Origin of the sequence: Escherichia sp. MOD1-EC6098 (assembly GCF_002965865.1) — a bacterium.
GTDB classification, from domain to species: domain Bacteria; phylum Pseudomonadota; class Gammaproteobacteria; order Enterobacterales; family Enterobacteriaceae; genus Escherichia; species Escherichia marmotae.
Map to the genome: position 1 here is coordinate 1 of NZ_PTSN01000003.1, position 56,837 is coordinate 56,837.

Genomic DNA, 56,837 nt, shown 5'->3' on the forward strand with positions numbered 1-56,837 from the left:
AATGTGATTCGACATTCTCCACTCATACTAAACACACTGTCACTTGACGCAGGGCTGAAAGTTCTACAGCAACGGTATACCAATATGATAATGGTTTACTAAATTTTCTGGGGATCCCTCAGGGGATAGCCCCGTCAATTTCTGTTTACTCAATCTGTATGTTGACGCTGTATTTTTTAACTTTGTTTTTACGAGCGTCATTACGGGTTTGAAGCACTCTTAGCTCATATTTACCGGAAGCGGGAAGGATGTACTGACCATTGTCATCAAGCTCGGGAGAATATCTGGAGAGATCAACAGAGTCGCTAATTCCTGGCCCAAAGAGGACAATATCAGCCCCCTCATTGGAGATACTGATGTGCACCTTCTGGCCTTTTTTGGCATAGAAGTTATATGTGTCGTAATCGTACCCCTTTATCTCTCCTGAGTACTGGGCGCTACTATGCCCCTTTCTGAACTCAACATTAATGTCCTTGCCAGCGGCAGAGGCCGTTGAGGTTAGCAGTGCAAAAAGAAAAATGGTTTTACCTATGTCATTGATTTTCATGTGTTTTTCTCCTCAGTCAGAGTAAAGCTGTTCGCTGTTATAATATAACAATTTTTGGCAGGCATTTTCCATGAACTTCCCGTCTGGGAGCTGCTATGGAGCGTGAGTGGTGTCAGAGAAGAGAAAATCAAGCCAGAGATAATCTGACAGATACCTGTACGGATAACTGTCAGATCTGAAATGAGCTAATACATCTAAATTAAGGGTTTATTGTTCTCAACATCTTCAATATATAAGAGTGTATTATCGATAGAATAGTAACGACGTTTATTATCGTTAACGTCAGTAACCCACCGGAAGACACCCGCATTCGCGAGCGTTATACAATATTCCCGAAAAGTAGATCTTCTGGCAATGTGAGTCCGGGCTGCTTTTATTACTTTCTCAGGGTTCTTAGTGGCACTGACTTTTAATAGATTTCTGCTTCCTCTTATTAACAATACCTTGTCATCGTGTGTAACGATCCTAATGTTATCTGTAGCAAGATAGTAAATGTAATGCGCAATATGATGACGTTTTAACTCTGTGTAAAACCAGGAAAAGTTTAGCTCCGTTCTCACTTGCTCAAACATCTTTTGGAAAATAGCAACCTGATCCATCAGGGGGAATAATCTCTTGTTGGTTGTGAGAGTTTGTAGTTTGCATGATTGGTGCTATTCCTTCAATCAGATCCGATGACTTAATGTTGTCTCTGTACTGCATTCATGATTTCCCGTTATTACTGGCAGCGCAGTAAGACAAAATCATTACAATAAAAGCTTTCAACGGCGCATTTTTTCAACGGTTGTAGTTGGTGATAAAGACGTACTAAATGTAGGGTTATGGTGCGTGTGTTTGGTTAGGTTTTGCTATTCGTTCTTCAGTGTTGTTTTTATTAAATGTTATGTTATAACATTATGTGATGTTGAAGCGGGAGGACAAACTGGATGATGATTGTTAATAAATTGGCTTTTGCTCTGGGGTTACTATTAGCAGGCAACTATGCACTTGCTCATGGGCATCATTCACATGGGGCACCACTGACAGAAATGGAACAAAAAGCAGCAGAGGGTATTTTTGATGATAATAACGTGAAGGATAGATCCCTCGCTGATTGGGAGGGTATTTGGCAATCGGTGTACCCCTTGCTTCAAAGTGGTGATCTTGATCCTGTCTTTAAAATGAAAGCAGAAAAAGAACCGGGTAAATCATTCGCAGATATTAAAGCCTACTATCAGAAGGGATACATAACAGATGTTGACACAATTGGCATCGAAAATGGTGTTATGGAGTTCCATCGAGGGGAGGAGATGACTTCCTGTAAATATAATTACAGTGGGTTTAAAATACTGACATATAAATCAGGGAAGAAAGGTGTGCGTTATCTGTTTGAGTGCCGGGAACCAGCCAGTAAAGCCCCTAAGTTTGTGCAGTTTAGTGATCATATTATTGCCCCTCGTAAATCATCCCATTTTCATATATTTATGGGGAATACGTCACAACAGCAGTTACTTGAAGAAATGGACAACTGGCCAACTTATTATCCTTATCAGTTACAGACGAAAGAAATTGTGGATGAGATGCTTCACCACTAATTCATTCCTGCATGGTCATCAAATATTGAGACTATTTTTCTGATATACCACGGACTTTCTGTACGTCCACAATGGAGAATTCGTAGCAAAGATACTCCCGCTGCCTGAAACAGCGGGAGAAAAGATTACTTCTGAATTAAATAACGAATGGTCGGCCCGTCTTGTTGGATATCCAGTACGGTATAGCCGTGGTTACGTGCGTCCAGTGGAATATTATTAATTGACTGCGGACAGTCGCTGACCACTTCGAGGATCTCGCCTTTTTTTAACTGCGGCATCGCCTCAAGGGTCGCGACCGCCGGATAAGGGCAGGGTTCGCCCACCATATCAAGACGGTAATCAGGAACGATATTTTTCATGCAATCTCCTTAGCAGTTTGCAGCGCCGCGCGGCGGAAGAAGCGTTTCTCCCAGCCGATAATCAACATCAGGGCAGCGAACAACAGTAAATATGTCACCAGCAGGCCGCCCATTGGGCCAAAGGTTTTCAGCAGGTTGATTTTGTCCCAGTCGGTGGCCAGTGCCGGGGCGAAGTCATCCCAGTAATAAGCCAGAATCGTTGAGCCGATAACATTACCCAGCCCAACCCACCAGTAGTGCACCTGGCCTTCCACTGCACGGTACATCCAGCCAGTTTCGCAGCCGCCCGCCAGCACAATACCAAAGCCAAACAGTAACCCGCCAATGACGGCGTTCGGGCCAGCCCACATGATTTTCGGTTCTACACCTAACTGTACGTAACTGAAAATACCGATGGCACTTACCGCCATACCGATAATGATCGCTTTCGCCATATGGGTACGCCCGGTGATCCACATATCGCGGAACGCCGAAGTAAAGCAGATTTGCGCGCGTTCAATCAGTAAGCCAAAGCCGACGCCAAACAGCATTGCCAGCCCCAGCTTCGGTTGATTCATCGCCGTTAACAGCGCCCAGCCCAACATGCCAAAAAAGACCAGCATCCCGAGGCGGAAACGACGCCGTGCCTGATCTGGTTTTTGTGTTAGCGGTGAGGCGGCAGAGACTTTTTGCATTTTTACCGGGATACGGAAGACTGGCAGCAGAGTAAAGCGTGCACCAAACCATGAGCCAATGGCGGTGGCGATGGCAAAGAACCAGGCGTGCAGTGAGAACTGCGGAATGCCAGTGAAAAATGCAGCCAGGTTACAGCCCATCGCCAGACGCGCGCCGAAACCAGCGATAATCCCGCCAATAATAGCCTGCATAATGCGGATACGGCTGCGCGGCATACGTAATTTAACGTTGTTGGCCCACAGAGCCGCGGCAAAACAGCCGCCAAACATACCAAGAATCATCATCCCGTCAATGCGGGTTAATGGCGATCCTTCCAGATGGATAATTTTAAAATAGCCCCACTCTTCGGCATGGACGCCAAACAGTTGCAGGAGCTGACCACCCCAACGGGTAAATTCGCCGGTAACAGCCCAAAAGGTGCCGGTGATGCCAAAATAATAAGTGGAGAGAATACCCGCCGCGATGACCGCAGGGATGGGGGCCCAGAATTTAATCAACCAGGCTTGTTTGAATTGCTGCCATGACATGTATATAGCCTCTGAACTCAGAAGGTTTGAAACAAGAGCCGCGAATAATACACCAGACAAATTCTTTTTCGTGGTAATAATTCACAAAAATAATGGTTAGATCAAATTTCTCTTTGGGCCTGGAAAGGCTGGCAGCATCAAGGCATTAATGCCACAATCTTCTTTTCTTCTCATGCAGGATGAATGATGAAAAAACTCGCAATTGCAGGCGCACTTATGCTGCTGGCTGGCTGTGCCGAAGTTGAAAATTATAACAATGTTGTGAAAACGCCCGCGCCAGACTGGCTGGCGGGCTACTGGCAGACTAAAGGGCCGCAACGTGCTCTGGTCAGCCCGGAAGCGATAGGTAGCCTGATTGTCACTAAAGAGGGTGATACGCTGGATTGCCGTCAGTGGCAGCGGGTGATTGCTTTACCGGGTAAGTTGACGCTGATATCTGATGATCTCACTAACGTTACTGTCAAACGTGAACTGTACGAGATTGAGCGTGACGGTAACACTATTGAATACGATGGCATGACGATGGAACGCGTGGATCGACCAACGGCTGAATGTGCTGCTGTGCTGGAAAAAGCGCCGTTGCCGACGCCACTACCGTAATGAAATATCCCCGGTTTGCCGCCGGGGATGTGTTTAAATCACCTCTTCGATAACCCACACACTGACGCTACCGCCGTTGCAAAAAAAGGTCGCTTCGCCATTTTCATCGGTCACCACGCTCTCTTGCCGATTGCCCAGAAAATCACGCCAGGTTTTATTGCCGTAATTCTCTCCCAGATGAATGGTTTTTTCGCCATCGTCACCGTTTGACATCACCACCACACAGCCTGGATATTCGTCGGTGCCGCTGCGACTAAAGGCAATACAGTTCGGATGATCGAAAAATAACGTCTGTACACCGTGGGCGAAGCGCTGGCGGGCGAGGATTAACTCATCGAGCTGTTCGATTATTGGCATATCTATCAGATAGGTTTGCCCGTCACCGCCGACATCTTCGTAATGAGCACCGTACAGATCAGGGTAGAACACTGAAGGGACGCCATTTTCCCGCAGCAAAATAAGGGCATACGCCAGCGGTTTAAACCACGGTTCTACCGGAGCTTCAAGGGCTTGCAACGGTTGGGTATCGTGGTTGGCGACCAGTGTAACGGCATGGAAAGGATCGGCTTCCACCAGCGTACCGGTGAATATCTGCGTCATATCGTAGTTGCGCCCCATTCGGGATGCTTCATGGAATTTCATTTGCAGCGGCGCATCAAATAGCATGGTTTTGCCTTCTACCTGGGCAATATATGTTTGCAGCTTATCTACTTCACGCGACCAGTATTCCGCCACAATAAATAGCGGTTTTGGCGCGACTTCCTGCACGTGTTCGATCCACTCTTTATAAAACCAGGCTGGAATATGTTTTACTGCGTCGAGACGAAAACCGTCGCACTGCGTTTGCTCCATCACCCAGCGTGCCCAGTATTTAAGCTCTTCCGTGACGGCATGGTTGCGAAAATCGATATTTTCGCCCATCAGATAGTCGAAATTACCTAACTCATCATCAACCTGGTCATTCCAGCCTTCGTCGGTGTAGTCGTTGACGATTTTAAAAATGCCATCTTCGTTTGGATTTTCGATATGGTCGATGCCGCTAAAACATTTGAAGTCCCAGATGAACTGCGAGTATTGACCGGCACGAGCCGGGAAGGTGTAACGGGTCCAGCCTTCGCACTCAATGATTTCATCATCAATTTGCGTGCGATCATCTGCATTGACGCGCTGTACGCGAATGGCTTCTTTTTCGTCAGCCCCCATTTTGTGGTTGACGACCACGTCCAGCAGTACGGCAATGTCATTGCGTTTGAGTGCGTCAATGGCCGCCAGCAACTGTGCTTTATCGCCATATTTGGTGGGGATGCTGCCTTTCTGATCAAACTCGCCTAAATCAAATAAATCATAGGAGTCGTAGCCAACAGAATACCCGCCCGATGCGCCTTTATAGGCGGGCGGCAGCCAGATCATATTGATACCAATATCATTTAAACCGTCGGCGCGCTCGGCCAGTTCAGGCCAGAGCTTGCCGCCTTCCGGGTAATACCAATGAAAACATTGCAACAGCGTGGGGTTACGCATTCTTCGACTCCGCTCAAGGGGAACATTAGAAGCGTAGCCGTAATCGGATTATTCGCGAGCAATCAGCTCTTTAAGCTTCAAAAGAGATTTTCCTGCGGCGCCAGCACGTAGCCACCCTGATCGCCGTAGGTGCTTAACACCGATTTTTGCATTGATGACTGACCGACCAGTTTCGCCAGTTCATCCATCCGAATCTGCAATAACTGTTTTACTTTGTTTTCGTTTTCCAGAACGAGGCGCAGCATAGGTCTGAGTTGCTCCTGGATCATGGCAGAGGGTTCCATTTCTTCCGTTAAGTGTGCAATTTTTTGCACCGCATTGACATATTCCATTTCGCTGGCGATGAGTTCATCCCACCGTCCTTCTGTCGCCAGGCGTAACATGAGCTGGCTTTTTTCGACGAGTTGTTGCCAGGCAAAATACAAGTGCGGTGCATGGTTCATCAGACAGGGTCCTGAATCAATGAAGGGGAGAGTAGAGACTCTTTCCAGGCATCGGCAAGATTGCGCATTAAAGTTTCCACTTCTGCGACTGCGGAGACATCGTTGCGTAAATTAGCTTGCAGCAAACGCCTGATCATATAGCTATAGAGTGCAATCAAATTCTGGGTTAATTCGTCCTGACTTTCTTCGTCAAGACTGAGTCTCAGCCCGTTCTCAATAATGTTGATCGCTTTTGACAAAGAGACGCCTTTGCCTTCCTGATTGTTGTCCTGCATAAACAAGCGCGCTCTTACCAGCGCACTCAACACGCCGTCAAATAGCATGGTGACCAGTTGCTGTTGGCTGGCACTCATTACGGCGCTTTCGACGCCAATTTGTGCGTAGGCCTGGGTGCCTTTTGCGCTGTACATTGTCTCTCCTGAGATTATTTCGAACTGCTATTTGAGGTGTCGAACTGTTGTGTCAGATAGCTGCTGGTGGAGTTCAGCGAGTTCATTAACACATCTAATTGGGTGAACTGGGCTTTATAGCGCGCCATTAATGTATCGATGCGTTCGCTGGCGGCATTGTATTGATCGGTCAAATTGTTCAGCGTTTTGCTGACGCCATCTTTTGCGGCCTGGATTATCCCGGTGGAGGAGAGCCAACTGGTCAGGTTGCTGCTAATGCTGGTGGTTACGCCTGTACTTTTACTGTCACCAATAAACATTTCACCGACGCCAGCAGCATCTTTTTTCAGCGCTGTTTGCAGTTTGTCGGTCGCTATTTCCAGCTTTCCGGTACTGGCATCGCTGGTAATGCCAATTTGTGCCAGCGTTTTATAGTTTGAACTGCTGTGGGTATTGGCGAGCAAGGTTTTAAGCTGAGTCTGGATGGTACGCAGTGTGGAGTCACCGAGTAATGCACCATTGCTGGAATCCTGGTTTTCAGCACCGGCATCGACGGCTGTGTATTTCGTTAAGTTGCTGAAGGTATCCTGTAATGCGTTATAGGCATCCACCCACGCTTTAACCGCATTTTCAGCTTTGGATGTATCTTTACTGATGGTCAGTGTCTGATTACCGGTGGTGACGTCATTCAGGTTGAGGGTGATATCTTCCAGCGCGTCACTGATAGTATTGCTGCTGTTTTCAATCTCAACGTTATTGACCGTCAGTTTGGCGTTCTGCGCGGTGACGCTTTCAACCATGCCATTGCTGCTATCACCCGAAGTTCCGTTGTAACCCATAAAACTTTGCAGGGTGCTGTCACCGCTGACGCTGAGCTTCATGGCGTTGTCGCTACCGGTATCATTGGCGGTGATGGACAAACGATACTCGCCGTTACCCACATTGATGATACTGGCGCTGACACCAGCTTTGGCGTTGTTAATGGCATCGCGAATGCCGGAGAGCGACGAATCAGCCGCACTGATATCAATCGTGACCGGCTCTTTACCGCCGCCTTGCTGGATGGTCAGTACGCTATCGCTGGTGGCGATGGCGACTTTACTGTCTTTTTGACTATTTTGGGTGGTCAGCGTCTGCGCCTGCGCCAGTTGGCTGACGCTAATGGTGTATTTCCCGGCAATTGCGCTGCCCGTGGTCGTGGCGCTGAAAGCTGATGAACTGCTGGTGGTTGAGGTGGCGGTAAATAAATCGGCTTTATTCAGTGCTGTATTGGCCGTCTGGAAACTCTCCAGCGCGCTTTTCAGCGTCCCGTAAGCGCTCAGTTTCGCGGTGTAAGAACTTTGCTGTTTCGATATCGGCGTCAGGGTAGATTTTTCTGCCGCCTCCAGACTGTCGAGGATGCTGCTTAAGTCCAGCCCCGACCCAACCCCAAGCGTTGAAATACTCGCCATATAGATTCCTTAATCATGCGACATGTAGAACGAATACCGGGGTTATCGGCGTAAGTGGGGCAAAGTTTACGATTTATTTTTGGGCTTAATGACACGAACAGCAACGAGGAAGGGGAGTATTTCGACCGCTAGAAAAAAATTCTAAAGGTTGTGAGTGACCAGACGATAACAGGGTTGACGGCGACGAAGCCGAAGGGTGGAAGCCCAATACTTAAACCGTAGACTTGAAAACAGGAAAATGAATTATGGCACAAGTCATTAATACCAACAGCCTCTCGCTGATCACTCAAAACAACATCAACAAAAACCAGTCTGCGCTGTCGACTTCTATCGAACGCCTCTCTTCTGGCCTGCGTATTAACAGTGCGAAAGATGACGCTGCCGGTCAGGCGATTGCTAACCGTTTCACCTCTAACATTAAAGGCCTGACTCAGGCTGCGCGTAACGCCAACGACGGTATTTCTCTGGCGCAGACTACAGAAGGTGCGTTGTCTGAAATCAACAACAACTTGCAACGTGTGCGTGAGTTGACCGTTCAGGCGACGACCGGTACTAACTCTGATTCTGACCTGTCATCTATTCAGGACGAAATCAAATCCCGTCTGGATGAGATTGACCGTGTTTCCGGTCAGACCCAGTTCAACGGCGTGAATGTACTGGCAAAAGACGGTTCGATGAAGATTCAGGTTGGCGCGAATGATGGCCAGACTATTAGCATTGATTTACAGAAAATTGACTCTTCTACATTAGGGTTGAATGGTTTCTCCGTTTCTGCTCAATCACTTAACGTTGGTGATTCAATTACTCAAATTACAGGAGCCGCTGGGACAAAACCTGTTGGTGTTGATTTCACTGCTGTTGCGAAAGATCTGACTACTGCGACAGGTAAAACTGTCGATGTTTCCAGCCTGACGTTACACAACACCCTGGATGCGAAAGGGGCTGCCACCGCACAGTTCGTCGTTCAATCCGGTAGTGATTTCTACTCCGCGTCCATTGACCATGCAAGTGGTGAAGTGACGTTGAATAAAGCCGATGTCGAATACAAAGACACCGATAATGGACTAACGACTGCAGCTACTCAGAAAGATCAGCTGATTAAAGTTGCCGCTGACTCTGACGGCGCGGCTGCGGGATATGTAACATTCCAGGGTAAAAACTACGCTACAACGGCTCCAGCGGCGCTTAATGATGACACTACGGCAACAGCCACAGCGAACAAAGTTGTTGTTGAATTATCTACAGCAACTCCGACTGCGCAGTTCTCAGGGGCTTCTTCTGCTGATCCACTGGCACTTTTAGACAAAGCCATTGCACAGGTTGATACTTTCCGCTCCTCCCTCGGTGCCGTTCAAAACCGTCTGGACTCTGCGGTAACCAACCTGAACAACACCACCACCAACCTGTCTGAAGCGCAGTCCCGTATTCAGGACGCCGACTATGCGACCGAAGTGTCTAACATGTCGAAAGCGCAGATCATCCAGCAGGCGGGTAACTCTGTGCTGTCTAAAGCTAACCAGGTGCCGCAGCAAGTTCTGTCTCTGCTGCAGGGCTAATCGTCGTAATATAATGACAGCAAACGCCAAATTGCCTGATGCGCTACGCTTATCATGCCTACAAGGTGAATCGCAATTAATTAAATTTGCATATTCGCGTAGGTCGGATAAGACGTTTACGCCGCATCCGGCAAGATGAGGCGGACTTTGTCAGCTATCTTAACCCCGCTCCAGCGGGGTTATTCTGCTCGCTATTTACCGATTACCCCAAATAACCCCTTATTTCACCCATTAATCGTCCGATTAAAAAACCTGCAGAAACGGATAATTATGCCGATTATTTATATAACGCAGGGCTGTTTATCGTGAAATCACTCTATACCGCTGAAGGTGTAATGGATAAACATTCGCTGTGGCAGCGTTATATCCCGCTGGTGCGTCACGAAGCATTGCGCCTGCAGGTTCGACTGCCCGCGAGTGTAGAACTTGACGATCTGCTACAGGCCGGCGGCATTGGATTACTTAATGCTGTTGAACGTTATGATGCCCTGCAAGGAACGGCATTTACAACTTACGCAGTGCAGCGTATCCGTGGTGCTATGCTGGATGAACTTCGCAGCCGTGACTGGGTGCCGCGCAGCGTGCGACGCAATGCACGTGAAGTGGCGCAGGCAATAGGGCAACTGGAGCAGGAACTTGGCCGCAACGCCACAGAAACGGAAGTGGCAGAACGTTTAGGGATTGAAATCGCTGATTACCGGCAAATGTTGCTTGATACTAATAACAGCCAACTTTTCTCTTATGATGAGTGGCGCGAAGAGCACGGTGATAGCATCGAACTGGTTACTGACGATCATCAGCGGGATAACCCGTTACAGCAGTTACTGGACAGTAATTTGCGCCAGCGGGTAATGGAAGCCATCGAAATGTTGCCGGAGCGCGAACAGTTGGTATTAACGCTCTATTACCAGGAAGAGCTTAATCTCAAAGAGATTGGCGCGGTGCTTGAGGTCGGTGAATCGCGGGTTAGTCAGTTACACAGCCAGGCTATTAAACGGTTACGCACCAAACTGGGTAAGTTATAACTCAGGTAAATGCCGCACATTAATTTTGAATACCAGGAGTTCTTAATAATGATGCAGCACCAGAAAAGGCGACCATTAAGCCGCTATCTTAAAGATTTTAAACACAGCCAGACTCATTGCGCATATTGCCGTAAATTACTCGATCGCATTACCCTGGTTCACGATGGCAAAATAGTCAATAAAATCGAGATTTCCCGTCTTGATACGCTGCTTGATGAAAATGGCTGGTATGAGGAACAAAAATCATGGGCAGCGTTATGCCGTTTCTGCGGTGATTTACACTGCAAAACCCAGAGTGATTTTTTTGATATTATCGGCTTTAAGCAGTTTCTTTTTGACCATACTGAAATGAGCCCCGGTACAGTGCGCGAATATGTGGTTCGTCTACGTCGTTTGGGTAATTATTTAAGCGAACACGATATTTCCTCTGACCTGTTGCAGGATGGTTTTCTTGATGAAAACCTCGCCCCCTGGCTGCCCACCACCAGTACCAATAATTATCGCATCGCATTACGTAAGTACCAGTGTTACCAGATGCAAACCCGCGGCGACCTTGCGCAGAAATCCCCCAGTCTGTCAGCTTCTGATATATATTAAATAAGAATAAGATGTAGCAGAGTTGTTTTTGTGTCTACGAACAATGGCTCTACACTGCAAACCAACATAACAACATTCGGGGTGAATATGAAATTAGTACATCTGGGGCGTCAGGCGTTGATGGGTGTTATGGCCGTGGCGCTGGTTGCGGGTATGAGCGTGAAAAGTTTTGCCAACGAAGGCCTGCTCAATAAAGTAAAAGAGCGTGGCACGTTGCTGGTGGGACTGGAAGGGACTTACCCGCCGTTTAGCTTTCAGGGCGATGACGGTAAATTGACCGGTTTTGAAGTGGAGTTTGCTCAACAACTGGCAAAACATCTGGGCGTTGAAGCCGCATTAAAACCGACCAAGTGGGATGGTATGCTGGCGTCCCTGGATTCTAAGCGCATCGATGTGGTGATTAATCAGGTTACCATCTCAGATGAACGTAAGAAAAAATACGATTTCTCTACCCCTTACACCATTTCCGGTATTCAGGCGCTGGTGAAAAAAGGTAATGAAGGCACAATAAAAACCGCAGACGACCTGAAAGGTAAAAAAGTTGGCGTTGGTTTAGGCACCAACTATGAAGAGTGGCTGCGTCAGAATGTTCAGGGTGTTGATGTGCGCACCTATGATGATGACCCGACCAAATATCAGGATCTGCGCGTAGGTCGTATTGATGCCATCCTGGTTGACCGTCTGGCGGCGCTGGATTTGGTGAAGAAAACCAATGATACGCTGGCAGTAACCGGCGAAGCCTTTTCCCGCCAGGAGTCAGGTGTCGCGCTGCGTAAAGGTAACGAAGACTTGCTGAAAGCAGTCAACGATGCCATCGCAGAAATGCAAAAAGATGGAACCTTGCAAGCCCTTTCGGAAAAATGGTTTGGTGCTGATGTGACCAGGTAATCAGCATAATGACAAAAAAGGGCGCTTTAATCGGCGCCTTTTTTATTTAAGCGTTTTCAGCGTGCATAATAACAATATCACAACAACAGACATCGGAGGCTTTTATGCCACTGCATAATTTAACTCGTTTTCCACGGTTGGAGTTTATCGGCACACCGACACCGCTCGAATATCTGCCACGTTTTTCTGATTATCTCGGTCGGGACATTTTCATCAAACGGGATGACGTCACCCCGTTGGCAATGGGCGGAAATAAGTTACGCAAACTGGAATTTCTCGCAGCAGACGCCTTGCGCGAAGGTGCTGACACACTGATTACAGCCGGAGCGATTCAGTCTAACCATGTGCGCCAGACTGCCGCAGTGGCCGCAAAACTTGGTCTGCATTGCGTGGCGCTGCTGGAAAATCCCATTGGCACTACTGCAGAAAATTATTTAACCAACGGCAACCGCTTGTTGTTAGATCTCTTCAATACCCAGATTGAAATGTGCGACGCGCTGACCGATCCCAATGCCCAACTGGAAGAGCTGGCGACTCGCGTCGAAGCACAAGGCTTTCGCCCATACGTCATTCCGGTTGGCGGTTCCAATGCTTTAGGCGCGTTGGGCTATGTGGAGAGCGCGCTGGAAATCGCGCAACAGTGTGAAGGGGCGGTTAATATTTCTTCGGTGGTGGTGGCGTCGGGCAGTGCCGGAACGCATGCCGGGCTTGCAGTAGGGCTGGAACAACTGATGCCAGAAAGCGAACTGATTGGCGTGACCGTGTCACGTTCCGTTGCTGATCAGTTGCCAAAAGTGGTTAGCCTGCAACAGGCAATCGCGAAAGAGCTGGAACTGACCGCGTCAGCAGAAATTTTACTCTGGGATGACTACTTTGCCCCTGGCTACGGCGTGCCAAATGACGAAGGCATGGAAGCGGTGAAACTGCTGGCGCGGTTGGAAGGCATTCTGCTTGATCCTGTGTATACCGGAAAAGCGATGGCGGGGCTGATTGATGGCATCAGTCAGAAACGCTTCAAAGACGAAGGGCCGATTCTGTTTATTCATACTGGCGGCGCGCCTGCGCTGTTCGCCTATCATCCTCACGTCTAGCCCCGGAAACGCTCATGCAAGAAAGTATACAACTGGTTATTGATTCTTTGCCGTTCCTGCTAAAAGGGGCTGGGTATACGCTGCAACTCAGCATCGGCGGTATGTTTTTCGGTTTGCTGTTGGGGTTTATTCTCGCGCTGATGCGCCTGTCACCCATATGGCCCGTACGCTGGCTGGCGCGTTTTTACATCTCCATTTTTCGCGGTACGCCGCTCATTGCACAACTGTTTATGATCTACTACGGTCTGCCGCAGTTTGGCATTGAATTAGATCCGGTTCCGTCAGCGATGATTGGACTGTCACTGAACACCGCCGCCTATGCTGCCGAAACGCTGCGGGCAGCGATTTCGTCTATTGATAAAGGTCAGTGGGAGGCGGCTGCCAGTATTGGCATGACGCCGTGGCAAACTATGCGTCGCGCAATTTTGCCGCAGGCGGCGCGGGTGGCACTGCCGCCGCTGTCGAACAGCTTTATCAGCCTGGTGAAAGATACCTCACTGGCCGCGACGATTCAGGTGTCGGAACTGTTTCGTCAGGCGCAGTTGATAACCTCGCGTACTCTGGAAGTGTTCACCATGTATCTGGCGGCTTCGCTCATCTACTGGATTATGGCGACAGTGTTATCGACGCTGCAGAACCATTTTGAGAATCAACTAAATCGCCAGGAGAGAGAGCCAAAATGAGTGCCATTGAAGTTAAAAACCTGGTGAAAAAATTCCACGGTCAGACGGTGCTGCACGGTATCGATCTGGAGGTCAACACCGGCGAAGTGGTGGCAATTATCGGCCCGAGTGGTTCCGGCAAAACCACGTTGCTACGCAGCATAAATTTGCTGGAACAGCCAGAGGCGGGGACCATCACCGTTGGCGATATTACTATTGATACCGCACGTTCGTTAAGTCAGCAAAAATCGCTGATTCGCCAGTTGCGCCAGCACGTCGGGTTTGTGTTCCAGAACTTTAATCTGTTCCCGCATCGTACGGTGCTGGAAAACATTATTGAAGGGCCTGTGATCGTTAAAGGCGAACCGAAAGAAGAGGCAACGACACGCGCCCGCGAACTGCTGGCGAAGGTCGGGCTGACGGGGAAAGAGACCAGCTATCCGCGTCGTTTGTCCGGCGGTCAACAGCAACGTGTGGCGATTGCGCGTGCGCTGGCGATGCGCCCGGAAGTCATTCTGTTTGACGAACCTACCTCGGCGCTGGATCCGGAGCTGGTGGGCGAAGTCCTGAATACCATCCGCCAACTGGCACAGGAAAAGCGCACGATGGTCATTGTGACGCACGAAATGAGCTTTGCTCGTGACGTTGCTGACCGCGCGATCTTTATGGACCAGGGGCGGATAGTCGAGCAGGGGCCAGCAAAAGCGTTATTTGCTGATCCGCAGCAGCCCCGTACCCGCCAGTTCCTTGAGAAGTTTCTGTTGCAATAATAAGAAAAAATCAGCCCCGTCGGCTTTCCAGACGGGGCGAGAACGCGCTCTCAATCTGGTGAATTGCTTAACAAATCAGCATAACTTATTAATAACATAAAAGAATGCTATGTCTTGCAAAAGTAATTCATTGTCTGAATAATATAAATTATATATAAATCTTATTTATGTGATAGTTTGAGTTATCAATATAAATGATACTCACTCTCAGGAGCGTTGCGGTTAACTATGCAGGATACGGATTTTTTCAGTTGGCGTCGCACGATGCTGTTACGTTTTCAGAGAATGGAGGCCGCGGAAGAGGTCTACCATGAAATAGAGCGGCAGGCTCAACAACTCGAGTACGATTTCTATTCATTATGTGTGCGTCACCCGGTGCCATTCACGCGACCGAAAGTGGCCTTCTACACCAATTACCCGAAATCATGGATTAGTTATTATCAGGCAAAAAACTTTCTTGCCATTGATCCGGTGCTTAACCATGAAAACTTCAGTCAGGGGCATTTATTGTGGAATGATGACTTATTTAGCGAAGCGCAGCCGCTATGGGAAGCCGCGCGTGCACATGGTATACGCCGTGGTGTCACTCAGTATTTAATGCTGCCAAACCGGGCGCTGGGTTTTTTGTCCTTTTCCCGTAGTAGTACGCGTGAAATACCTGGCCTTAGTGATGAACTGCAATTAAAAATGCAGTTATTGGTGCGCGAAAGTCTGATGGCGTTGATACGCTTAAATGATGAAATAGTGATGACGCCAGAGATGAATTTCAGCAAGCGGGAAAAAGAAATTCTGAAATGGACCGCGGAAGGAAAAACGTCAGCAGAGATAGCGATGATCTTGTCAATCTCTGAAAATACGGTCAATTTTCATCAGAAAAACATGCAGAAAAAAATCAATGCACCGAATAAGACACAGGTTGCCTGCTACGCTGCTGCAACTGGCTTAATATGACATCAATTACATTCTGCGTGCCAGATGCAAAACCGGCTGAAAGGCGCGCTTTCAGCCGGTTTTATATTACTGACGGTAGGCTTGTTTAATTTGCTTAACCGTTTTGGAAAATATTGCAGCCTGGGTTTCGTCTTCGATCAGCGCAAGCTGTTTTTCCATCTTTAACATCACGCGGCCCGCGTCAGCTTGTCCCATCGCCTGCAGCATCAGCGTCAGCATCGCTTTCAGGCAGGAGACTTCATTTGCCAGATCTTGATTATTCTCGGCAGTAGAAAAATCAGGCGTACTCATTTATTTTCCTCGTCATGTTGCAATAAAAATTTGCGGTGAAAAATGTTAAGGCGGCGGAGTATACCATAAGCTTTGCTAAAAATATTAGTGGTTGTTTTTTGTGCGCTGTATCGTCAACTATATTAATTCAGTCAATATAATGACCAATAAATATTTTTATCATGAATGTTTTTTGCACGTATTGTTCGGGTTAATTAATGTTACATATTCATACCGCTGATTTTTCATTTGTGCTGAATAAAGTCAATTTTTGTCACATCTCGCCGTTGGTTGTGCTGTGAAACGAACCGGCAAACCTTTGATGACGGGCGTGATCATAACTGTGGACAATCGAATTTACAAAAACGAGAGAAAAATCGAATACCCACCATTTTTAACGTTTCAAAGTTGCAATAAAACCCGCTAATATACTAATGACTAACTATCAGTAGCGTTATCCCTATTTCTGGAGATATTCCTTTGATCAACGTTCTACTTGTTGATGACCACGAACTGGTGCGCGCAGGGATACGACGCATTCTGGAAGATATAAAGGGTATTAAAGTTGTCGGTGAGGCATCCTGCGGTGAAGACGCCGTTAAGTGGTGCCGGGCAAATACCGTTGACGTTGTGCTAATGGACATGAGTATGCCTGGCATTGGTGGTCTTGAGGCGACGCGTAAAATCGCCCGCTCGACAGCCGATGTCAAAATCATCATGCTTACGGTTCATACCGAAAACCCTTTACCAGCGAAAGTGATGCAGGCCGGTGCCGCGGGCTATCTCAGCAAAGGCGCAGCCCCGCAGGAGGTCGTGAGCGCGATTCGTTCTGTTTATTCAGGGCAGCGTTATATTGCTTCTGACATTGCTCAACAAATGGCGTTAAGCCAAATCGAACCAGAAAAAACAGAAAGCCCGTTTGCCAGTTTGTCGGAACGTGAATTGCAGATTATGCTGATGATTACCAAAGGCCAGAAGGTCAATGAGATCTCAGAACAGCTTAATCTCAGCCCGAAAACGGTGAACAGCTATCGCTACCGTATGTTTAGTAAATTAAACATACATGGCGATGTTGAGTTGACTCACCTGGCAATTCGCCATGGTCTGTGTAATGCGGAGACATTAACAAGTCAGTGAGTGTTCAGTTTGACGCAAAAGCGTTTTTAAAAACCGTAACCAGCCAGCCGGGCGTTTATCGCATGTATGATGCTGGTGGTACGGTTATTTATGTCGGCAAAGCGAAAGACCTGAAAAAACGGCTTTCCAGTTATTTCCGTAGCAACCTCGCTTCGCGCAAAACCGAAGCGTTGGTCGCCCAGATCCAGCAAATCGATGTCACGGTTACCCACACCGAAACAGAAGCGTTATTGCTGGAGCACAACTACATTAAACTCTATCAACCGCGTTACAACGTTCTGTTACGCGATGATAAATCTTATCCCTTTATCTTCCTGAGTGGCGATACCCATCCGCGTCTGGCTATGCATCGCGGCGCGAAACATGCCAAAGGTGAATATTTCGGCCCGTTCCCAAACGGTTATGCCGTGCGTGAAACCCTGGCGCTGCTACAAAAAATTTTCCCGATTCGCCAGTGTGAAAATAGTGTTTATCGCAACCGCTCGCGTCCGTGTCTGCAATATCAGATAGGGCGTTGTCTGGGGCCGTGCGTTGAAGGGCTGGTGAGTGAAGAAGAATACGCCCAGCAGGTAGAGTATGTGCGCCTGTTTTTATCCGGCAAGGACGATCAGGTGCTTACCCAACTGATTAGCCGCATGGAAACAGCCAGCCAGAATCTGGAATTTGAAGAGGCTGCACGTATTCGCGACCAAATCCAGGCGGTGCGGCGCGTAACCGAAAAACAGTTTGTCTCCAATACTGGTGATGATCTTGACGTTATTGGCGTGGCGTTTGATGCAGGCATGGCTTGTGTCCACGTCCTGTTTATTCGTCAGGGCAAGGTGCTCGGTAGCCGTAGTTATTTCCCGAAAGTACCTGGCGGTACGGAATTGGGCGAAGTGGTGGAAACTTTTGTCGGCCAGTTCTATTTACAGGGTAGTCAGATGCGCACTTTGCCGGGTGAGATCCTGCTCGACTTTAATCTTAGCGATAAAACGCTGCTTGCCGATTCTCTTTCGGAACTGGCGGGGAGAAAGATTAACGTTCAGACCAAACCACGTGGCGATCGGGCACGTTACCTGAAGCTGGCGCGCACCAATGCGGCGACTGCGTTAACCAGCAAACTTTCGCAGCAATCTACTGTTCACCAGCGTCTGTCTGCGCTTGCCAGCGTGTTGAAACTGCCGGAAGTGAAGCGGATGGAGTGTTTTGATATCAGCCATACCATGGGCGAACAAACAGTCGCTTCGTGTGTGGTGTTCGATGCTAACGGCCCGCTGCGAGCGGAGTATCGACGCTATAACATTACTGGTATTACGCCGGGCGATGATTATGCGGCGATGAATCAGGTGCTGCGTCGGCGTTACGGAAAAGCTATCGACGACAGTAAGATCCCGGACGTGATCCTTATCGACGGCGGCAAAGGACAGCTTGCGCAGGCGAAAAATGTTTTCGCTGAGCTGGATGTCTCATGGGATAAAAACCATCCGCTGTTACTTGGGGTAGCGAAAGGGGCCGATCGTAAGGCTGGTCTGGAAACGCTGTTCTTCGAGCCGGAAGGAGAGGGATTCAGCCTGCCGCCAGATTCACCTGCGCTGCATGTCATCCAGCATATTCGCGATGAATCACACAATCATGCGATTGGTGGTCACCGCAAAAAACGGGCAAAGGTCAAAAATACCAGCACCCTGGAAACCATCGAAGGTGTCGGGCCAAAACGCCGGCAAATGTTGTTGAAATATATGGGCGGTTTGCAAGGTTTACGTAACGCCAGCGTCGAGGAAATTGCAAAAGTGCCGGGTATTTCGCAAGGTCTGGCAGAAAAGATCTTCTGGTCGTTGAAACATTGATGTCTCTGTAGCAACATAGGGGTAATCTTACTGACAACAGATAGTTACCCGTCATTATGCAATTTAATATCCCTACGTTGCTCACACTGTTCCGTGTCATACTTATCCCATTCTTTGTATTGGTTTTTTATCTACCTGTTACCTGGTCACCGTTTGCTGCTGCGCTCATTTTCTGTGTCGCAGCGGTGACTGACTGGTTCGACGGTTTTCTGGCGCGTCGCTGGAACCAGAGTACCCGGTTTGGTGCTTTCCTTGATCCAGTAGCAGATAAAGTGCTGGTAGCCATCGCTATGGTGCTGGTAACAGAACATTACCATAGCTGGTGGGTGACTTTACCGGCAGCAACGATGATTGCCCGTGAAATTATCATCTCCGCGTTGCGCGAATGGATGGCTGAATTGGGTAAACGCAGCAGCGTGGCCGTATCCTGGATCGGTAAAGTTAAAACTACTGCTCAAATGGTAGCGTTGGCCTGGCTGTTATGGCGCCCGAACATTTGGGTTGAATACGCTGGTATTGCACTTTTCTTTGTGGCAGCGGTACTGACTTTGTGGTCAATGTTGCAATATTTGAGCGCTGCGCGCGCAGATCTGCTTGATCAGTGATCGTTTCGACGCAAAATTCAGCAAACGATCAAAACTGGTGAAAAATATCGTTGACTCATCGCGTCAGGTAAGTAGAATGCAACGCATCGAACGGCGGCACTGATCGCCAGACGATAATAAAATCAAGTGATTAGCTGATTGCTTGATGAATGCGGGAATAGCTCAGTTGGTAGAGCACGACCTTGCCAAGGTCGGGGTCGCGAGTTCGAGTCTCGTTTCCCGCTCCAGTTTAAAAGACATCGGCATAAGCGGGTGTCTGGCTGAAAAGCCTGAAGAATTTGGCGCGTTAACAAAGCGGTTATGTAGCGGATTGCAAATCCGCCTAGTCCGGTTCGACTCCGGAACGCGCCTCCACTTTTTTCCCGAGCCCGGATGGTGGAATCGGTAGACACAAGGGATTTAAAATCCCTCGGCGTTCGCGCTGTGCGGGTTCAAGTCCCGCTCCGGGTACCATGGGAAAGATAAGAATAAAATCAAAGCAATAAGCAGTGTCGTGAAACCACCTTCGGGTGGTTTTTTTGTGTCTGCAACTTGTCGTTACACCCCTCTTATTTTTAATCACCGGGTAATCCACGCAAAAAGTATCTCTCTGCCAGACCGACATGTAAGATAGGCGCTGGCGAGTCGAGATCCACAAGGAAAAGCGTATGAAAACTGGACCGTTAAACGAAAGTGAGTTGGAATGGCTGGATGATATCCTGACCAAATACAACACTGAACACGCCATCCTTGATGTGGCTGAGCTGGACGGTTTATTGACGGCGGTGTTGAGTTCTCCGCAAGAAATTGAACCAGAACAGTGGCTGGTTGCTGTCTGGGGCGGGGCGGATTATGTGCCGCGCTGGGCGTCAGAAAAAGAGATGACGCGCTTTATGAATCTGGCTTTTCAACATATGGCCGATACCGCAGAACGTCTGAACGAATTTCCTGAGCAGTTTGAACCGTTGTTTGGCCTGCGAGAAGTTGACGGTAGCGAGCTGACGATTGTTGAGGAGTGGTGCTTTGGCTATATGCGTGGCGTTGCCCTCGCTGACTGGTCGGCATTGCCTGATTCGTTAAAACCGGCGCTTGAGGCGATAGCTCTACACGGTACAGAAGAAAACTTTGCGCGGGTAGAGAAGTTGTCGCCAGAAGCATTTGAAGAAAGCGTAGAAGCCATTCGACTGGCAGCGCTTGATTTACATGCTTACTGGATGGCGCATCCGCAGGAAAAACCTGTTCAGCAACCGATCAAAGCAGAAGAAAAGCCGGGCCGTAACGATCCTTGTCCGTGCGGCAGTGGTAAGAAATTTAAGCAGTGCTGCCTGCATTAAGAGGGCATATTGGGTGCTGGAGATGTTTCCGGCACCCAACGTTGTTATCAAGGCGATTATCCCACTTCGGGTAACAATCCTGCCGCAATCAAAAATTGCACACCAATCACGCCAATGCCGCAGAGAAACACTAACACCAGCGCCGGACGGCCACCTTTCACTCGATAAGCAGCTTGTGGATTATGCTTTCTGCTCTGCCAGGTCAGCAGGGAAGGGATAATTAACGCCAGCACCGCCAGCGCCACACCGGCGTAACCCAGCGCCATCACAAAGCCACGTGGGTAAAACAGCGCAAACGCCAGCGGCGGCAGAAAAGTAATTGCACCAGTTTGCAGTCGCCCTCCAACGGTATTTGAACGCTGAAACAAATCTGCCAGATAATCAAATAAGCCTAACGCTACGCCGAGAAAGGATGTTGCGAGGGCTAAGTCAGCAAATAAATGCACCGCCAGTTCGACATGCGGTGAGGCCACCACTTCGCGTAACGCCTGTAACAGTCCGTTTAACCCGGCATGATTAGCCAGCAGCCCCATAAAGGTTGTTGAATCAATGCTGCCCAGCGTCGCCAGTTGCCAGAAGATATACGCCACCAGAGGGATCGCACTACCAGTAATAAACACCCAGCGCAGCTTGCGAATGTTGCCATCCATATAACTAACGATGCTCGGCACACTACCGTGGAAGCCAAACGAGGTAAAAATTACCGGGATCGCAGACAACGCAAGTCCTTGTTGCAGCGGCAGGGTTAAAAGATTCATTTTATGAATATGCGGCAACAGCAGTACCAGCATCACCACCAGAAAAATAATTTTGGCGCTAAACAGAAAGCGGTTAAACAAATCGACCAGCGACGTCCCGACACAAACCACACCACCGGCAACAAAAGTGAACAACAACACGCCAGCGGTTGCCGACACTGGAATGCCTGTCCAGTCGCTGATGCTGGAGGCAAGTAATTCACCTGCACCGCTGATGTACGCCGCCGTCAGGGCATACATTAAAAACATCATACTGAAGCCAGTCAGCCACTGCCCATAACGCCCCAGATAGCGCTTTGCCAGCGTGCCCAGACCTGTGTCTGCCGGGACATGCTGGTACACCTCCAGCAGTAACAGCGCTGTGTAGCACATCAATGCCCAAAGCCCAATCAATAAGATTAACGTGACGCTAAAACCGACACCTGCCGCTGCCAGCGGCATTGCCAGCATACCCGCGCCAATTGTGGTTCCTGCCACGATAAAAACACTTCCCAGAGTTCTGTTTTTCACGCTTTCTTCTGTCCTGACGATCTTTATAAGTGATATCTGCGGCGCAGGTTAAGGCATTCTACATTTTTCGTCAAATCGACGTTACATTAGATGTAAATAAAACTGTACGATAAAATGCATTCAGAACTGCGCTGGCGCAAAGCCTTGATGAGCGGCTATCGCTACGCTATGCCTTTTTTGAGGAGGAACGATGGAATCTATTCACGGTCATGAAGTGTTAAATATGATGATTGAATCAGGTGAGCAATATACGCACGCCAGTCTGGAGGCGGCGATTAAAGCGCGTTTTGGTGAACAGGCGCGTTTTCATACCTGCTCAGCAGAAGGGATGACTGCGGGCGAGTTGGTGGCGTTTCTGGCGGCGAAAGGTAAATTTATTCCCTGCGAAGAAGGGTTCTCAACCGATACAAGTAAAATTTGCCGTCACTGATATGCAACGGCGGCAGAAAATCTGCCGCCGGAGAAGATTAGTTTTGCGTGTCGAGGGTAGAGAGTTCTTTATCGATGAAATAAAGACCTTCGCCGCTTTTACCTGCCAGGCTTAATTTATCAATAATCGATTTGAACAATTTCTCTTCTTCATGTTGCTCAGAAACATACCATTGCAGGAAATTAAATGTCGGGTAATCCTGATTGGTCATGGCAGCATGAGCCAGTTCGTTAATTTTTTGCGTGATTAATTGTTCATGCTTATAAGTTTCCTGGAATAATTCATCAAGTGAAGAATATTCAGCAAACGGGGATTCAACAGTATTAATACGCGGTAAGTTTCCGGTATCGGTCAGATAGTCAAACAGACGCTGCATATGCGTCATCTCTTCCTGGGCGTGACGGCGCAGAAACGCGGCCGCGCCTTCAAAGGTATGGTAGCTGCACCAGGCGCTCATTTGTTGATAAAGCAGCGAAGAGTACAGTTCCAGGTTCATCTGCTCATTGAGTTTTTCAATCATTTCTGGTTTCAGCATGATAGTGCTCCACAAAGGTTATTTTTGTTTCTGTGGCGCCACTATAATTTGTTATTTTATTATTTGCAAAAGGTAAAATATTAAATTCAATTATTAAAAATACGAATGGGAATAAAACGCATTACTGCTATTTATGGCATCAATTAACCAGCGAAGCCTCCCTCGCTGATTAAGGTCTTTATTGATAAGTCGAGGGTATTAAAATTTGGCACTGATACGACAGTGTAAATTCCGTATTCAGACATAACGACCCCGCAAACACACTACAGTTACTTACAGGTTGCCCAAACGCAATGGCGCGGGTAAACCCTGCCTGCTGACATGCACGTTGCGCTATTTCCTGATTGAGATAGCTGTCAGTACGGGCGTTTTGTAAAAATGCCTGATCGTAAACGAGGCGCACAATACCGCTCGTGGCGTTGACTTCGCTCAATTGAGCCTGACGAGTTACGGTGCAGCCCGCTAATGTTAAAAGTGAAAGAACAATTATCAGATGTTTCATGTCACTGCCTGAAGAGGAAGAAGAAACAGGTATTGTACTTGCGGATACGACCAGGCTATGGACAGAAAAGACGACGGATCGGTGCTATTCCTTGCTTTTTCCAGAGGTCAGACAGTTAGCGGTGACTTTATGGTTATCATTTTTATAACATTAAAGGGGTATTTATGTGATTCAGGTCACATAAAGATTGATTTTTGTGATGATTGTCATATTATAAGTGCAAAGACGATAACACCTGCATAACAAATGGTCGGAGTGCCGCGATGAAACTGCGCAAAATCCTGAAAAGTATGTTTAATAACTATTGCAAGACGTTCAAAGATGTACCGCCAGGCAATATGTTCAGATAACAAGAAACCTGCTCCGGCAGGTTTTTTGTATCCTGAGGACGGTGGATGTGACTATCGCTGAAGAAGTGAAGCCGCTACTATATCGGCTTTCAAATGCTATCAGGAGTTTACAATGTCCCAGCCGCTGAATGCCGATCAGGAACTGGTTTCTGATGTTGTCGCTTGCCAGTTGGTGATCAAACAAATTCTCGACGTACTCGATGTGATTGCACCTGTTGAGGTTCGTGAAAAAATGTCTGGCCAGTTGAAGAATATTGATTTTACTAACCATCCCGCCGCAGCCGATCCGGTTACGATGCGTGCTATCCAGAAAGCTATCGCATTGATTGAACTCAAGTTTACCCCACAAAGTGAATCCCATTAAAAAAACCGCTGCTTCAAGAGTATGAAGCAGCGGTTTTCTCAACAATTTTTATATCCGGCGCGTGATTTAAGGCGTCGATTTTTATTAGTGTATCTGATGCGACACAACATTAAGAACATGCTGGTCGGTCTGGACAGGGCACATACCGGCACGTTTCGCGCTGCGTACTTCATCAAGAATGGTTTGCAGTAACAGGCCATCGTGCTGCTGTTCTTTTTCCAGATCGCGCAGGAAATCGACGGTTGAATCATCATTCAATTCTTTAGCTTCATCGGCTAATTGTGCCAGCTTGCTTGAACGCTGCTCGTATTCTTCCATCGTTTTTTGGAAGAGTTCTTCCAGAGAGTTAAGCTTTTCACCTGGCACATCAATAGCTTTAACGATGGGCGTCGCGCCGATACTTTTCATAAAATTAAACATGCGCATCATTTGGGTCACGTTACTCTGTGCCTGGGCGCGAAGGAAAGTAGCGGTGCCATTCAGACTTTGTTCAGAACACCAGTTGCTCAGGTGAAGGTAGAGATTGGATGCGTAAAACTCGCGGTTCATTTGGGTGTTGAGTTTGAGAAGCATTCCAGTGGTTGCCATACCTAATATCCTTATATCCAGAAGACGTGAGGTGCAAGATGAATCAAAACACCGTAATTACTGTTTGCAGAATAATTCCTTTCTGCATGTCCGAAATGTGATCGTGGAGTCAATTCTGACGATGATCTGAAATAAGCATAACGTCTGAACGAATATAAGAAAATCCTTAAATCACCAAGTTTATAATTTTTTACATTTCATTGATAAGAGCAATTGGTTTGCAATAATTGTCAATGCTGTGTATTTGTGTATCTCATTGATATTAAAATAAAATATTAATGACATGATGACGATGTGATATTTTAAAACTTTTCCTGACTATGAGAGGTGGCTCTCATTATCGATTTACTCTTAATTAATGATGGTGGTGATAATTAACGCCGAAATGAATTTTGTACAAGCGCTTATCCATTTTACCATTCAGCTTAAAATGGACAGACTTCTGTCCGGTAATAATTAGATTAAAAAAAAGACACTCCAGACCACTCAACGCATACCACAAGGACTTCCAGGCTAATGTCATGGACTAATCTGCTAATGCACTTTTTATTTGTCAGACAATTGTTGTTTCCAGTATGTCATTTCTCGCTAAATTCATGCACGTTCTGACTGTAATTCTGCGATGTGATATTGCTCTCCTATGGAGAATTAATTTCTCGCTAAAACTATGCCAACACGGCCAATTATCTTTTCGTTAAAGGTAATGCTTTGTTTTCCGATTAAATTAACCAAAGTTCTTAGTTTTTACCCTACAAAAAATGATGCTAAAGCTGGAGATAACCATGCACAAATTTACTAAAGCTCTTGCGGCCATCGGTCTGGCTGCTGTTATGTCACAATCCGCTATGGCAGAAAACCTGAAACTCGGTTTCCTGGTAAAGCAACCCGAAGAGCCGTGGTTCCAGACCGAATGGAAATTTGCCGATAAAGCCGGGAAAGATTTAGGCTTTGAAGTTATTAAGATTGCCGTACCGGATGGTGAAAAAACGCTGAACGCTATCGACAGCCTGGCGGCCAGTGGCGCGAAAGGATTTGTCATTTGTACGCCAGACCCGAAATTGGGTTCCGCTATTGTGGCGAAAGCACGTGGCTATGGTATGAAAGTTATTGCCGTGGATGATCAGTTTGTAAATGCCAAAGGTAAGCCGATGGATACCGTGCCGTTGGTGATGATGGCGGCGACCAAAATTGGCGAGCGTCAGGGCCAGGAACTGTATAAAGAGATGCAGAAACGAGGTTGGGATGTAAAAGAAAGTGCCGTAATGGCGATTACAGCTAACGAACTGGATACCGCTCGTCGTCGTACTACAGGCTCTATGGACGCGCTGAAAGCTGCCGGATTCCCGGAAAAACAAATTTATCAGGTTCCTACCAAATCTAACGATATCCCGGGGGCATTTGACGCCGCCAACTCCATGCTGGTTCAGCATCCTGAAGTTAAACACTGGCTGATCGTCGGGATGAACGATAGCACTGTGCTTGGCGGCGTGCGCGCGACGGAAGGTCAGGGCTTTAAAGCGGCAGATATCATCGGTATCGGTATCAACGGCGTGGATGCAGTAAGCGAGTTGTCCAAAGCCCAGGCTACCGGTTTCTACGGTTCACTGCTGCCAAGCCCGGACGTACATGGTTATAAGTCCAGCGAAATGCTCTACAACTGGGTAGCGAAAGACGCAGAACCACCGAAATTCACTGAAGTTACCGATGTCGTTCTGATTACGCGCGACAACTTTAAAGAAGAACTGGAGAAAAAAGGGTTAGGCGGTAAGTAATCTGCCGAAAAAATTCCCCTCTGCGTGATGCAGAGGGGGTGTGAATGACCAGTGATTCACGGAGACGTTATGCAACAGTCTACCCCGTATCTCTCATTTCGCGGCATTGGTAAAACCTTTCCCGGCGTTAAGGCGCTTACGGACATCAGTTTTGACTGCTATGCCGGTCAGGTTCATGCGTTGATGGGTGAAAATGGTGCCGGTAAATCAACACTCTTAAAAATCCTTAGCGGCAACTATGCGCCAACCACGGGTTCTGTCGCAATTAGCGGACAGGAAATATCCTTTTCCGACACTACCGCTGCGCTTAACGCGGGGGTTGCGATTATTTACCAGGAACTGCATCTCGTGCCGGAAATGACCGTCGCGGAAAATATTTATCTCGGCCAGCTTCCTCATAAAGGCGGCATAGTGAATCGTTCGCTGCTGAACTATGAAGCGGGTTTACAACTTAAACATCTGGGGATGGATATTGACCCCGGTACGCCACTGAAATATCTCTCCATCGGCCAGTGGCAGATGGTTGAAATAGCCAAAGCGCTGGCGCGTAACGCCAAAATTATCGCCTTTGATGAGCCAACCAGTTCTCTGTCGGCACGAGAAATTGACAACCTTTTCCGCGTCATTCGTGAACTGCGAAAAGAGGGGCGAGTGATCTTATACGTTTCTCACCGTATGGAAGAAATATTTGCCCTAAGTGACGCCATTACCGTCTTCAAAGATGGGCGTTATGTCAAAACCTTCACTGATATGCAGCAAGTAAATCATGAGTCACTGGTACAGGCGATGGTAGGTCGCGATCTCGGTGATATCTACGGCTGGCAACCGCGCAGCTATGGTGAGGAGCGGCTGCGTCTGGATGCAGTGAAAGCACCAGGTGTACGCACGCCAATAAGCCTGACTGTTCGCAGTGGCGAAATCGTCGGTCTGTTTGGACTGGTAGGGGCAGGGCGTAGCGAATTAATGAAAGGTATGTTTGGCGGTACGCAAATCACTGCCGGTCAGGTTTATATCGACCAAAGGCCGATCGATATCCGTAAACCGGGCCACGCTATTGCTGCTGGCATGATGCTCTGCCCGGAAGATCGCAAAGCGGAAGGCATTATTCCGGTGCATTCCGTTCGTGACAATATCAACATCAGCGCCCGTCGCAAGCATGTGCTCGGCGGTTGTGTGATCAACAACGGCTGGGAAGAAAACAATGCTGATCACCACATTCGTTCGCTCAACATCAAAACGCCGGGCGCAGAGCAACTGATCATGAATCTCTCTGGTGGTAATCAGCAAAAAGCCATTCTTGGGCGCTGGTTATCGGAAGATATGAAGGTCATTTTGCTGGATGAACCAACGCGCGGCATTGATGTGGGCGCTAAGCACGAAATTTACAACGTGATTTATACGCTGGCGGCGCAGGGCGTGGCGGTGCTGTTTGCCTCCAGCGATCTGCCCGAAGTCCTTGGCGTAGCCGATCGTATTGTCGTCATGCGTGAGGGCGAAATCGCCGGTGAATTGCTACACGAACAGGCAGATGAGCGTCAGGCACTAAGCCTTGCTATGCCTAAAGTCAGCCAGGCTGTTGCCTGAGTAAGGAGAGTATGATGTCTTCTGTTTCTACATCGGGGTCTGGCGCGCCTAAGTCGTCATTCAGCCTCGGCCGTATCTGGGATCAGTACGGTATGCTGGTGGTGTTTGCGGTGCTGTTTATCGCCTGTGCCATTTTTGTACCGAACTTTGCCACCTTCATTAATATGAAAGGTCTCGGGCTGGCAATCTCCATGTCGGGAATGGTGGCTTGCGGCATGTTGTTCTGCCTCGCTTCGGGGGACTTTGACCTTTCCGTCGCTTCGGTAATTGCCTGCGCAGGTGTCACGACGGCGGTGGTTATCAATCTGACCGAAAGCCTGTGGATTGGCGTGGCGGCAGGTTTGCTGCTGGGCGTCCTCTGTGGTCTGGTGAATGGTTTTGTTATCGCCAAACTAAAAATTAACGCCTTGATTACGACGCTGGCGACGATGCAGATTGTTCGTGGTCTGGCGTACATCATTTCTGATGGTAAAGCGGTCGGTATCGAAGATGAAAGTTTCTTTGCCCTTGGTTATGCCAACTGGTTCGGCCTGCCTGCGCCAATCTGGCTTACGGTGGCTTGTCTGATTGTCTTCGGTTTGCTGCTGAACAAAACTACCTTTGGGCGCAACACGCTGGCGATTGGTGGTAATGAAGAGGCGGCGCGTCTGGCTGGTGTACCCGTTGTCCGCACCAAAATCATTATCTTTGTTCTCTCTGGTCTGGTATCGGCAATTGCCGGGATTGTTCTGGCTTCACGTATGACCAGCGGTCAGCCGATGACTTCGATAGGCTATGAGTTGATTGTTATCTCCGCCTGCGTTTTAGGCGGCGTTTCTCTGAAAGGTGGCATCGGAAAAATCTCATATGTAGTGGCGGGTATCTTAATTTTAGGCACTGTAGAAAACGCCATGAACCTGCTCAATATTTCTCCGTTTGCGCAGTACGTTGTCCGCGGCTTAATCCTGCTGGCGGCGGTGATCTTCGACCGTTATAAGCAAAAAGCGAAACGCACTGTCTGATGTTTTTTTCAGCATAAATTTAGTTCGACTTTCCTCCACAGCCAACCGCCACAAAGGTTGGCTGTTCTTTTTTGCAAATGGCGAGCTACGTCACACTGTCTATACTTACATGTCTGTAAAGCGCGTTCTGCGCGAACTATAAAAAGATAAGGAGGAGTACCGGGTGACAGAACCGTTAACCGACCCCCCTGAACTATCCGCGAAATATGCCTGGTTTTTTGATCTCGATGGAACGCTGGCGGAAATCAAACCGCATCCTGATCAGGTCGTCGTGCCTGACACTATTCTGCAAGGACTTCAGCTACTGGCAACCGCAAGTGATGGTGCATTGGCATTGATATCAGGGCGCTCAATGGTGGAACTTGACGCACTGGCAAAACCTTATCGCTTCCCGTTAGCGGGCGTGCATGGGGCGGAGCGCCGTGACATCAATGGTAAAACGCATATCGTTCACCTGCCGGAAGCGATTGCTCGTGATATTAGTGTGCAACTGCATACGGCGATTGCCCAACTTTCCGGCACGGAGCTGGAATCCAAAGGGATGGCGTTTGCACTGCATTATCGTCAGGCACCGCAGCATGAAGACGCCTTATTGACGTTAGCGCAACGTATTACTCAGATTTGGCCGCAAATGGCATTACAACAGGGAAAGTGTGTCGTCGAGATTAAACCGCGAGGCACCAGTAAAGGGGAGGCTATTGCTGCATTTATGCAGGAAGTTCCCTTCATCGGCCGGAAGCCGGTGTTTCTGGGCGATGATTTAACCGATGAATCTGGCTTCGCGGTTATTAATCGACTGGGGGGAATGTCAGTAAAAATTGGTACAGGCGCAACTCAGGCATCATGGCGGCTGGCGGGCGTGCCGGATGTCTGGGGCTGGCTTGAATTGATAACCAACGCATTACAAAAACAAAAAAGAGAAAATAACAGGAGTGATGACTATGAGTCGTTTAGTCGTAGTATCTAACCGAATTGCACCACCAGACGAGCACGCCGCCAGTGCCGGTGGCCTTGCTGTCGGCATACTGGGGGCACTGAAAACTGCAGGTGGACTGTGGTTTGGCTGGAGTGGCGAAACAGGGAATGAGGATCAGCCGCTAAAAAAGGTGAAAAAAGGAAATATTACCTGGGCCTCTTTTAACCTCAGTGAAAAAGATCTCGACGAATACTACAACCAATTCTCCAATGCCGTTCTCTGGCCGGCATTCCATTACCGACTCGATCTGGTGCAATTTCAGCGTTCAGCGTGGGAAGGCTATTTACGCGTGAATGCATTGCTGGCAGACAAATTACTGCCGCTGCTGGAAGATGATGACATTATTTGGATCCACGATTATCACTTGTTGCCATTTGCGCAGGAATTACGTAAACGCGGCGTGAACAATCGCATCGGTTTCTTCCTGCATATTCCTTTTCCGACACCGGAAATCTTTAATGCGCTACCAACTTATGACACATTGCTGGAACAGCTTTGTGATTATGATTTGCTGGGGTTTCAGACAGAAAACGATCGTCTGGCGTTCCTGGATTGCCTTTCCAACTTGACGCGGGTCACGACACGTAGCTCGCGCAATCACACGGCCTGGGGCAAAGCATTTCGTACAGAAGTTTACCCGATTGGTATTGAACCGGATGAGATTGCTAAACAGGCTGCCGGGCCGCTACCGGCAAAACTGGCGCAATTAAAAGCGGAACTGAAAAATGTGCAGAATATCTTTTCTGTCGAGCGGCTGGATTATTCCAAAGGTTTGCCAGAACGTTTTCTTGCTTATGAAGCGCTGCTGGAAAAATATCCGCAACATCATGGTAAAATTCGTTATACCCAGATCGCGCCGACCTCGCGTGGTGATGTGCAAGCGTATCAGGATATTCGTCATCAGTTGGAAAATGAAGCCGGGAGAATTAACGGTAAATATGGGCAATTAGGCTGGACGCCGCTTTATTATCTGAATCAGCATTTTGATCGTAAATTATTGATGAAAATCTTCCGCTATTCCGATGTCGGGTTAGTGACGCCGCTGCGTGATGGGATGAATCTGGTCGCAAAAGAGTATGTCGCCGCTCAGGATCCTGCAAATCCGGGCGTACTGGTACTTTCTCAGTTTGCCGGTGCGGCAAACGAACTGACGTCAGCGCTAATTGTTAACCCATACGATCGTGATGAAGTCGCGGCGGCGCTCAATCGGGCGTTGAGCATGTCGCTGGCGGAACGTATTTCCCGCCATGCAGAAATGCTGGAAGTTATTATCAAAAACGATATTAAACACTGGCAGGAGTGCTTTATCCGCGACCTAAAGCAGGTAGTACCGCGAAGCGCGGAAAGTCAGCAACGCGATAAAGTCGCTACCTTTCCAAAGCTGGCGTAAGTGGAATTAATCCCCTTTAAGTGGAACTAACAGCACATCAACCTCACTTGAGGCAATCACACTTTTCGCTGAGCAGGACGCTCGCGAAAAGAAACTGTGATTATGGTTACCGCAAATCACCAAATCGAACTTATGTCTACGGCATACTGCCAGAATATGTTCGCTTAACTCTCCGTAAGCAATAAATGTCTCTTCTACCGGATATCCCGCATCCTGAATTAATTTATCAAGAAAGTTTTGTGTTTCTTCCTGCATCACGCTGCGTAAATCTTCAAGCATCGGCGCGGCTAATTGATTGAACATTTCCGGGTCGGAAGCAAGAGTGATTAAACTTATGCGCCCATTTACCGGACGGGCGATAGAAACCGCTTTTGCTAACAGTTGCTGACTTTCTGGTGAGACAGCAACAGCAACAAGAATATTGGTATAGCTCATAACCTGCTCCTTATTCTGTGAACTTCAGGTGTTATTACAGCTTTACTCTGAATGAGGTACTGATGCAATAACAACTCAGTCAAAACAGTAAATATTAGGCTGGTTATTAGTAAGTGAGGCTAATTAATAACGTACAGTTATCACATGATTACAGATGAGGTTATAAAAACTAAAATTATCAATTCCCCGTATAGAACAAATGGATAATATTTATAGAACATTGTTGTAACATATGAGATGTTCCCGGATTTATTTTCACTTGAAGAAACTCATGTTATGTAACTCTCTGTTTGAAAATAAGTTATAGGAGGTGAATATATTTATTTTATATGTAGCAGGTGGTTATTTACGGTGATTTATATTAACAGTGCGCAACATCATCATTTTATCTACCCACTTCATTTTTGAAGCTAGGCAAGCTGAAAAACTTTTTAACAGAATGAAATATGACCAAAACAAAAGTATGACTTATACATTAATGTTAAGTAATTGATTGTTTTGTGTGATCTGAGTCACACATTATCGAAAATCGCAACACCGCTCCGTTGTATGTGTGAGTGGTGACGAGTACAGTTGCGTCGAATTAGGAAAAATCTTAGATAAGTGTAAAAAACACTGTTCTCTGTAAGGGATTGTTTCATCTCTTACACTGCCTGTGTGTTTTTTCGTTGATCGCAACTATTCCATTGTTCTTTACTTTTTACCGGGATTTCCCGGCGACATCACGGGGTGCGGTGATACCGCATAAAAATAAAGTTAGTTATTCTGGATGGGAATAATGCATACCTCCGAGTTGCTGAAACATATTTATGACATTAATTTGTCATATTTACTTCTTGCACAACGTCTGATCGTTCAGGACAAAGCGTCCGCCATGTTTCGTCTCGGTATTAATGAAGAAATGGCAACAACGTTAGCGACGCTGACTCTTCCTCAAATGGTTAAACTGGCAGAAACCAATCAACTGATTTGCCATTTCCGCTTTGACAGCCACCAGACTATTAATCAGCTAACGCAGGATTCCCGCGTTGACGATCTCCAGCAAGTTCATACCGGCATCATGCTATCTACGCGTTTGTTGAATGATGTTAATCAGCCCGAAGAAGTGCTACGTAAAAAAAGGGCCTGACAATGAGCGAAAAAAGCATTGTTCAGGAAGCCCGGGATATTCAACTGGCAATGGAGTTGATCACCCTTGGCGCTCGTTTGCAGATGCTGGAAAGTGAAACACAATTAAGTCGTGGACGGCTGATCAAACTCTATAAAGAACTGCGCGGAAGCCCCCCACCGAAAGGCATGTTGCCATTCTCCACCGACTGGTTTATGACCTGGGAACAAAATGTTCATGCGTCGATGTTTTGTAATGCATGGCAGTTTTTACTGAAAACAGGGTTATGTAATGGCGTCGATGCAGTGATCAAAGCCTATCGTTTATACCTCGAACAGTGCCCGCAAGCCGAAGACGGTCCGCTACTGGCGTTGACCCGCGCCTGGACACTGGTGCGATTTGTTGAAAGTGGTTTACTACAACTTTCCAGTTGCAAATGTTGCGGCGGTAATTTTATCACCCATGCCCATCAGCCTGTTGGCAGCTTTGCCTGCAGCTTATGTCAACCGCCATCACGTGCGGTAAAAAGACGTAAACTTTCTCAAGACCCTGCCGATATTATCCCTCAACTGCTGGATGAACAGAGAGTACAGGCTGTTTAACTCACACGATGTGGCGAAACACTCCAGCAGCGGTAAGTGATTGCCGCTGCTTTTTTTTCCCAACGGTAAGTTAGCGTCTGACGACTGAACATCCTGTCATGGTCAACAGTGAAAGGATGATGTCGTGCTTATCTTATTAGGTTACCTGGTTGTTCTCGGTACAGTTTTCGGCGGTTATTTGATGACCGGCGGAAGCCTTGGAGCACTCTATCAACCCGCTGAACTGGTGATTATTGCCGGTGCAGGTATTGGGTCGTTTATTGTCGGTAACAACGGTAAAGCAATCAAAGGCACGCTCAAAGCGCTGCCGTTACTGTTTCGCCGCTCCAAATACACCAAAGCGATGTATATGGATCTGCTGGCACTGCTTTACCGACTCATGGCGAAATCGCGACAGATGGGCATGTTTTCGCTGGAGCGCGATATTGAAAACCCCCGCGAAAGCGAGATCTTCGCCAGTTATCCCCGCATCCTCGCGGATACCGTTATGCTTGATTTTATCGTTGATTATCTGCGCCTGATCATCAGTGGCCATATGAATACCTTCGAAATCGAAGCGCTGATGGATGAAGAAATTGAAACCCACGAAAGCGAGTCGGAAGTTCCCGCTAACAGCCTGGCGCTGGTCGGTGACTCGCTCCCGGCATTTGGTATTGTCGCGGCAGTGATGGGGGTGGTTCACGCGCTGGGATCGGCTGACCGGCCTGCCGCCGAACTGGGGGCGCTGATTGCTCATGCGATGGTAGGGACTTTCCTCGGTATCTTACTGGCTTACGGATTTATTTCCCCACTGGCGAGTGTTTTGCGCCAGAAAAGCGCAGAGACCAGCAAAATGATGCAATGCGTCAAAGTCATACTGCTTTCTAATCTGAACGGTTATGCACCGCCAATTGCCGTTGAATTTGGTCGTAAAACGCTCTACTCCAGTGAACGGCCATCGTTTGTTGAGCTGGAAGAACACGTTCGCGCGGTAAAAAATCCGCAACAGCAGACGACAACCGAGGAAGTATGAAGAATCACGCGCATCCAATAATTGTCGTCAAACGACGCAAAGCAAAAAGCCACGGCTCGGCGCATGGATCGTGGAAGATTGCTTATGCTGACTTTATGACCGCGATGATGGCTTTTTTTCTGGTGATGTGGCTGATCTCCATTTCCAGCCCAAAAGAGCTGATTCAGATAGCGGAATATTTCCGCACGCCGTTGGCGGCTGCGGTAACGGGTGGTGATCGCATTTCTAATAGCGAAAGCCCAATTCCCGGCGGCGGTGATGATTACACTCAGAGTCAGGGAGAAGTGAATAAGCAGCCGGACATTGAAGAACTGAAAAAACGCATGGAGCAAAGTCGGTTGCGGAAATTGCGTGGCGATCTCGACCAGCTTATAGAGTCAGACCCGAAACTACGGGCGCTGCGTCCACATCTCAAAATCGATCTGGTACAGGAAGGTTTACGCATTCAGATTATCGACAGCCAGAATCGCCCGATGTTTAAAACCGGCAGTGCTGACGTCGAACCCTATATGCGCGACATTCTGCGGAGTATTGCGCCAGTGCTGAATGGTATTCCTAACCGTATCAGTCTCTCCGGTCATACCGATGATTTCCCTTACGCCAATGGTGAGCAAAGCTACAGCAACTGGGAGCTTTCTGCCGAACGCGCTAATGCGTCGCGCCGTGAGCTAATGGTGGGGGGGCTGGCTGATGGCAAAATTCTGCGCGTCGTCGGCATGGCGGCGACCATGCGTTTAAGCGATCGCGGACCTGATGATGCTGTCAACCGTCGAATCAGTCTGCTGGTCCTGAACAGACAGGCCGAGCAGGCCATTTTGCATGAAAACGCTGAAAGCCAGAATGAGCCGGTAAGTGTACTGGAAAAAACTGGGGGCGCTCCGCAGGTCAGTGTTCCCACAATGCCATCAGCCGAACCGAGGTGACAGCGTGAGCATGGATATAAGCGATTTTTATCAGACATTTTTTGATGAAGCGGACGAATTGTTGGCCGATATGGAGCAGCATCTGCTGGATTTGCAGCCAGAAGCGCCAGATGCCGAACAATTGAATGCTATCTTTCGTGCGGCCCATTCCATCAAAGGAGGGGCAGGAACTTTTGGTTTTACCGTGTTACAGAAAACCACGCATCTGATGGAAAACCTGCTCGATGAAGCCAGACGCGGTGAGATGCAGCTTAATACCGACATTATCAATCTGTTTTTGGAAACGAAAGATATCATGCAGGAACAGCTCGACGCTTATAAACAGTCGCAAGAGCCGGATGCCGCCAGCTTCGATTATATCTGCCAGGCCTTGCGTCAACTGGCATTAGAAGCGAAAGGCGAAACGGTGCCCGCAGTGACCCGGTTAAGTGTGGTTGCCAAAAGTGAACCGCAAAATGAGCAGAGTAACAGTGAGTCGCCGCGACGAATTATCCTTTCACGCCTGAAGGCGGATGAAGTCGATCTGCTGGAAGATGAACTGGAGCAGTTGACCACATTAACTGACGTGGTTAAAGGTGCGGATTCATTATCTGCAACAATGTCGGGAGATATTGCGGAAGACGACATTACCGCCGTGCTCTGTTTTGTGATTGAAGCCGATCAGATTGCCTTTGAAGCGGTAGAGCCTGCACCAACAGTATCGACCCCGCCAGTGCTGGAACTGGCCGCAACAGAAGCGCCAGCCGGACGCGTAGAGCGGGAAAAAACGACGCGCGGTAGCGAATCGACCAGCATCCGTGTGGCGGTAGAAAAGGTTGATCAACTGATAAACCTGGTCGGTGAACTGGTCATCACCCAGTCAATGCTCGCTCAGCGCTCCAGTGAACTGGACCCGGTAAATCATGGGGATTTGATTACCAGCATGGGGCAGTTACAACGTAACGCCCGTGATTTGCAGGAATCGGTGATGTCGATTCGTATGATGCCGATGGAATATGTCTTTAGCCGCTATCCGCGGCTGGTGCGCGACCTGGCGGGTAAACTCGGCAAACAAGTAGAACTCACGCTTATAGGCAGCTCCACCGAACTCGACAAGAGTCTGATAGAACGCATTATCGATCCGCTGACCCACCTGGTACGCAACAGCCTTGACCACGGTATAGAACTGCCGGAAAAACGCCTCGCCGCAGGTAAAAATAGCGTCGGAAATTTGATCCTGTCAGCCGAACATCAGGGCGGCAACATCTGCATCGAAGTGACCGACGATGGCGCGGGACTAAATCGTGAGCGGATTCTGGCAAAAGCCGCCTCGCAAGGGCTGCCTGTCAGCGACAACATGAGCGACGACGAAGTGGCGATGTTGATATTTGCTCCGGGTTTTTCCACGGCGGAGCAGGTTACCGATGTTTCCGGGCGTGGCGTCGGCATGGATGTCGTTAAACGTAATATCCAGGAAATGGGCGGCCATGTCGAAATCAAGTCGAAGCCGGGCACAGGTACAACGATCCGCATTTTGCTACCGCTGACACTGGCGATCCTCGACGGTATGTCCGTGCGCGTTGCTGATGAAGTTTTCATTCTGCCGCTGAATGCTGTCATGGAATCACTGCAACCCCGTGAAGTCGATCTGCATCCGCTGGCAGGTGGCGAGCGGGTACTTGAAGTGCGTGGTGAATATCTGCCAATAGTCGAACTGTGGAAAGTGTTTAATGTCGCTGGTGCGAAAACTGAAGCCACCCAGGGGATTGTCGTGATCCTGCAAAGTGGTGGTCGTCGTTATGCCTTGCTGGTGGATCAATTAATTGGTCAACACCAGGTGGTGGTGAAAAACCTTGAAAGTAACTATCGCAAAATTCCTGGAATATCCGCCGCAACAATTCTTGGCGACGGAAGCGTAGCACTGATTGTTGATGTCTCAGCCTTGCAGGCAATAAACCGCGAACAATGTATGGCGAACACCGCCGCCTGATTGAGTAAAAAGGTAATAAATATGACCGGTATGACAAATGTAACAAAACTGGCCAGCGAACCGTCAGGCCAGGAGTTTCTGGTATTTACCCTTGGTGATGAAGAGTACGGCATAGACATTCTGAAAGTGCAGGAGATCCGTGGTTACGACCAGATCACGCGGATTGCGAATACGCCAGCGTTTATCAAAGGCGTCACTAACCTGCGCGGCGTCATTGTGCCAATTGTCGACTTACGCATTAAGTTCAGCCAGGTCGATGTGGACTATAACGACAACACAGTCGTGATCGTCCTGAATCTTGGCCAGCGCGTGGTCGGCATAGTGGTTGACGGCGTATCGGACGTTCTTTCGTTGACGGCGGAACAAATTCGCCCGGCACCGGAATTTGCCGTGACGCTTTCCACTGAATATCTTACGGGACTGGGCGCGCTGAGTGACCGCATGCTGATTCTGGTTAATATCGAAAAACTGCTAAATAGTGAAGAGATGGCGCTGTTAGATAATGCGACCGCAGACGTCGCGTAATTTCGCGTTCAGCAATAAATAAAGGCAGAACCCGATGATGCGCACATCGGGTTTTTTATTTTAAGTCATCTCTCTACGATTGATCTAAGCAATAAAGTTTCCCACCTTCCTGCCGATAACGGGATCAACTTGTTTTCAGGAAGGTGCCTTATGATTAACCGTATCCGCGTAGTTACGCTGCTGATGATGGTGCTGGGGGTATTTGCACTGTTACAGCTCATGTCCGGCAGTCTGTTTTTTTCTTCGCTGCACCATAGCCAGCAAAGCTTTGTGGTTTCCAATGAACTACGGGAACAACAGGGCGAGTTAACTTCAACCTGGGATCTCATGCTACAAACGCGCATTAACCTGAGTCGTTCAGCGGTGCGGATGATGATGGACCCATCCAATCAACAAAGTAGTGCAAAAATTGAATTGCTTGATAGCGCCAGGAAAACGTTGGCGCAGGCGGCTGTTCATTATAAAAAATTCAAAAGCATGGCACCGTTACCCGAAATGGCTGCCGCCAGTAGTCATATTGATGAAAAATACAAAAATTACCACACGGCATTAACTGAACTGATTGATTATCTTGATTATGGTAACACCGGAGCCTATTTTGCCCAGCCAACCCAGGGAATGCAAAATGCGATGGGAGAGGCTTTTGGGCAGTACGCCCGTAGCAGCGAAAAATTGTACCGCAATATCGTTGTCGACAATGCCAGTGATTACCGTTTTGCCCAGTGGCAACTGGCCGTTATCGCGCTGGTGGTGGTACTGATTCTTCTGGTGGCATGGTATGGCATTCGCCGCATGTTGCTTAACCCGCTGGCAAAAATCATTACCCACATCCGTGAAATTGCGGGTGGTAACCTGGCGAATAACCTGGCCATTGCTGGACGCAGTGAAATGGGCGAGCTGGCGCAGAGCGTTTCGCATATGCAACGTTCTCTGACTGATACAGTCACCCACGTGCGCGAAGGTTCAGATGCCATCTACGTTGGTACGCGTGAAATTACTGCAGGTAATACCGATCTCTCCTCCCGAACTGAACAGCAGGCCTCGGCACTGGAAGAGACTGCTGCCAGCATGGAACAACTCACCGCCACGGTGAAACAGAACGCCGATAATGCCCGCCAGGCCTCGCAACTGGCGCAAAGTGCCTCCGACACTGCCATGCACGGCGGTAAAGTGGTGCATGGCGTGGTGAAAACCATGCACGAAATTGCTGACAGTTCGAAGAAAATTGCTGACATCATCAGCGTTATCGACGGTATTGCTTTCCAGACCAATATACTGGCGCTGAACGCCGCCGTAGAAGCTGCCCGTGCCGGTGAACAGGGCCGTGGTTTTGCCGTGGTTGCGGGTGAAGTGCGTAATCTTGCCAGCCGTAGCGCCCAGGCGGCAAAAGAGATTAAAGCCCTGATTGAAGACTCAGTATCCCGCGTCGATACCGGTTCGGTGCTGGTTGAAAGCGCCGGAGAGACGATGACCAACATCGTTAATGCGGTTACGCGCGTTACCGACATTATGGGGGAAATTGCTTCAGCCTCCGATGAACAGAGCCGTGGCATTGATCAAGTGGCGCAGGCCGTGTCGGAAATGGATCGTGTGACTCAACAGAACGCCTCGTTGGTGCAGGAGTCAGCCGCTGCAGCCGCCGCGCTGGAAGAGCAGGCCAGTCGTTTAACGCAGGCAGTATCCGCGTTTCGTCTGGCTGCCAGCCCGCAATCCCAAAAACCACCGCTTCAATCCCGGCCAGCCAGTGAAAAACCACCAACACAACCACGCCGGCATATCGCTGAACAAGCTCCAAACTGGGAAACATTTTGATGGCTATTTACTCAAGCACCATTGTTGCCAGATTGATCAGATGATGCAACAGAACGTCGCGCGTATCGTCTCTGATGGCGCTATTTACAAGTGGTTATACGACACAATCGGCGCAGTTACAGGCTGTGCCAGTGGTTTCCTGAAGTGACTGAGAAGGCGCTATGACATCATCTCTGCCCTGTGGGCAAACGTCTTTATTGTTACAGATGACCGAGCGCCTCGCGCTTTCCGACGTTCATTTTCGGCGGATAAGTCAATTGATCTACCAACGTGCGGGGATCGTTCTGGCCGATCACAAACGTGACATGGTCTACAACCGGCTGGTACGCCGTTTGCGTTCGCTGGGACTGGCAGATTTTGGGCATTATCTGAATATGCTGGAATCTAATCAGTGCAGCAGCGAGTGGCAGGCATTTATTAACTCATTGACGACCAACCTGACGGCATTTTTTCGTGAAGGGCATCATTTTCCGCTGATCGCAGCTCATGCCCGCCGCTGTTCTGGGGAATATCGCGTATGGAGTGCAGCGGCATCGACAGGCGAAGAACCGTACAGCATTGCGATGACGCTGGCGGACACATTGGGCACTGCGCCCGGACGCTGGAAAGTCTTTGCCAGTGATATCGATACCGAAGTCCTGGAGAAAGCTAAAAGCGGCATTTATCGCCATGAAGAGCTGAAAAACCTGACGCCACAACAACTCCAGCGTTACTTCATGCGCGGCACGGGACCGCATGAAGGGCTGGTGCGCGTGCGTCAGGAACTGGCGAATTATGTCGATTTTTCGCCGCTGAATTTGTTGGCGAAACAGTACACCGTACCGGGGCCGTTTGATGCGATCTTCTGCCGTAACGTCATGATCTACTTTGATCAAACGACTCAACAGGAGATTTTGCGTCGCTTTGTACCGCTACTTAAGCCCGACGGATTGCTGTTTGCGGGTCACTCTGAAAACTTTAGCCATCTTGAGCGCAGCTTCACGTTGCGAGGTCAGACGGTGTATGCGCTAAGTAAGGAATAACGATGAGCAAAATCAGGGTGTTGTCTGTCGATGATTCGGCATTGATGCGCCAGATCATGACGGAAATCATCAACAGCCATAGCGACATGGAAATGGTTGCGACGGCTCCTGATCCGCTGGTCGCGCGTGATTTGATTAAGAAATTCAACCCTGATGTGTTGACGCTGGACGTTGAAATGCCGCGGATGGACGGGCTGGATTTCCTCGAAAAATTAATGCGTTTGCGACCAATGCCGGTGGTGATGGTTTCTTCTCTGACCGGCAGAGGTTCCGAAGTCACGCTGCGCGCGCTTGAGTTAGGGGCGATAGATTTTGTCACCAAACCACAACTGGGTATTCGCGAAGGAATGCTGGCGTATAGCGAAATGATTGCCGAAAAGGTACGAACGGCGTCAAGAGCGAGCCTGGCCGCGCATAAACCGTTATCGCCACCGGCAACGCTGAAGTCTGGCCCGCTGTTGAGTTCAGAAAAATTGATTGCAATTGGTGCCTCAACGGGCGGAACAGAGGCGATTCGTCACGTACTGCAATCGTTGCCACTTTCCAGCCCGGCGCTGTTAATCACCCAGCATATGCCGCCCGGTTTCACCCGCTCTTTTGCTGACCGACTTAACAAGCTGTGTCAGATCGGCGTTAAAGAGGCTGAAGACGGTGAACGCGTCTTACCGGGACATGCCTATATCGCGCCGGGCGATCGGCATATGGAACTGGCGCGCAGTGGCGCAAACTATCAAATCAAAATTCACGATGGCCCGGCGGTTAACCGTCATCGGCCTTCGGTAGATGTGTTGTTCCATTCTGTTGCCAAACAGGCGGGGCGTAATGCTGTTGGGGTGATCCTGACGGGCATGGGTAACGACGGCGCGGCGGGAATGTTGGCGATGCGTCAGGCGGGGGCATGGACCCTCGCGCAAAACGAAGCAAGCAGCGTGGTTTTCGGTATGCCGCGTGAGGCCATCAATTTGGGGGGCGTCTGCGAAGTGGTCGATCTTAGTCAGGTAAGCCAGCAAATGCTGGCAAAAATCAGTGCCGGACAGGCGATACGTATTTAAATCAGGAGTGTGAGATGGCGGATAAAGAGCTTAAATTTTTGGTTGTGGATGACTTTTCCACCATGCGACGCATTGTGCGTAACCTGCTGAAAGAGCTGGGATTCAACAATGTTGAGGAAGCGGAAGATGGTGCCGATGCTCTCAACAAGTTACAGGCGGGCGGTTATGGGTTTGTGATCTCCGACTGGAATATGCCGAATATGGATGGTCTGGAACTGCTGAAAACCATTCGTGCTGATGGCGCGATGTCGGCGTTACCGGTGTTGATGGTGACCGCAGAGGCGAAGAAAGAGAACATTATCGCCGCAGCACAAGCGGGGGCCAGTGGCTATGTGGTTAAGCCATTTACCGCCGCGACGCTGGAGGAAAAACTCAACAAAATCTTTGAGAAACTGGGCATGTGAGGATGCGACTATGATGCAACCATCAATCAAACCGGCTGATGAACATGCCGCTGGCGATATCATTGCGCGCATTGGCAGCCTGACGCGTATGTTGCGTGACAGTCTGCGGGAGCTTGGACTGGATCAGGCGATAGCTGAGGCCGCTGAAGCCATCCCCGATGCCCGCGATCGTTTGTACTACGTCGTGCAGATGACTGCCCAGGCTGCGGAGCGTGCGCTGAACAGTGTTGAGGCGTCACAGCCACATCAGGATGAAATGGAGAAGTCGGCAAAAGCATTAACCCAACGCTGGGATGCCTGGTTTGCCGATCCGATTGACCTTGCCGATGCCCGTGAACTGGTGACCGATACGCGGCAATTTCTGGCGGATGTGCCTGTTCATACCCGTTTCACCAATGCGCAACTGCTGGAAATCATGATGGCACAGGATTTTCAGGATCTCACCGGCCAGGTGATTAAACGGATGATGGATGTGATACAGGAGATTGAACGCCAGTTGTTGATGGTGCTGCTGGAAAACATTCCGGAACAGGATGCGCGTCCGAAGCGTGAAAGCCAGAGTCTGCTTAATGGGCCACAGGTTGATAGCAGCAAAGCGGGTGTGGTAGCCAGCCAGGATCAGGTCGACGATTTGTTGGATAGTCTCGGTTTTTAATTTGTATTGCCTGATATGACGTGACCCGTCGTATCAGGCGGCCGGATGAGACGTTTACACCGCATCCGACAAACGCGGCACCACGCCTGATGTGCTGCGGTAAAAGCCCTAAACCCCGCCTGTTTTGCCCCTTACTCTAACCATTGAACGCTTTCCGCTCTGGCATTATTCACGCTTATCACTATTTCCAGGATTGGCGACGTGTCTGACGAGAGCGACGACAAAACAGAAGCCCCCACACCTCACCGACTTGAAAAAGCACGGGAAGAGGGACAGATCCCGCGCTCCCGTGAGCTAACCTCACTGCTGATTTTGCTGGTGGGCGTGTGTGTTATCTGGTTTGGTGGCGCGTCTCTGGCTCACCGGTTGTCTGGGATGCTCTCCGCCGGGCTGCATTTTGATCACAACATCATCAATGACCCCAACCTAATCCTGGGGCAGATTATTCAGTTAATCAGAGAAGCCATGTTGGCTCTGTTGCCGCTGATTAGCGGCGTGGTGCTGGTGGCACTCATTTCGCCAGTCATGTTGGGTGGTCTGGTATTTAGCGGCAAATCATTACAGCCGAAGTTTTCCAAAATCAACCCGTTACCAGGTATTAAACGCATGTTCTCAGCGCAAACCGGCGCAGAGCTGCTGAAAGCGATACTGAAATCCACTTTGGTCGGCAGTGTGACTGGTTTTTATCTCTGGCATCACTGGCCGCAGATGATGCGCTTAATGGCGCAGTCGCCCATTACTGCAATGGCTAACGCGATGGATGTTGTGGGATTGTGCGCGCTTTTAGTGGTGCTTGGGGTCATCCCAATGGTGGGATTTGACGTCTTTTTTCAAATATTCAGCCACCTGAAAAAGCTGCGTATGTCACGGCAGGACATTCGTGATGAGTTCAAACAAAGCGAAGGCGATCCCCATGTCAAAGGGCGAATTCGTCAGATGCAGCGAGCTGCGGCGCGGCGTCGGATGATGGCCGATGTGCCGAAAGCGGACGTCATTGTTAACAACCCAACTCACTACTCAGTGGCATTGCGATATGACGAAAACAAAATGAGTGCGCCGAAAGTGGTCGCCAAAGGTGCAGGGCTGGTAGCACTGCGCATTCGTGAAATTGCCGCTGAAAATAACGTCCCGACCCTTGAAGCACCGCCGCTGGCGCGTGCGCTGTATCGACATGGCGAAATAGGCCAACAAATTCCAGGCCAACTATACGCCGCTGTGGCAGAAGTACTGGCCTGGGTCTGGCAACTGAAACGCTGGCGTCTGGCCGGTGGGCAACGCCCTGTACAACCCACACATCTTCCGGTGCCGGAAGCCCTGGATTTTATCAACGAGAAACAGCCCCATGAGTAATCTGGTCGCAATGCTGCGCCTACCCGCAAACCTGAAATCGACACAATGGCAGATCCTTGCCGGACCGATTTTGATCCTGTTGATCTTGTCGATGATGGTGCTGCCACTGCCCGCATTCATTCTCGACCTGCTGTTTACCTTCAATATTGCCCTGTCGATCATGGTGTTGCTGGTGGCGATGTTTACCCAGCGCACGCTCGAGTTTGCCGCGTTCCCGACCATCCTGCTGTTTACCACGCTGTTGCGTCTGGCGCTCAACGTGGCTTCAACCCGTATCATTTTGATGGAAGGTCATACTGGTGCGGCGGCGGCGGGGAAGGTCGTTGAAGCGTTCGGTCACTTCCTCGTTGGCGGTAACTTTGCAATCGGCATTGTGGTATTCGTCATCCTCGTGATCATCAACTTTATGGTTATCACCAAAGGTGCCGGGCGTATTGCGGAAGTGGGGGCGCGCTTTGTTCTCGACGGTATGCCGGGTAAACAGATGGCGATTGATGCCGACCTCAACGCCGGATTGATTGGTGAAGATGAGGCGAAAAAACGTCGTTCCGAAGTGACCCAGGAAGCCGATTTTTACGGCTCAATGGACGGGGCGAGTAAGTTTGTTCGTGGTGATGCTATTGCCGGGATCCTCATCATGGTCATTAACGTCGTCGGCGGATTGCTGGTCGGCGTGCTGCAACATGGCATGAGCATGGGCCATGCGGCAGAAAGTTATACGCTGTTGACCATCGGTGATGGCCTGGTGGCGCAAATCCCGGCGCTGGTTATTTCTACCGCTGCGGGGGTCATCGTCACGCGTGTCAGCACCGATCAGGATGTTGGCGAGCAGATGGTGAATCAGCTTTTCAGTAACCCCAGAGTCATGTTGTTAAGTGCCGCAGTACTGGGGTTACTTGGTTTGGTGCCAGGAATGCCAAACCTGGTATTTTTACTGTTCACGGCGGGACTGCTGGGGCTGGCGTGGTGGATCCGTGGACGCGAACAAAAAGCGCCTGCCGAACCGAAGCCGGTAAAAATGGCGGAGAATAATGCCGTTGTTGAAGCGACGTGGAACGATGTGCAACTGGAAGACTCGCTGGGAATGGAGGTGGGGTATCGGCTGATCCCGATGGTCGATTTTCAGCAGGATGGCGAGTTGCTGGGGCGTATTCGCAGTATTCGTAAGAAATTTGCCCAGGAGATGGGCTTTCTGCCACCGGTGGTGCACATTCGCGACAATATGGATCTGCAACCTGCCCGTTATCGTATCCTGATGAAAGGCGTTGAAATTGGTAGCGGCGATGCCTATCCGGGGCGCTGGCTGGCGATCAACCCGGGGACAGCCGCCGGAACATTACCCGGTGAAGCGACGGTCGACCCGGCGTTTGGTCTGAATGCTATCTGGATCGAAAGCGCGCTAAAAGAACAGGCGCAGATTCAGGGATATACCGTGGTTGAGGCCAGCACGGTGGTCGCAACGCATCTTAACCACCTCATTAGCCAACATGCCGCCGAACTGTTTGGTCGTCAGGAGGCGCAGCAGTTACTGGATCGCGTCGCCCAGGAGATGCCAAAGCTAACGGAGGACTTAGTTCCTGGCGTCGTCACGCTCACCACGCTGCACAAGGTGCTACAAAACCTGCTTGATGAAAAAGTGCCGATTCGCGATATGCGCACCATCCTCGAAACGCTGGCGGAACATGCGCCCATCCAGAGCGAACCACATGAATTAACCGCCGTCGTCCGCGTGGCGCTTGGTCGGGCGATTACCCAGCAATGGTTTCCCGGCAAAGATGAAGTTCACGTTATTGGCCTGGACACGCCGCTGGAGCGTTTGCTGTTACAGGCATTGCAGGGCGGGGGCGGGCTGGAGCCTGGACTGGCGGATCGTTTGCTGGCACAAACTCAGGAGGCATTATCCCGTCAGGAGATGCTGGGCGCGCCGCCAGTGCTGTTGGTGAACCATGCGCTGCGGCCATTATTATCTCGTTTTCTGCGCCGTAGCCTGCCGCAACTGGTGGTGCTTTCGAATCTCGAACTCTCTGATAACCGTCAAATCCGTATGACGGCGACGATTGGCGGCAAATAATGAGGAGCTTATTAGCTATTTTGTTGTTTCCGATGCTTGTGCAGGCTGCCGGGGAGGGCATGTGGCAGGCAAGTAGCGCGGGCGTGACGCTAAATCATCGTGGTGAATCGATGTCGTCAGCGTCTCTGACTTCGCGACAACCGGTTTCAGGATTGGTGACGCTGGTGGCCTGGCGTTATCAGCTTATCGGCCCGACACCTGTAGGGCTGCGCGTGCGCTTGTGTTCGCTATCTCGTTGTGTCGAATTAGACGGGCAGAGCGGGAGTACGGTGGCATTTACCGGCGTACCTGCGACAGAACCGTTGCGCTTTATCTGGGAAGTTCCAGGCGGTGGGAGGTTAATTCCGCCGCTGAAGGTGCAGCGTAATGAAGTGATTGTGAATTATCGGCGGTGATAAAAAAGCCGATGTCCGTAACTGCGACATCGGCCTTTGACACATAACGCGATTACATACGCTCTACAGTCTCAATACCCAGCGTATCCAGACCCAGTTTCAGCGTCTTCGCGGTCAGTTGTGCCAGTTTCAGACGGCTGTTACGCACTTCTTCGTTTTCTGCGCTGAGGATCGGGCAGTGCTCGTAGAAGCCAGAGAACAGACCAGCCAGATCGTACAGGTAAGCACACATCACGTGCGGTGTACCTTCACGGGCAACCACCGTGAGGGTTTCTTCAAATTGCAGCAGGCGAGCGGCCAGTTGCGCTTCACGATCCTCACGGATGACAACCGGAGCCGCAGCCAGTTGATCTTCGTTAATTTCCGCTTTACGGAACACGGACAGCACACGGGTGTAGGCATACTGCATATACGGCGCAGTGTTACCCTCGAACGCCAGCATGTTGTCCCAGTCGAAGATGTAGTCGGTAGTGCGGTTTTTGGAGAGATCCGCGTATTTCACCGCGCCGATACCGACCGCATTGGCCAGTTTTTCCAGCTCGTCGGCTGGCATATCCGGGTTCTTCTCAGCCACCAGACGACGCGCGCGTTCCAGTGCTTCATCCAGCAGATCTGCCAGTTTCACCGTACCGCCAGCGCGGGTTTTGAATGGTTTACCGTCTTTACCCAGCATCATGCCGAACATGTGGTGTTCCAGCGGTACGGATTCTGGTACATAACCTGCTTTGCGTACGATTGCCCATGCCTGCATCAGGTGCTGATGCTGACGGGAGTCGATGTAATACAGCACGCGATCGGCATGAAGGGTTTCATAACGATACTTCGCACAGGCGATATCGGTAGTGGTGTAGAGATAGCCGCCATCTTTCTTCTGAATGATAACGCCCATCGGCTCGCCTTCCTTGTTCTTGAACTCATCAAGGAATACAACGGTCGCGCCTTCACTTTCTACTGCCAGACCTTTGGCTTTCAGATCTGCCACGATACCCGGCAGCATCGGGTTGTAGAGGCTTTCGCCCATCACATCATCGCGAGTCAACGTTACGTTCAGACGATCGTAAGTGATCTGGTTCTGCGTCATGGTGATGTCGACCAGTTTGCGCCACATTTCGCGGAAGTATTCGTCACCGCTTTGCAGTTTTACCACGTAGTTACGTGCACGTTCGGCAAACTCTTCATCTTCGTCGTAATGCTTTTTCGCATCGCGGTAGAAACCTTCGAGATCTGCCAGCTCCATTTCACCGGCGTTTTCCTGCTGCTGTTTTTCCAGCCACGCAATCAGCATACCGAACTGGGTGCCCCAGTCACCGACGTGGTTAGCGCGAATTACGTTGTGACCGAGGAACTCCAGGGTACGCACAGCCGCGTCACCAATGATGGTGGAACGCAGATGCCCTACGTGCATCTCTTTCGCCACGTTTGGCGCGGAGTAGTCCACCACAATGGTCTGTTTTTCTGGTGTAGCAACACCGAGACGATCGGACGCCAGCGCCTGCTGAACATGTTCAGCCAGGAATACCGGATCAAGGAAAATGTTGATAAAACCTGGGCCGGCGATCTCAACTTTACTGGCGATACCGTTAAGATCCAGATGAGTCAGCACCTGCTCTGCTAATTGTCGCGGTGCCATACCCAGTTTTTTAGCAACTGCCATCATGCCGTTAGCCTGATAGTCGCCGAACTGAACTTTTGCTGACTGACGAACCTGCGGTTCGCAATCCGCAGGCGCGCCTGCCGCAATCATGGCCTGACGGACTTTTTCTGAGAGAAGAGCCTGAATATTCACCGGAATACCTTACATTGATGAAGCGAGCGAGAATTGCCCGCACCAGTTAAAGAAATTAGGGCGGGAGTATACTGCAAATGGCTGTTTTCGTCAGCAACGTGCGCGTGGCGTATTGCCGTTTTCACTATTGCACCGGGGACTGCGCGAAATCAACAGTTGGTTGGCGCAGGGCAACAAGGTAAATTAACGCTTTTGCTGAAAGACGAAGAGTGATTATGGCTAACTGGCAATCTGTCGACGAGTTGCAGGATATTGCAACGGATTTACCGCGATTTATCCACGCATTAGACGAACTTTCCCGTCGTCTGGGGCTGGATATTACTCCGCTGAATGCCGATCACATTTCCTTGCGTTGTCATCAAAACGCCACCGCTGAACGCTGGCGTCGTGGGTTTGAACAGTGCGGCGAACTCCTGTCAGAAAATATGATCAATGGCAGACCGATTTGCCTGTTTAAATTGCATGAACCGGTACAGGTTGCTCACTGGCAGTTTTCGATAGTTGAGTTACCGTGGCCTGGGGAAAAACGTTACCCGCACGAAGGCTGGGAACATATCGAAATCGTTCTGCCTGGTGATCCAGAGACACTGAACGCCCGTGCACTGGCATTACTTTCTGATGAAGGGCTTAGTCAGCCGGGGATCTCGGTTAAAACCAGTTCGCCAAAAGGTGAGCATGAGCGATTACCCAATCCAACGCTGGCCGTCACCGACGGTAAAACCACGATTAAGTTTCATCCGTGGTCCATTGAAGAGATCGTCGCCAGTGAGCAGTCGGCGTAATTAAGGAGTAAAAATGGCATTACTGGAAATTTGCTGTTACAGCATGGAGTGCGCGCTGACGGCGCAGCAAAACGGTGCCGACAGAATAGAGCTGTGTGCGGCACCGAAAGAAGGTGGCTTAACGCCGTCGCTGGGCGTGCTGAAGTCTGTGCGTCAGCAGGTTACTATCCCTGTGCATCCGATTATCCGTCCTCGCGGTGGCGATTTTTGCTACAGCGACGGCGAGTTTGCCGCCATTCTTGAGGACATCCGCACAGTACGCGAATTGGGATTTCCTGGACTGGTGACGGGGGTTCTGGATGTTGACGGTAATGTCGATATGCCACGAATGGAAAAAATAATGGCGGCTGCCGGTTCGCTGGCCGTCACTTTTCATCGCGCCTTCGATATGTGCGCTAACCCTTTAAATGCACTGAATAATCTTGCGAAATTAGGCATTGCCAGGGTGCTGACATCGGGGCAAAAATCAGACGCGCTGCAAGGTTTATTAAAAATTATGGAACTTATTGCCTATGGTGATGCTCCAATCATCATGGCCGGAGCTGGAGTTCGTGCAGAAAACCTGCACCACTTCCTCGATGCCGGAGTGCTGGAAGTCCATAGCTCCGCGGGAGCGTGGCAAGCCTCACCGATGCGTTATCGTAATCAAGGATTGTCCATGTCATCAGATGCACTCGCGGACGAGTATTCGCGTTATGTCGTAGACGGGGCGGCGGTTGCTGAAATGAAAGGAATCATTGAACGCCATCAGGCCAAATGATTTTTACCGTTGCATCATGTCGCCCAATATGATGCTTGCTCGTACCAGGCCCCTGCAATTTCAACAGGGGCCTTTTTTTATCCTTGATCAGTATGAAAAATGAACCTGAAGGCAAAGACAAAATGGCGTGGCTGATCAGGCGCATAAGAAGTAAATAGCGCCCGGAAACGGGCGCTAAATTGAAAGTGTGCTTTATTCATGCCGGATGCGGCGTGAACGCCTTATCCAGCCTGCAAATTTGTGCAAATTTAACATATTGCAGGAGACGGGTAGGCCTGATAAGCGTAGCGCATCAGGCGGTTTTGGCGTTTGTCATCAATCTCAGCGCTCGGAAACGGGTTACGGCTTACGCGCAATCAGCACCGCGCGTTTAGGCGCAGGATAGCCTTCTACCGTTTTACTCGGATCATGCGGGTCGAGGAAATCGGACAGAGACTCGGTAACCATCCATTCAGTACGGCGCTGCTCTTCTGTAGAGGTAACGCTCACGTCCGCAATGCGGATATCAACAAACCCACACTTCTTCAGCCAGTTTTTCAGCGCCAGTGCTGATGGAATGAAATAGACATTACGCATTTGCGCGTAACGATCGCCTGGCACCAGTACTGTGTGCTCATCGCCATCAACAATCAGCGTTTCCAGCACCAGTTCGCCTTCATTCACCAGTTGATCTTTTAACTGCCACAGATGTTCCAGCGGTGAGCGGCGATGGTACAGCACGCCCATCGAAAAGACGGTATCAAAGGCTTTCAGCGCCGGAAGTTGTTCAATACCTAACGGCAGCAGATGCGCGCGCTGATCGTTACCTAACAACTTACGCACCGCTTCGAACTGGCAGAGAAAAAGTTGCGTAGGGTCAATCCCCACCGCCAGATGCGCGCCTGCGCCAATCATGCGCCACATGTGATAACCGCTGCCGCAGCCAACATCGAGGATCGTGCGCCCGGTCAAATCAGAGAGATGCGGCAGAACACGATCCCATTTCCAGTCAGAACGCCATTCGGTGTCGATGTTAACGCCATACAGCGAGAACGGCCCTTTACGCCACGGCATCAGGTTGCGCATCAGTGTTTCAATGCGTTTAATCTGCCCGGCACTCAGCGGCTCTTTGCTTTCCGCCGTTACGCTATGCAGTAAATCAAGACGATACGGTTTAATTTCGGGCAGAAATTCCACCGCATTGGACCACTGTTTAAACAGACCGTGCTGCTGTTCACGTTGCCAGTTGGCAATCTGTGCAGGGAGGGTTTCCAGCCAGTGCGAAAGATGATTTTTGGCAATCAGAGAATAAAAGTTACCAAAGTCGATCATGCAGCGTCCTCTGCTTTCAATGCCACCAGTGAGCCAAAGTTAAAGCACTGGAACCATAACTCGCTATGTTCAAATCCGGCTTTATGCAGGCGTGCTTTATGGGTTTCCACAGAATCGGTCAGCATCACGTTTTCTAACATGCTGCGTTTTTGGCTGATCTCCAGCTCGCTGTAACCGTTGGCGCGTTTAAAATCGTGGTGCATGTTGAACAGCAGTTCACCGACTTTGGCATCTTCGAAACTGAATTTTTCCGAAAGCACCAGCGCACCGCCAGGATTCAGTCCTTGATAAATTTTATCCAGTAATGCCTGACGTTCAGAAGGCTCAAGGAATTGCAGGGTAAAATTCAGTACCACCATCGACGCGTTTTCAATGGCAATATCGCGAATATCACCCTCGATTACTTCTACAGGTGTTGGCGCTTTATAGGCGTCGATATGGCGACGGCAGCGTTCAATCATCGCCGGGGAGTTGTCGATGGCGATAATTTTACAATTATCATGATGAATATTGCGACGCACCGAGAGCGTCGCCGCGCCCAAAGAACAGCCCAGATCGTAAACCTGCGTACCAGGTTGTACGAAGCGTTCGGCCAACATGCCAATCATTGAAATAATATTGGAATAGCCGGGAACGGAACGCTGGATCATATCCGGGAAGACTTCGGCTACCCGTTCATCAAAGGTCCAGTCGCCCAGTCTGGCGATAGGGGCAGAAAATAACGTGTCGCGGTGAGACATAACGTAAAAATCCGGGAAAAAGAAAGTGGCGTATTGTGCGCTAACGCAGGGAGAAAACCAACTCCCAGGGCATATACCAAAGATTCGCCAGCACCATCAGCAACAGCGCACACCAGGTGGCGCTCATGCCGGAACGCCGCCAGCGAAACAGACGGTGATGAAAACCGTAATAATGCATCAGACGCCCGGCAAGCAGAACAATGCCGCAAATATGTACCATCCAGGTTTCTGCGCCATTCATTTCCATAAACAGCATCAATACAATCGCGATGGGAATATATTCCACCGCGTTACCGTGAATGCGAATGGCGCTTTGCAGTTCGCTAAAACCGCCGTCACCATAGGCAACGCGATATTGCATTCGCAGGCGAACAACATCAAAAGAGAACTTCATTAATAACAACGCACCTAAAACGGCATACAGCGCGCTTACCATACAAACTCCCTTTAAAATGGCCGATGGCTCCTGTCTATGATAGGTGGCAATTTCAGAAAAGAGAAGATTGCTGTGGAATAGCCGGAACTGCTCCGATCTCTGGAAGTGTCTTACGTAAGTCTTCCCAAAGGGTATGTACCAGTTCCGGTGCCTGGGCAATATCTGGCGTATGTAAAAAAAGATAAGGCGTGGTGGTCTGGTGCCACTGTGCTAATTTTTGTAACCAGACCTGAAATAATTCCCGATTTTGCGTCATATCATCGCTGCCGATAAAACGGATCAGTGGGTTTGTCGCTGTTAATACGGCATGAACCGGAACTTTGGGCTTTTTCCGTTGCGCGTCGCGAATGGCTTCATTATGCGGACGCGCTGCATGAACCGGACGGCTGTCTAAAATCACCCGATTAACGCCGCGCTGATGCAAACCGCGATTAAGCGTTTGTTCCTCTACCTCTTTGGCAAAAAACAGCGGATGACGAACTTCCACACCATAGGTAAATTCGCGAGGAAGGGAATCGAGAAAGTGCCACAGTGCAGACAGATCCCGGGGGCCAAATGTGGCGGGCAGTTGCAGCCAGTATTGCCCAATGCGCGGCGCTAACGGTGACATGCGGGTTAAAAATTCTGCTACTAAATCATCGCAATGTCGCAATGCGGCCTGGTGCGAAATGGTCGCCGGAAATTTAAAACAAAAACGAAAATCATCGCTGGTTTGCTCGCGCCAGCGCAGAACCACTTCCGGCTTTGGCAGAGCATAAAGGGTCGTGTTGCCCTCCACACAGTTAAAATGGCGGGCGTACTCTTCCAGGCTGGAGATCCCCAACCGCACCCATTTTGGATGCGACCATTGCGGCAGACCGATATAAATCATAACGCGTTGAGGATCTCTTCCACGCGACGCACACGGGCAATGCGCGGGTAGATATGGTTGATGCTGTTGTTGTGCTGTTCGGTACTGGCGGCGCTACAGGCGTCTTCAGCGATCACCAGATTAAACCCTAACTCCCACGCGTTACGGGCGGTGGACTCAACACCGATATTGGTTGAAATCCCACACAAGACAATGGTGTCAATGCCACGACGGCGTAATTGCAACTCCAGATCCGTACCGTAAAACGCACCCCATTGACGTTTAATGATTTCAATATCGCTGTCAGTTGCACCTAACGCCGCAGGATGCCGCCACCAGTTCTCCGGCAACGTTTTGGCAGGCGAAGGCGCATCAACCGGCTGTTTCAATGCTTCGGCATAATCGGCAGACCAGCCGACGCGCACCAGAAATACGGACTGTCCGTTTGCGCGAAATTTCGCCGCCAGTTTTCCGGCGCGATTAACAACATCCTCGGCAGTATGTGGGCCACCGGCAAAAGGCAAAATGCCTTCCTGTAAATCAATCACCACCAGTGCAGTGGTTTTAGCATTAAGCTCAAGCATGATCTCTCCTGATAAAACAAAATCGTACCTCTCACCTTAATGCGATTAGCCGATGGCAGGATGACAAATTTTGTTAATTTTTATGTGTTCAGGCAACACCTTTATAGCAAACAAGGGTAGAGTCTGATTCCTGGCCTGATATAAAGTGGTAACGAGTCGTTCCAGAGCGGGCCAGACTCTTACGGTGCGGCAGAATTTCCAGTATAATAGCCGCCTTTTTTCATTCAGTTGTGACATACAGCTAACGCTGCGACTTAGGTCACCTGCGCAGCAGGGGACATCCGCCGGCAGCTAAGTTAAGGGATATCTCATGCGTACAGAATATTGTGGACAGCTCCGTTTGTCCCACGTGGGGCAGCAGGTGACTCTGTGTGGTTGGGTCAACCGTCGTCGTGATCTTGGTAGCCTGATCTTCATCGATATGCGCGACCGCGAAGGTATCGTGCAGGTATTTTTCGATCCGGATCGTGCGGACGCGTTAAAGCTGGCCTCCGAACTGCGTAATGAGTTCTGCATTCAGGTAACGGGCACCGTGCGTGCGCGTGACGAAAAAAATATCAACCGCGATATGGCGACCGGCGAAATCGAAGTGCTGGCGTCTTCGCTGACCATCATCAACCGCGCAGACGTTCTGCCGCTTGACTCTAACCACGTCAACACCGAAGAAGCGCGTCTGAAATACCGCTACCTCGACCTGCGTCGTCCGGAAATGGCTCAACGCCTGAAAACGCGCGCTAAAATTACTAGCCTGGTGCGCCGTTTTATGGATGACCACGGCTTCCTCGACATCGAAACTCCGATGCTGACCAAAGCGACGCCGGAAGGCGCACGTGACTACCTAGTGCCGTCTCGTGTGCACAAAGGTAAATTCTACGCGCTGCCGCAGTCTCCGCAGTTGTTCAAACAGTTGCTGATGATGTCCGGTTTCGACCGCTACTATCAGATCGTTAAGTGTTTCCGTGACGAAGACCTGCGTGCTGATCGTCAGCCTGAATTTACCCAGATCGATGTGGAAACTTCTTTCATGACCGCGCCGCAAGTGCGTGAAGTCATGGAAGCCCTGGTGCGTCATCTGTGGCTGGAAGTGAAGGGCGTAGATCTGGGCGATTTCCCGGTAATGACCTTTGCGGAAGCTGAACGCCGTTATGGTTCTGATAAACCGGATCTGCGTAACCCGATGGAACTGACCGACGTTGCCGACCTGCTGAAATCCGTTGAGTTTGCGGTATTCGCGGGGCCAGCGAACGATCCGAAAGGTCGTGTTGCTGCTCTGCGAGTTCCGGGCGGGGCATCGCTGACCCGTAAGCAGATCGACGAATACGGTAACTTCGTCAAAATCTACGGCGCGAAAGGTCTGGCTTACATCAAAGTCAACGAACGCGCGAAAGGTCTGGAAGGTATCAACAGCCCGGTAGCGAAATTCCTCAACGCTGAAATCATCGAAGCCATCCTGGATCGTACCGCCGCACAAGATGGCGATATGATTTTCTTCGGTGCCGACAACAAGAAAATTGTTGCCGACGCGATGGGCGCACTGCGTCTGAAAGTCGGTAAAGATCTCGGCCTGACCGACGAAAGCAAATGGGCACCGCTGTGGGTTATCGACTTCCCGATGTTTGAAGACGATGGCGAAGGCGGCCTGACGGCAATGCACCATCCGTTCACCTCACCGAAAGACATGACTGCCGCCGAGCTGAAAGCGGCACCGGAAAATGCGGTGGCGAACGCTTACGATATGGTCATCAATGGTTACGAAGTGGGCGGTGGCTCTGTGCGTATCCATAATGGTGATATGCAGCAGACGGTGTTTGGCATTCTGGGTATCACCGAAGAAGAACAGCGCGAGAAATTCGGCTTCCTGCTCGATGCCCTGAAATATGGTACGCCGCCGCACGCAGGTTTGGCATTCGGTCTTGACCGTCTGACCATGCTGCTGACCGGCACCGACAACATCCGTGACGTTATCGCCTTCCCGAAAACAACGGCGGCAGCGTGTCTGATGACTGAAGCCCCGAGCTTTGCCAACCCGACTGCACTGGCTGAGCTGAGCATTCAGGTTGTCAAGAAGGCTGAGAATAACTGATATGAATAAAATACACGAAATCATTTGCGGTGCATCGAGGCGGCAACTGAGTGAACTTCCATGAGCATAGATAACTATGTGAATGGGATGAGCGAAAGCAGCCAACGAAGAGGCAGCGTGAAGGATAAAGTGTATAAGCGTCCCGTTTCGATCTTAGTGGTCATTTACGCACAAGATACGAAACGGGTGCTGATGTTACAGCGGCGTGACGATCCTGACTTCTGGCAGTCGGTAACCGGCAGTGTGGAGGAGGGTGAAACCGCGCCGCAAGCTGCTATGCGCGAAGTAAAGGAAGAGGTCACCATTGATGTTGTTGCTGAACAACTGACCTTAATTGACTGTCAGCGCACGGTAGAGTTTGAAATTTTTTCACATTTGCGTCATCGCTATGCGCCGGGCGTGACGCGTAATACGGAATCATGGTTCTGTCTTGCGCTACCACACGAGCGCCAGATTGTTTTTACTGAACATCTGGCATACCAATGGCTTGATGCGCCCGCTGCGGCGGCGCTTACTAAGTCGTGGAGCAACCGACAGGCGATTGAACAATTTGTAATTAACTTAGCCTGAGAAGGCGTATACACAAAATCCTTCGAGCTGTATCAAGGTGGTAAACGAGAGCCGCTAACG

The 56,837-nt window shown here is 49.7% G+C and carries 61 protein-coding genes and 3 tRNA genes; 43 read left to right on the plus strand and 21 right to left on the minus strand.

Going from position 1 to position 56,837, the window contains the following annotated elements; translation table 11 throughout:
• Positions 1–145 precede the first annotated feature (145 nt).
• Together pliG and C0K55_RS04500 are read right to left on the minus strand one after the other, a co-directional pair.
• On the minus strand, positions 146–547 hold the full coding sequence (gene pliG / locus C0K55_RS04495; RefSeq protein ID WP_105266656.1) for a g-type lysoyme inhibitor PliG: 402 nt from the start codon (positions 545–547) through the stop codon (positions 146–148).
• Between the two features lie 194 nt (positions 548–741).
• A complete protein-coding gene (locus C0K55_RS04500) occupies positions 742–1,146 on the minus strand; it encodes a DUF1398 domain-containing protein (RefSeq protein ID WP_016248821.1) in 405 nt (134 codons plus the stop codon).
• 327 nt (positions 1,147–1,473) lie between these two features.
• Here C0K55_RS04500 and zinT point away from each other — a divergent pair, with 327 nt between their 5' ends.
• On the plus strand, positions 1,474–2,121 hold the full coding sequence (zinT, locus tag C0K55_RS04505; protein WP_001516569.1) for a metal-binding protein ZinT: 648 nt from the start codon (positions 1,474–1,476) through the stop codon (positions 2,119–2,121).
• A gap of 125 nt (positions 2,122–2,246) precedes the next feature.
• On the opposite strand, the gene yedF is transcribed toward zinT, so the two are convergent.
• Both yedF and yedE read right to left on the minus strand, forming a co-directional pair.
• On the minus strand, positions 2,247–2,480 hold the full coding sequence (gene yedF / locus C0K55_RS04510) for a sulfurtransferase-like selenium metabolism protein YedF (protein ID WP_000790504.1): 234 nt from the start codon (positions 2,478–2,480) through the stop codon (positions 2,247–2,249).
• A complete protein-coding gene (gene yedE / locus C0K55_RS04515; RefSeq protein WP_001516568.1) occupies positions 2,477–3,682 on the minus strand; it encodes a selenium metabolism membrane protein YedE/FdhT in 1,206 nt (401 codons plus the stop codon). Before yedE ends, yedF begins: the two co-directional genes overlap by 4 nt.
• Positions 3,683–3,868: 186 nt before the next feature.
• Here yedE and yedD point away from each other — a divergent pair, with 186 nt between their 5' ends.
• Positions 3,869–4,282, plus strand: a complete 414-nt coding sequence (gene yedD, locus C0K55_RS04525; protein ID WP_001516567.1) for a lipoprotein YedD — start codon at positions 3,869–3,871, stop codon at positions 4,280–4,282.
• 33 nt (positions 4,283–4,315) lie between these two features.
• Here the strand turns inward: yedD and amyA are convergent, their stop codons facing one another.
• The 4 genes from amyA to fliD form a co-directional block, all read right to left on the minus strand.
• Positions 4,316–5,803: an alpha-amylase gene (gene amyA, locus C0K55_RS04530; protein ID WP_105266657.1), complete on the minus strand. Its 1,488-nt coding sequence runs from the start codon at positions 5,801–5,803 to the stop codon at positions 4,316–4,318.
• Between the two features lie 77 nt (positions 5,804–5,880).
• Entirely contained in the window at positions 5,881–6,246 is a 366-nt protein-coding gene (gene fliT / locus C0K55_RS04535) for a flagella biosynthesis regulatory protein FliT (protein WP_001015042.1), read from the minus strand.
• Positions 6,246–6,656, minus strand: coding sequence for a flagellar export chaperone FliS (gene fliS, locus C0K55_RS04540; RefSeq protein WP_000286599.1), 411 nt, complete (start codon positions 6,654–6,656; stop codon positions 6,246–6,248). The genes fliT and fliS overlap by 1 nt, the downstream gene beginning before the upstream one ends.
• Positions 6,657–6,670: 14 nt before the next feature.
• A complete protein-coding gene (gene fliD, locus C0K55_RS04545; RefSeq protein ID WP_105266658.1) occupies positions 6,671–8,086 on the minus strand; it encodes a flagellar filament capping protein FliD in 1,416 nt (471 codons plus the stop codon).
• Between the two features lie 245 nt (positions 8,087–8,331).
• On the opposite strand from fliD, the gene C0K55_RS04555 reads away from it, so the two are divergent.
• The 8 genes from C0K55_RS04555 (at position 8,332) to sdiA (ending at position 15,626) form a co-directional block, all read left to right on the plus strand.
• The gene (locus C0K55_RS04555; protein WP_000079767.1) at positions 8,332–9,642 is read left to right on the plus strand and encodes a FliC/FljB family flagellin; all 1,311 of its coding nucleotides are present in this window, start codon (positions 8,332–8,334) and stop codon (positions 9,640–9,642) included.
• 305 nt (positions 9,643–9,947) lie between these two features.
• The gene (gene fliA / locus C0K55_RS04560) at positions 9,948–10,667 is read left to right on the plus strand and encodes an RNA polymerase sigma factor FliA (RefSeq protein WP_000839544.1); all 720 of its coding nucleotides are present in this window, start codon (positions 9,948–9,950) and stop codon (positions 10,665–10,667) included.
• A 45-nt stretch (positions 10,668–10,712) separates the two neighbouring features.
• Positions 10,713–11,264, plus strand: coding sequence for a flagella biosynthesis regulatory protein FliZ (fliZ, locus tag C0K55_RS04565; protein ID WP_024191890.1), 552 nt, complete (start codon positions 10,713–10,715; stop codon positions 11,262–11,264).
• 87 nt (positions 11,265–11,351) lie between these two features.
• A complete protein-coding gene (gene tcyJ, locus C0K55_RS04570; RefSeq protein ID WP_000779811.1) occupies positions 11,352–12,152 on the plus strand; it encodes a cystine ABC transporter substrate-binding protein in 801 nt (266 codons plus the stop codon).
• A 104-nt stretch (positions 12,153–12,256) separates the two neighbouring features.
• A complete protein-coding gene (gene dcyD / locus C0K55_RS04575) occupies positions 12,257–13,243 on the plus strand; it encodes a D-cysteine desulfhydrase (protein ID WP_001128252.1) in 987 nt (328 codons plus the stop codon).
• Positions 13,244–13,257: 14 nt separating this feature from the next.
• Positions 13,258–13,926, plus strand: a complete 669-nt coding sequence (gene tcyL, locus C0K55_RS04580) for a cystine ABC transporter permease (protein ID WP_105266659.1) — start codon at positions 13,258–13,260, stop codon at positions 13,924–13,926.
• Positions 13,923–14,675, plus strand: a complete 753-nt coding sequence (tcyN, locus tag C0K55_RS04585) for an L-cystine ABC transporter ATP-binding protein TcyN (RefSeq protein ID WP_001516561.1) — start codon at positions 13,923–13,925, stop codon at positions 14,673–14,675. Before tcyL ends, tcyN begins: the two co-directional genes overlap by 4 nt.
• 228 nt (positions 14,676–14,903) lie before the next feature.
• The gene (gene sdiA / locus C0K55_RS04590) at positions 14,904–15,626 is read left to right on the plus strand and encodes a transcriptional regulator SdiA (protein ID WP_001154282.1); all 723 of its coding nucleotides are present in this window, start codon (positions 14,904–14,906) and stop codon (positions 15,624–15,626) included.
• A 66-nt stretch (positions 15,627–15,692) separates the two neighbouring features.
• On the opposite strand, the gene yecF is transcribed toward sdiA, so the two are convergent.
• Positions 15,693–15,917 (minus strand): DUF2594 family protein YecF, encoded by a 225-nt coding sequence (yecF, locus tag C0K55_RS04595; RefSeq protein ID WP_000106471.1) that lies wholly within the window; start codon positions 15,915–15,917, stop codon positions 15,693–15,695.
• Entirely contained in the window at positions 15,904–16,044 is a 141-nt protein-coding gene (locus C0K55_RS25865; protein WP_228929308.1) for a hypothetical protein, read from the minus strand. The genes yecF and C0K55_RS25865 overlap by 14 nt, the downstream gene beginning before the upstream one ends.
• A 332-nt stretch (positions 16,045–16,376) precedes the next feature.
• Between C0K55_RS25865 and uvrY the strand changes: the two genes are divergently transcribed.
• From uvrY to yecA, 7 genes are all read left to right on the plus strand, one after another.
• A complete protein-coding gene (uvrY, locus tag C0K55_RS04600; protein ID WP_000611331.1) occupies positions 16,377–17,033 on the plus strand; it encodes a UvrY/SirA/GacA family response regulator transcription factor in 657 nt (218 codons plus the stop codon).
• Positions 17,030–18,862 carry an excinuclease ABC subunit UvrC gene (gene uvrC / locus C0K55_RS04605; protein WP_000116020.1) on the plus strand — a complete coding sequence of 611 codons (1,833 nt, stop codon included), beginning with the start codon at positions 17,030–17,032 and terminating at the stop codon, positions 18,860–18,862. Before uvrY ends, uvrC begins: the two co-directional genes overlap by 4 nt.
• A 56-nt stretch (positions 18,863–18,918) precedes the next feature.
• Positions 18,919–19,467, plus strand: coding sequence for a CDP-diacylglycerol--glycerol-3-phosphate 3-phosphatidyltransferase (gene pgsA, locus C0K55_RS04610; protein WP_001160187.1), 549 nt, complete (start codon positions 18,919–18,921; stop codon positions 19,465–19,467).
• 151 nt (positions 19,468–19,618) lie between these two features.
• A tRNA-Gly gene (locus C0K55_RS04615) sits at positions 19,619–19,694 on the plus strand.
• A gap of 53 nt (positions 19,695–19,747) precedes the next feature.
• Positions 19,748–19,821, plus strand: a tRNA-Cys gene (locus tag C0K55_RS04620).
• A 12-nt stretch (positions 19,822–19,833) separates the two neighbouring features.
• Positions 19,834–19,920 (plus strand) — tRNA-Leu (locus C0K55_RS04625).
• A gap of 194 nt (positions 19,921–20,114) precedes the next feature.
• The gene (yecA, locus tag C0K55_RS04630; protein ID WP_000847906.1) at positions 20,115–20,780 is read left to right on the plus strand and encodes a UPF0149 family protein YecA; all 666 of its coding nucleotides are present in this window, start codon (positions 20,115–20,117) and stop codon (positions 20,778–20,780) included.
• 56 nt (positions 20,781–20,836) lie between these two features.
• On the opposite strand, the gene tyrP is transcribed toward yecA, so the two are convergent.
• Complete coding sequence (tyrP, locus tag C0K55_RS04635; RefSeq protein WP_000797551.1) at positions 20,837–22,048, minus strand: tyrosine transporter TyrP; 1,212 nt, start codon at positions 22,046–22,048, stop codon at positions 20,837–20,839.
• A 190-nt stretch (positions 22,049–22,238) separates the two neighbouring features.
• On the opposite strand from tyrP, the gene C0K55_RS04640 reads away from it, so the two are divergent.
• A complete protein-coding gene (locus tag C0K55_RS04640; RefSeq protein ID WP_061090489.1) occupies positions 22,239–22,478 on the plus strand; it encodes a YecH family metal-binding protein in 240 nt (79 codons plus the stop codon).
• A gap of 37 nt (positions 22,479–22,515) precedes the next feature.
• On the opposite strand, the gene ftnA is transcribed toward C0K55_RS04640, so the two are convergent.
• A complete protein-coding gene (gene ftnA, locus C0K55_RS04645; RefSeq protein ID WP_000917208.1) occupies positions 22,516–23,013 on the minus strand; it encodes a non-heme ferritin in 498 nt (165 codons plus the stop codon).
• A 178-nt stretch (positions 23,014–23,191) separates the two neighbouring features.
• Positions 23,192–23,515 carry a YecR family lipoprotein gene (gene yecR / locus C0K55_RS04650; RefSeq protein ID WP_000681531.1) on the minus strand — a complete coding sequence of 108 codons (324 nt, stop codon included), beginning with the start codon at positions 23,513–23,515 and terminating at the stop codon, positions 23,192–23,194.
• Between the two features lie 263 nt (positions 23,516–23,778).
• On the opposite strand from yecR, the gene azuC reads away from it, so the two are divergent.
• The gene (gene azuC / locus C0K55_RS04660; RefSeq protein ID WP_010723106.1) at positions 23,779–23,865 is read left to right on the plus strand and encodes a stress response protein AzuC; all 87 of its coding nucleotides are present in this window, start codon (positions 23,779–23,781) and stop codon (positions 23,863–23,865) included.
• Between the two features lie 112 nt (positions 23,866–23,977).
• A complete protein-coding gene (gene yecJ / locus C0K55_RS04665; RefSeq protein WP_000082115.1) occupies positions 23,978–24,229 on the plus strand; it encodes a DUF2766 family protein YecJ in 252 nt (83 codons plus the stop codon).
• Between the two features lie 84 nt (positions 24,230–24,313).
• Here yecJ and C0K55_RS04670 read toward each other — a convergent pair whose 3' ends face one another.
• Positions 24,314–24,817, minus strand: a complete 504-nt coding sequence (locus C0K55_RS04670; RefSeq protein ID WP_000246123.1) for a non-heme ferritin-like protein — start codon at positions 24,815–24,817, stop codon at positions 24,314–24,316.
• A gap of 782 nt (positions 24,818–25,599) precedes the next feature.
• Here C0K55_RS04670 and araF point away from each other — a divergent pair.
• The 5 genes from araF to otsA all read left to right on the plus strand — a co-directional run bounded on the left by araF (position 25,600) and on the right by otsA (position 31,540).
• Positions 25,600–26,589, plus strand: a complete 990-nt coding sequence (gene araF / locus C0K55_RS04680) for an arabinose ABC transporter substrate-binding protein AraF (protein WP_000548681.1) — start codon at positions 25,600–25,602, stop codon at positions 26,587–26,589.
• A gap of 69 nt (positions 26,590–26,658) precedes the next feature.
• Complete coding sequence (gene araG, locus C0K55_RS04685; RefSeq protein ID WP_001187777.1) at positions 26,659–28,173, plus strand: arabinose ABC transporter ATP-binding protein AraG; 1,515 nt, start codon at positions 26,659–26,661, stop codon at positions 28,171–28,173.
• Between the two features lie 14 nt (positions 28,174–28,187).
• Entirely contained in the window at positions 28,188–29,174 is a 987-nt protein-coding gene (gene araH / locus C0K55_RS04690; RefSeq protein ID WP_000100211.1) for an arabinose ABC transporter permease AraH, read from the plus strand.
• A gap of 163 nt (positions 29,175–29,337) precedes the next feature.
• Positions 29,338–30,141 carry a trehalose-phosphatase gene (otsB, locus tag C0K55_RS04695; protein ID WP_105265969.1) on the plus strand — a complete coding sequence of 268 codons (804 nt, stop codon included), beginning with the start codon at positions 29,338–29,340 and terminating at the stop codon, positions 30,139–30,141.
• Positions 30,116–31,540, plus strand: a complete 1,425-nt coding sequence (gene otsA, locus C0K55_RS04700) for an alpha,alpha-trehalose-phosphate synthase (protein ID WP_016248816.1) — start codon at positions 30,116–30,118, stop codon at positions 31,538–31,540. Before otsB ends, otsA begins: the two co-directional genes overlap by 26 nt.
• A gap of 6 nt (positions 31,541–31,546) precedes the next feature.
• Here the strand turns inward: otsA and uspC are convergent, their stop codons facing one another.
• Entirely contained in the window at positions 31,547–31,975 is a 429-nt protein-coding gene (gene uspC, locus C0K55_RS04705) for a universal stress protein UspC (protein WP_038355608.1), read from the minus strand.
• Between the two features lie 778 nt (positions 31,976–32,753).
• Here uspC and flhD point away from each other — a divergent pair.
• The 14 genes from flhD (at position 32,754) to flhE (ending at position 46,875) form a co-directional block, all read left to right on the plus strand.
• A complete protein-coding gene (gene flhD, locus C0K55_RS04710; protein ID WP_001516558.1) occupies positions 32,754–33,104 on the plus strand; it encodes a flagellar transcriptional regulator FlhD in 351 nt (116 codons plus the stop codon).
• 2 nt (positions 33,105–33,106) lie between these two features.
• A complete protein-coding gene (flhC, locus tag C0K55_RS04715) occupies positions 33,107–33,685 on the plus strand; it encodes a flagellar transcriptional regulator FlhC (protein WP_001291590.1) in 579 nt (192 codons plus the stop codon).
• Positions 33,686–33,809: 124 nt separating this feature from the next.
• On the plus strand, positions 33,810–34,697 hold the full coding sequence (gene motA / locus C0K55_RS04725) for a flagellar motor stator protein MotA (RefSeq protein WP_000906344.1): 888 nt from the start codon (positions 33,810–33,812) through the stop codon (positions 34,695–34,697).
• On the plus strand, positions 34,694–35,620 hold the full coding sequence (motB, locus tag C0K55_RS04730; RefSeq protein ID WP_105265970.1) for a flagellar motor protein MotB: 927 nt from the start codon (positions 34,694–34,696) through the stop codon (positions 35,618–35,620). The genes motA and motB overlap by 4 nt, the downstream gene beginning before the upstream one ends.
• A gap of 4 nt (positions 35,621–35,624) precedes the next feature.
• Entirely contained in the window at positions 35,625–37,589 is a 1,965-nt protein-coding gene (cheA, locus tag C0K55_RS04735) for a chemotaxis protein CheA (protein WP_001516557.1), read from the plus strand.
• Positions 37,590–37,610: 21 nt separating this feature from the next.
• Complete coding sequence (gene cheW, locus C0K55_RS04740; RefSeq protein WP_105265971.1) at positions 37,611–38,114, plus strand: chemotaxis protein CheW; 504 nt, start codon at positions 37,611–37,613, stop codon at positions 38,112–38,114.
• A 150-nt stretch (positions 38,115–38,264) separates the two neighbouring features.
• Entirely contained in the window at positions 38,265–39,926 is a 1,662-nt protein-coding gene (gene tar / locus C0K55_RS04745; protein ID WP_105265972.1) for a methyl-accepting chemotaxis protein II, read from the plus strand.
• Between the two features lie 161 nt (positions 39,927–40,087).
• Entirely contained in the window at positions 40,088–40,948 is an 861-nt protein-coding gene (gene cheR / locus C0K55_RS04750; protein WP_000204353.1) for a protein-glutamate O-methyltransferase CheR, read from the plus strand.
• A gap of 2 nt (positions 40,949–40,950) precedes the next feature.
• The gene (gene cheB, locus C0K55_RS04755) at positions 40,951–42,000 is read left to right on the plus strand and encodes a protein-glutamate methylesterase/protein glutamine deamidase (protein WP_105265973.1); all 1,050 of its coding nucleotides are present in this window, start codon (positions 40,951–40,953) and stop codon (positions 41,998–42,000) included.
• Between the two features lie 14 nt (positions 42,001–42,014).
• Entirely contained in the window at positions 42,015–42,404 is a 390-nt protein-coding gene (cheY, locus tag C0K55_RS04760; RefSeq protein ID WP_000763855.1) for a chemotaxis response regulator CheY, read from the plus strand.
• 10 nt (positions 42,405–42,414) lie between these two features.
• Positions 42,415–43,059: a protein phosphatase CheZ gene (gene cheZ, locus C0K55_RS04765; RefSeq protein ID WP_000983595.1), complete on the plus strand. Its 645-nt coding sequence runs from the start codon at positions 42,415–42,417 to the stop codon at positions 43,057–43,059.
• A 201-nt stretch (positions 43,060–43,260) separates the two neighbouring features.
• On the plus strand, positions 43,261–44,409 hold the full coding sequence (gene flhB / locus C0K55_RS04770; RefSeq protein ID WP_001516553.1) for a flagellar biosynthesis protein FlhB: 1,149 nt from the start codon (positions 43,261–43,263) through the stop codon (positions 44,407–44,409).
• Positions 44,402–46,480: a flagellar biosynthesis protein FlhA gene (gene flhA / locus C0K55_RS04775; protein ID WP_001516552.1), complete on the plus strand. Its 2,079-nt coding sequence runs from the start codon at positions 44,402–44,404 to the stop codon at positions 46,478–46,480. The genes flhB and flhA overlap by 8 nt, the downstream gene beginning before the upstream one ends.
• Complete coding sequence (flhE, locus tag C0K55_RS04780) at positions 46,480–46,875, plus strand: flagellar protein FlhE (protein ID WP_001257156.1); 396 nt, start codon at positions 46,480–46,482, stop codon at positions 46,873–46,875. Before flhA ends, flhE begins: the two co-directional genes overlap by 1 nt.
• A 52-nt stretch (positions 46,876–46,927) precedes the next feature.
• Here flhE and argS read toward each other — a convergent pair whose 3' ends face one another.
• Positions 46,928–48,661, minus strand: a complete 1,734-nt coding sequence (gene argS / locus C0K55_RS04785) for an arginine--tRNA ligase (RefSeq protein ID WP_001025346.1) — start codon at positions 48,659–48,661, stop codon at positions 46,928–46,930.
• Between the two features lie 215 nt (positions 48,662–48,876).
• Between argS and C0K55_RS04795 the strand changes: the two genes are divergently transcribed.
• The gene (locus tag C0K55_RS04795) at positions 48,877–49,443 is read left to right on the plus strand and encodes a VOC family protein (protein ID WP_001516550.1); all 567 of its coding nucleotides are present in this window, start codon (positions 48,877–48,879) and stop codon (positions 49,441–49,443) included.
• A gap of 13 nt (positions 49,444–49,456) precedes the next feature.
• Complete coding sequence (cutC, locus tag C0K55_RS04800; RefSeq protein ID WP_001185711.1) at positions 49,457–50,203, plus strand: copper homeostasis protein CutC; 747 nt, start codon at positions 49,457–49,459, stop codon at positions 50,201–50,203.
• A 339-nt stretch (positions 50,204–50,542) separates the two neighbouring features.
• On the opposite strand, the gene cmoB is transcribed toward cutC, so the two are convergent.
• Genes cmoB through C0K55_RS04825 form a run of 5 tightly spaced genes read right to left on the minus strand, consistent with a single transcriptional unit; the run spans position 50,543 to position 54,124 of the window.
• Positions 50,543–51,514 carry a tRNA 5-methoxyuridine(34)/uridine 5-oxyacetic acid(34) synthase CmoB gene (cmoB, locus tag C0K55_RS04805; RefSeq protein WP_001516547.1) on the minus strand — a complete coding sequence of 324 codons (972 nt, stop codon included), beginning with the start codon at positions 51,512–51,514 and terminating at the stop codon, positions 50,543–50,545.
• Positions 51,511–52,254, minus strand: coding sequence for a carboxy-S-adenosyl-L-methionine synthase CmoA (cmoA, locus tag C0K55_RS04810; RefSeq protein ID WP_000019599.1), 744 nt, complete (start codon positions 52,252–52,254; stop codon positions 51,511–51,513). The genes cmoB and cmoA overlap by 4 nt, the downstream gene beginning before the upstream one ends.
• 40 nt (positions 52,255–52,294) lie before the next feature.
• Positions 52,295–52,690: an MAPEG family protein gene (locus C0K55_RS04815; RefSeq protein WP_000252971.1), complete on the minus strand. Its 396-nt coding sequence runs from the start codon at positions 52,688–52,690 to the stop codon at positions 52,295–52,297.
• A 52-nt stretch (positions 52,691–52,742) separates the two neighbouring features.
• Complete coding sequence (locus C0K55_RS04820) at positions 52,743–53,561, minus strand: DUF72 domain-containing protein (RefSeq protein WP_000639250.1); 819 nt, start codon at positions 53,559–53,561, stop codon at positions 52,743–52,745.
• Entirely contained in the window at positions 53,558–54,124 is a 567-nt protein-coding gene (locus C0K55_RS04825; RefSeq protein WP_000891641.1) for a hydrolase, read from the minus strand. The genes C0K55_RS04820 and C0K55_RS04825 overlap by 4 nt, the downstream gene beginning before the upstream one ends.
• A 310-nt stretch (positions 54,125–54,434) precedes the next feature.
• Between C0K55_RS04825 and aspS the strand changes: the two genes are divergently transcribed.
• Positions 54,435–56,207 (plus strand): aspartate--tRNA ligase, encoded by a 1,773-nt coding sequence (gene aspS, locus C0K55_RS04835; protein WP_001258665.1) that lies wholly within the window; start codon positions 54,435–54,437, stop codon positions 56,205–56,207.
• 117 nt (positions 56,208–56,324) lie between these two features.
• Entirely contained in the window at positions 56,325–56,777 is a 453-nt protein-coding gene (gene nudB / locus C0K55_RS04840) for a dihydroneopterin triphosphate diphosphatase (RefSeq protein WP_010375688.1), read from the plus strand.
• Positions 56,778–56,837: the final 60 nt, after the last annotated feature.

Coding starts and splice junctions, on each gene's coding strand:
- amyA (WP_105266657.1), bottom strand. CDS start 5,803: ATGCGTAACCCCACGCTGTTGCAATGTTTTCATTGGTATTACCCGGAA.
- fliS (WP_000286599.1), bottom strand. CDS start 6,656: ATGTACAGCGCAAAAGGCACCCAGGCCTACGCACAAATTGGCGTCGAA.
- aspS (WP_001258665.1), top strand. CDS start 54,435: ATGCGTACAGAATATTGTGGACAGCTCCGTTTGTCCCACGTGGGGCAG.
- yecJ (WP_000082115.1), top strand. CDS start 23,978: ATGTCCCAGCCGCTGAATGCCGATCAGGAACTGGTTTCTGATGTTGTC.
- yedF (WP_000790504.1), bottom strand. CDS start 2,480: ATGAAAAATATCGTTCCTGATTACCGTCTTGATATGGTGGGCGAACCC.
- cheZ (WP_000983595.1), top strand. CDS start 42,415: ATGATGCAACCATCAATCAAACCGGCTGATGAACATGCCGCTGGCGAT.
- flhA (WP_001516552.1), top strand. CDS start 44,402: ATGAGTAATCTGGTCGCAATGCTGCGCCTACCCGCAAACCTGAAATCG.
- flhE (WP_001257156.1), top strand. CDS start 46,480: ATGAGGAGCTTATTAGCTATTTTGTTGTTTCCGATGCTTGTGCAGGCT.
- tcyJ (WP_000779811.1), top strand. CDS start 11,352: ATGAAATTAGTACATCTGGGGCGTCAGGCGTTGATGGGTGTTATGGCC.
- C0K55_RS04820 (WP_000639250.1), bottom strand. CDS start 53,561: ATGATTTATATCGGTCTGCCGCAATGGTCGCATCCAAAATGGGTGCGG.
- yecR (WP_000681531.1), bottom strand. CDS start 23,515: ATGAAACATCTGATAATTGTTCTTTCACTTTTAACATTAGCGGGCTGC.
- azuC (WP_010723106.1), top strand. CDS start 23,779: ATGAAACTGCGCAAAATCCTGAAAAGTATGTTTAATAACTATTGCAAG.
- C0K55_RS04555 (WP_000079767.1), top strand. CDS start 8,332: ATGGCACAAGTCATTAATACCAACAGCCTCTCGCTGATCACTCAAAAC.
- C0K55_RS04670 (WP_000246123.1), bottom strand. CDS start 24,817: ATGGCAACCACTGGAATGCTTCTCAAACTCAACACCCAAATGAACCGC.
- dcyD (WP_001128252.1), top strand. CDS start 12,257: ATGCCACTGCATAATTTAACTCGTTTTCCACGGTTGGAGTTTATCGGC.
- tcyL (WP_105266659.1), top strand. CDS start 13,258: ATGCAAGAAAGTATACAACTGGTTATTGATTCTTTGCCGTTCCTGCTA.
- ftnA (WP_000917208.1), bottom strand. CDS start 23,013: ATGCTGAAACCAGAAATGATTGAAAAACTCAATGAGCAGATGAACCTG.
- araH (WP_000100211.1), top strand. CDS start 28,188: ATGTCTTCTGTTTCTACATCGGGGTCTGGCGCGCCTAAGTCGTCATTC.
- sdiA (WP_001154282.1), top strand. CDS start 14,904: ATGCAGGATACGGATTTTTTCAGTTGGCGTCGCACGATGCTGTTACGT.
- araF (WP_000548681.1), top strand. CDS start 25,600: ATGCACAAATTTACTAAAGCTCTTGCGGCCATCGGTCTGGCTGCTGTT.
- motB (WP_105265970.1), top strand. CDS start 34,694: ATGAAGAATCACGCGCATCCAATAATTGTCGTCAAACGACGCAAAGCA.
- C0K55_RS04825 (WP_000891641.1), bottom strand. CDS start 54,124: ATGCTTGAGCTTAATGCTAAAACCACTGCACTGGTGGTGATTGATTTA.
- cheY (WP_000763855.1), top strand. CDS start 42,015: ATGGCGGATAAAGAGCTTAAATTTTTGGTTGTGGATGACTTTTCCACC.
- zinT (WP_001516569.1), top strand. CDS start 1,474: ATGATGATTGTTAATAAATTGGCTTTTGCTCTGGGGTTACTATTAGCA.
- cheR (WP_000204353.1), top strand. CDS start 40,088: ATGACATCATCTCTGCCCTGTGGGCAAACGTCTTTATTGTTACAGATG.
- tcyN (WP_001516561.1), top strand. CDS start 13,923: ATGAGTGCCATTGAAGTTAAAAACCTGGTGAAAAAATTCCACGGTCAG.
- yecA (WP_000847906.1), top strand. CDS start 20,115: ATGAAAACTGGACCGTTAAACGAAAGTGAGTTGGAATGGCTGGATGAT.
- cutC (WP_001185711.1), top strand. CDS start 49,457: ATGGCATTACTGGAAATTTGCTGTTACAGCATGGAGTGCGCGCTGACG.
- yecF (WP_000106471.1), bottom strand. CDS start 15,917: ATGAGTACGCCTGATTTTTCTACTGCCGAGAATAATCAAGATCTGGCA.
- fliT (WP_001015042.1), bottom strand. CDS start 6,246: ATGAACCATGCACCGCACTTGTATTTTGCCTGGCAACAACTCGTCGAA.
- tar (WP_105265972.1), top strand. CDS start 38,265: ATGATTAACCGTATCCGCGTAGTTACGCTGCTGATGATGGTGCTGGGG.
- C0K55_RS04500 (WP_016248821.1), bottom strand. CDS start 1,146: ATGGATCAGGTTGCTATTTTCCAAAAGATGTTTGAGCAAGTGAGAACG.
- yedD (WP_001516567.1), top strand. CDS start 3,869: ATGAAAAAACTCGCAATTGCAGGCGCACTTATGCTGCTGGCTGGCTGT.
- C0K55_RS04640 (WP_061090489.1), top strand. CDS start 22,239: ATGGAATCTATTCACGGTCATGAAGTGTTAAATATGATGATTGAATCA.
- cmoA (WP_000019599.1), bottom strand. CDS start 52,254: ATGTCTCACCGCGACACGTTATTTTCTGCCCCTATCGCCAGACTGGGC.
- cheB (WP_105265973.1), top strand. CDS start 40,951: ATGAGCAAAATCAGGGTGTTGTCTGTCGATGATTCGGCATTGATGCGC.
- otsA (WP_016248816.1), top strand. CDS start 30,116: ATGAGTCGTTTAGTCGTAGTATCTAACCGAATTGCACCACCAGACGAG.
- C0K55_RS04815 (WP_000252971.1), bottom strand. CDS start 52,690: ATGGTAAGCGCGCTGTATGCCGTTTTAGGTGCGTTGTTATTAATGAAG.
- uspC (WP_038355608.1), bottom strand. CDS start 31,975: ATGAGCTATACCAATATTCTTGTTGCTGTTGCTGTCTCACCAGAAAGT.
- flhD (WP_001516558.1), top strand. CDS start 32,754: ATGCATACCTCCGAGTTGCTGAAACATATTTATGACATTAATTTGTCA.
- araG (WP_001187777.1), top strand. CDS start 26,659: ATGCAACAGTCTACCCCGTATCTCTCATTTCGCGGCATTGGTAAAACC.
- cmoB (WP_001516547.1), bottom strand. CDS start 51,514: ATGATCGACTTTGGTAACTTTTATTCTCTGATTGCCAAAAATCATCTT.
- cheW (WP_105265971.1), top strand. CDS start 37,611: ATGACCGGTATGACAAATGTAACAAAACTGGCCAGCGAACCGTCAGGC.
- pgsA (WP_001160187.1), top strand. CDS start 18,919: ATGCAATTTAATATCCCTACGTTGCTCACACTGTTCCGTGTCATACTT.
- fliD (WP_105266658.1), bottom strand. CDS start 8,086: ATGGCGAGTATTTCAACGCTTGGGGTTGGGTCGGGGCTGGACTTAAGC.
- yedE (WP_001516568.1), bottom strand. CDS start 3,682: ATGTCATGGCAGCAATTCAAACAAGCCTGGTTGATTAAATTCTGGGCC.
- pliG (WP_105266656.1), bottom strand. CDS start 547: ATGAAAATCAATGACATAGGTAAAACCATTTTTCTTTTTGCACTGCTA.
- flhC (WP_001291590.1), top strand. CDS start 33,107: ATGAGCGAAAAAAGCATTGTTCAGGAAGCCCGGGATATTCAACTGGCA.
- C0K55_RS04795 (WP_001516550.1), top strand. CDS start 48,877: ATGGCTAACTGGCAATCTGTCGACGAGTTGCAGGATATTGCAACGGAT.